The following is a 57,671-nucleotide window of genomic DNA, read 5'->3' as shown; positions in this document are numbered from 1 at the left end:
AGATTTCTTCTTCATTCATCTTCCCTCATCAATAAGGGGTGCAAAATAGCTGCCATAAAATCGGGCAGTTCCACATCCGGCAGTCGCGCAGCATCTTCTCACACGGGAGCAATAGCGAGTTCCGACTCAGCCGTTGAAGCCCTGTTCAGAAAAGCGGGAATTATACGCTGCTACTCACGCGAAGAACTTGCGAACGTTGCAGCAGTATTAACATTAAAGAAAATAAACGGACGGAACTTGGCTATAATTACCCAAGCAGGGGGTCCGGCCGTAATACTAACAGACGCTCTATCAAAAGGGAATATTGATGTTCCAGAACTGGATAAAGACTTGGCAGCCGAACTAAAGAAGCATCTCCTTCCGGGAGCTGCAGTATCTAATCCTATAGACATTATAGGAACAGGAACAGGCGAACACATGGCTACATGTATTGATTTTTGCGAAACATACTTTAAAGAAATAAATGGTATAGCCGTTATATACGGAAACCCCGGAGTGAGCAATGTAGCTGAAGCCTATAACATGCTGGATAAAAAAATAAAGACCAGCAAACTACCGATATACCCAATATTGCCTTCGGTGATAGCTGCGTCGGAAGAAATGGAAACCTTTGTAAAGAAAGGACATGTCAATTTTACAGATGAATATGCTTTGGCAAATGCTCTCTCTAAAGTTGTTTCCTGGACTCCTCCATCGGTAGGCAAAATAGAAGATATATCTGTTGATATACCCCGTATAAGAACTATTATCAGCAACTCTGCTGATGGATATATAGATAGTGAAACGGTTAGGCAATTGTTTGATGCCGCAGGTATTCCACAGGTGCAAGAATTGGTAACAGCCAATAGGGACGAAGCTATCGCTTTTGCCGACAAAATCGGATACCCAATTGTAGCAAAGTGTGTAGGCCCTATTCACAAATCAGATGTGGGAGGGGTTGTATTAAATATACATTCGGCAAACCATTTATCAATCGAATTTGACCGCTTGATGAAAATAGCCGATGCTACAGCCGTCATGGTACAGCCGATGCTATCGGGGCAAGAACTATTTATCGGTGCAAAATATGAACCTACATACGGTCACATTGTTTTATGCGGACTGGGTGGGATTTTTGTAGAAATACTGAAAGACGTAGCATCGGGACTTGCACCTTTGAGTTTTGACGAAGCTTCTTCGATGGTACAATCACTAAAAGCATATAAAATAATAAAGGGTACACGTGGACAAAAAGGCTTAAATGAAAAGTTGTTTGTAGAAATCATTGTACGCTTATCGGTTATGCTCAGGTTTGCTCCGGAAATAAAAGAGATGGATATTAATCCGCTTCTGGCTAACGAAGAAAGAGTTATAGCCGTGGATGCAAGAATCAGAATAGAAAAATAGCATTGATTATATATAGCGAAGAAGCAGTATCGGCAAAAGTATATCTTGGCTGGTATTGCTTTTTTTGAAAAATCTTTTTATGAAGTACTTTATTATATTTCAGAAATATACTACCTTTATTGCCGACAAAATCTATAGGTATGAAAACGAAGAATTTTGAATAAATAGTAAATATAAAATATAAAGCCGGACATTTCGTTCTCGGCTTTTTTTATGTGCAACAGACAAATATCAAACGCTCAAAAATGAAAGAAGAAAAGAAAATTGTTTTAGGTATTTCAGAAAAGCCTAAACCCGCCCAATGGCTATTATTGAGTATTCAACATCTATTTGCCATGTTCGGAGCAACCGTACTTGTTCCTGCACTCACCGGAATGAGCCCTGCTGTGGCTCTTATCTCGAGTGGTATCGGTACATTGGTATTTATAGCCATCACAAAAGGCAAAGTCCCTTCTTATCTGGGATCATCATTTGCTTTTATCAATCCCATCATAGCTGTAAAAGCTTTGGAACTCGATCCTTCGTCGGGTGTAGGTATGGGAAGTTTCCTTGTAGGTAGTTTCCTTGTGGGGGTTACTTATTCAGTAGTTGCACTTATTATAAACAGAGCCGGAACAAAGTGGTTGATGAAGTTGCTTCCTCCGGTAGTAGTAGGACCTGTGATTATGGTTATCGGACTGGGACTTGCAGCTACAGCCGTTAACATGGCTACTAACAATCCTGCAGGAGATTATGACCTTACGTATGTGCTCATCGGTTTAGTAACTCTTACCATAACAATTCTTACGGCCATTTTCACTCGCGGATTTCTTAGTGTTATTCCTGTATTGGTAGGTATAATTGGCGGGTATGTATTTTCTATTATCTTAGGAGTTGTAGATGTGCAACACGTAGTTGATGCAAACTGGATCGAAATGCCTTCTTTCTCCATCCCATTTGTTCATTATACACCTTCTTTCACATGGAGAGTATTCTTAATGATGGTTCCTGTTGCTATCGTTCCTATCGCTGAGCATATCGGACATCAGCTTGTTTTGAGTAAAGTAGTTAGCAAAGACCTGATCAAAGACCCGGGGCTAGATCGCTCTATGCTGGGCGACGGGGTAGCCACTATGATAGCTGCTACATTAGGAGGACCACCGAATACTACTTATGGTGAAAATATCGGTGTTTTAGCTATAACTCGCGCTTTCAGTATTTATCTGTTTGTAGGAGCTGCAATCTTTGCTATTATGTTTGGTTTTTGCGGTAAGATATCAGCTTTGTTATCTACTATCCCTACTCCGGTAATGGGTGGCGTTTCTATCCTCTTGTTTGGTATAATAGCCTCCAGCGGGCTACGCATGCTTGTGGAAAATAAAGTAGACTTTAGCCGTAAGCGCAATCTTATTATATCTTCTGTGATACTTGTTATTGGTATCGGAGGCGCAGCAATACATATCGGCAAAGTATTTTCTTTGGAAGGAATGGCACTGGCTTCTATAATCGGGGTTGTACTTAACCAAGTATTGCCAGGCAAACAGGTTGTAGATTTTGATGAGATGTTTAAAGAATAAACAGTTACATATTTTTTGAGGGGTAGTTGGATTTATTCAGCTACCCTTTTTTATTTAAATATTTTTGAGTTCATTCGTATGCTTTGATACTTTATGTGATTATTTTCACCTTATTGCGACTAATATATAACAAGAGTTTAAAATTTAATAGATTATGAAAAGGAAATCATTTATCTCAAACATCCTTATGTTGATGTTTTTATTTGCTTCGATGAGCGTTTTTAGTCAAGCTCCCAATATCCCATTAGAAGATTTTTTCAGAAACCCTGAAAAGTCATCTTATCAGATATCGCCGGATGGAAAATATTTTTCTTTTACAGCGCCTTATGAGGGACGTATGAATATTTTTGTACAAAAAGTAGGTGACAATACTCCTGTAAGATTAACTTCTGAAACAGAAAGAGATATTGCCGGTTACTTTTGGGGAAATAATAATCGCATCTTGTTCCTCAAAGATACAGGAGGCGATGAAAACTTTCAGCTATATGGGGTAAACGCTGATGGAAGTAACCTGCTTCCTCTTACCGCTTTTGAGAAGGTACGTACTACTATTATTGACGATCTGCCTGAGATAGAGAGCGAAGTTATTATTGGTCTCAATAAAAGAAATCCACAGGTGTTTGACCCATACAGGCTAAATATAGAGACCGGAGAGCTGACAATGTTAGCTGAGAATCCCGGAAATATTCAGGGCTGGATGACAGACCACGATGGGAAATTGCGTATTGCTATCGCACTTGATGGTGTAAATCAAAGTTTATTGTACCGCGATAAAGAAAGTGATCCATTCAGAACACTTATAACTACAAGTTTTAAAGAAAGCATAAGCCCTTATTACTTTACTCCAGATAATCAGAAGTTGTATGCTACTTCTAACATTGGCAGAGATAAAGAAGCTGTCGTAATATTTGATCCGCAAACGGCTAAAGAAGTCGAAGTTTTGTACGAAAATGATACTTATGATCTGTCAGGGATTTCATATTCTCGAAAATATAAGAAATTACAGGCTGCATCTTATCAGGCTCATGAAGGAGCAAAGCGTCATTTCTTCGATAATGATTTGAAAGCTATTTTCGATAAAGTAACAGCAAAAGTATCAGGAAAACCTATTAGCGTTAGCAGCCAAAATAAAGATGAAGATATGCTGATTGTTCGTACATATAACGATAAAACCCCCGGAGGATATTATCTCTATGATGTAAAGAAAGATGAACTGACTCATATAGCAGATATTTATCCTTGGATCGATGAAAACAATATGGCCGAAATGAATTGTGTGAAATATACTACACGAGATGGTTTAACGATAGAAGGTTACCTGACTCTACCGAAAGGATATACTTTGGAGACAGCAAAAAATCTGCCTGTAGTTGTTAATCCGCATGGTGGCCCGTGGGCACGTGATAGTTGGGGCTTTAATCCGGAAGTACAATTCTTAGCCAATAAAGGATATGCTGTATTCCAAGTGAATTTCCGTGGATCTACCGGATTTGGTAAAAAGTTCTGGGAAATATCGTTCAAACAGTGGGGAAAAACAATGCAGGATGATATAACCGATGGTGTGGAATGGCTGAAAAAGAAAGGGATAGCAGATCCTGCTAAAATTGCCATCTACGGAGGTAGTTATGGTGGATATGCAACACTTGCCGGACTAACATTTACTCCTGATCTTTATGCTTGTGGAATTGACTATGTGGGTGTATCTAATCTATTTACTTTCCTGAAAACGATTCCTCCATACTGGAAACCAATGTTGGATATGATGCACGAAATGGTGGGAGATCCTATTGCCGATAAAGAATTATTGGAAAGTGCTTCACCTGTATTTCACGTAGATAAGATTAAAGCACCGTTGTTTGTAGCTCAAGGTGCAAATGACCCACGTGTAAATAAAGACGAATCGGATCAGATGGTTGAGGCATTGAAGAAAAGAGGTGTTGAAACCCAATATATGGTAAAAGACAATGAAGGTCACGGTTTCCATAATGAAGAGAATCGTTTCGATTTCTACCGTGCAATGGAAAGCTTCTTGTCAGCGCATATTGGTAAGTAATATTTAATTATATATAGAACTGTTTGGACAGTATAGCTATGTCATTCTGAGTGTAACGAAGAATCTCTTTTTATAATCGAGATGTTTCACTTCGTTCAACATGATAAAGAGACAAAGGTAATACACTCCAAACAGTTCTTTTTATATTTTCTCTATAAAACTCTTTTTGTGATTAATGAGGGTATTCTTATAAAAACTTAATAATAATGTAAAATGTAGATTGTTTTTGTTTAAGTAGGAAAGTCTTTTGTTCATAAAGGTTAGATTCTAAATAAATCCTTGAAAAAATATTTAAACTTCCACCACATTCCGTATAGTTTTCGCAATTGAAAACGGCGATTGTAATGACGCATACTTTTGTAGTAAACATTTCGGCGAGCTTGTATCGGATACTTATCTATGATAGACCAATCCATTACCCCTCCCAAAGGAATCAGTTCGTTTGTTGAGACTGCTTCTATTTTATATTTTTTTGCTAGCATTGAATATATGCTTTGGTCGTGACGGTTCTCTTGAAATCCTTTTAAGTTAGGACTTCTCGAAGGAGCATCTGTAATAAGACTGAAATCATCATCAATAACTTTCACCCATTCGTTGACAAAGGCAGTTGACTCAGGTCCCTTTTTAATAAATATGATCCCTGCCTCATATTGGGTTGTTTGCGTTACTTCTGTATTGTCCCTGACGCCAAAGTAATCAAAAATGTCCCCTTTAGTCCATTCATATTCAAATCGTAGGCCTTCCGGCATTCCATTATAGTTTTTCTCAAAACTTCTGAAGCCTAACATTCCTGAAGGGCTTTTTTCTACTATGTCATAATATTCCGTCAGGCGTTCTTTCCCATTCGGGTTTAGGTAGCATCCTACATCTGTATAGAGCAAAATGTCACCATCATTCATCATGTCGAGAGTCTTCTTTATCAAAGGTGGTTTCCAGCACCAATAGCCATATCCTTTTGAATAAGGATACATATATCGTCCCCATTTTTTACGAAACTCTTTACTTAGATCTTTTTCGGTATATGTATATATTTCGTCGAATACTCCCATCGCTTCGGCATTTTGTACAAACTGAGGAAATCCCGGAGCTAATAGTGTATTACCAAATGTGCATAATACTTTTTTCATGCAAGGATGTCTAATTATAGTCTATCTTTGAACCAATATTTTACTCTCCACCATCTGCGATAAAGCTTTCTTAACCTAAAGCGATGTTTGTAGTGATATCTGCTTGGGTAATATTTATCTCTGCGAGCTTGTATGGGATATTTTTCGAGAAGATTCCAGTCTCGTTGAAATATTTCGTTTGTGGAAATTTCTGCTATCCCATACTTTTTGGCAAGGATAGAATAAATACTTTGATCGTGCCTGTTTTCTTTAAATCCGGGTAAGTTAGGGATTCGTGACGGTGAATCTGTAGCAAGACTATAATCATCGAGATATGCCTGATACCAGTCTCTGACAAACTGCATCACAACAGGGCTTTTTTTGAAAAAAATAATAGTGGATTCGAATTGAGGTGTATGTGTATAAGTCTTATCATTATATACACCATAATATTCAAACACATCGCCCTTTGTCCATTCATATTCATAATAAAGAGTTTCGGACATACCGTTGTAGCTGACCTCTTGGCTCTTTACACCAAGTATTCCTGTTGGAGTTTTTTCTACAATATCATAATACTCTAAGAGTCGTTCTTTGCCTTTGGGATTAAAATAACAGCCAATGTCTGAATAGAGAAGTATATCCCCCTCCTCCATTTTGTCCAATATCTTGAGGATAAAATAGGGTTTCCAACACCAATATCCAAAACCTCTGGAGTATGGGATAAGGTATCGTCCCCATTTTTTGTAAAAGTTTGCATCTAAATCTTTTTCACAGACAGTATGTATATCATCAAAGATATCCATACTTTCAGCCATGCTTCTGAAGCGGGGAAAGCCTTCTGTTAAGTAATAGCTACCAAATGTACAGATTGCTTTTTTCATTAAGTTTTGCGTTAATAATTGATACAAAAATAGGGCATTTTTCGAATAAAACACCCTATCTTATTTTGATTGTTAGTTAATTACATTACTTTATTGCTTTACTTCTACCCATTGTCCGGTAGTACGTCCATTTATATCAGGGCTATACATAGCCGAACTGGCTACAGCCGGAAGATAGAATTTACCACAATACGCAGCCTGCAATCTGACCTTGAATGACATCGAATATCCCGTACCCAGATTGAAGTAAGTATATACTCTGTCATCTCTGATGTCTTGATAGTTATACGCACCGGCTGTTCTTGTATCGGCTTCGTTGAACAAGCGATTGTTGAATATCTCCCATCCTGAGGCAAATATCTGATCAAGTGTCATATCTGTAAGATATTGTCCTGAAATGTTTTGAACAATCACATTTGCATAGAATTCTGTTCCTTGTCGTAGAGAAGAAACATCCAGCTCTTTGCCGTTTTCGTCTATATATTTTACATATAGTTTTACTCCATTCGCTTCGGCAGGATTCTTGTCTGTCAGAGGTTGTGTTTTACCTAAAAGACGGACAAATATATCACCCTGTCCCTTATTCTTAATCGATATGTTTACCTTATCGTGAGGTTTTATATTTACTTCTTGGAATACATCGCCCGAGTTACTTACTTTTTGAGGAACTCCATTCAACGACCATTCGTAAGAGATAACACCTTTACCCATTTTTTCAGCCAGTCGAGACATAGCGATTAAACCATAAGCTGCAGTTTGGGTAGTTATATAACTTCCGCTCAGGTATTCAGATACTTTGAATGAGAGTTTTAGCGCTTTTTGTGTCTGTCCTAACAACAGGTATGTCTCCATTATCATAGCCATATCGCGCTGAGAACTACCAAATGTGTTGTTACTGAATGCATAATGTTCTACCTGATCGCTGGCATTGTTTGTCAGTTGCAGTGCCGCATCTTTCTTCCCTGCTAGGGCGTAGGCAGCAGCCAACCTCCAACGAGCCTGTACTGATAGGCCTTGCATTTCTTTCAATCGGTTCATCGCTCCCAACTCAGGATCTCCGGCAAGCGCCAAAGTATATAAGCGATATGCTTGCTGCAAGTCACTCATCGAGTAAGTATAATAAGAACTGTAAAGGTTACCCTTATTCCATGTTTGAGCAGCTTTTTTCTGGAACTGTTTCCACTTGTTGATTACTGATGTTGGAACTTCCCATCCTGCTTTCTGTGCTTCCAGCAAGAAGTGTCCGGCATAGCTGCTTACCCATTCATCCGGATAACGATTGCCCGGCCAGTAAACAATACCACCGTCGCCAAGTTGACGTGAAACGATTGTCTGAATAGCCCCTTTTACGTTGTCTGTTACTATAACTTCTTTTTCTTTTTCGGTAAGAGGTCTGAATTTCTCTAAGAATAGTAGCGGGAACCCTTTTGATGTTACTTGCTCGGTACATCCGTGAGGATAGTAGCGCAAATAGGTTAATGTGTTATTCAGGTTCACTCCCGGCATACGTGATACTTCGAGTTTTGCCCAGTCTTCAGCTTTGATGTCTTCGAATGATATGGCTAGATGTGCCGTATCATTTGGCGAAACAAGAGCGTGAGAACTTAACAGGACATTCGGATTCGGATTGCGAATCTCAATATCAATTGTTTCTGTTGCAGATTCTCCTCCTCCTGTCGCTCTAATCACAACTTTTTCATAGCCTGTTTTCTTGCCGACTTTCACTTTAAAGTAAACCATCTTATCGCCTACATTCGTAAATGATACAGATTTAGAAGTTCCTTCTGTAAACTGGAATATACCCTTCGATTCTACTGTCAGATTTACAGTTTTCACTTTCTTATCCATCGCAAATACATTTACAGGAAGCAAGAACTCTTCGTCAGGACCCGCCACACGTGGTAATGTCGATAATATCATCAGCGGATTTCTTACAGGAACAGTTTTCTCTCCACTTCCGTAAGCACCTTTTTTATTTCCGGCAACAACCATTACACGTACTGATCCGAAATAAGATGGAAGTTTGATTTTGTGCGTATCCGTTTTACCTCCGCTTATTGTAAATGGCCCCATATATTTTACTACAGGTTTAAATCGGCTCATAACATTGTTGGCTGGTTTCAAAGCTTCGTCACCACCGATGCTCAACAGAGGTCCAAGTTTACCCGTTTGTGCGCCTACTACCATGTCGAACATATCCCATGTGCGTACACCGAGAGCCTGACGTGCATAGAAATCAGCCCAGGCATTTGGTGTTTTGAACGATGTGAGGTCTAACAAGCCTTCATCTACAATAGCGAGGGTATAAGTCATATCCTTCTTGTTCTTTTCGGATACGGAAACACTGAATTCTTTTTCCGGACGGAGTTCATCCGGCATCGTGATGACAGGATTCAGCTCCGTTTCTTTATTTTCTACATTGATATTCAATATACCATACATGCGGATAGGCAGGTCATTGTCTGTTTGCGCATGCGGTTGTAACTGGCTGGCGGCAATGTAGAAGTTAGGTGTCATTTCTTCTGTCACCTTGAAGGTGTGTTTGGTATCTTCTGTCGCACTTGTTTTTACCCATTCGCGCGAAATGATACGTGAGCCATCCTCTATGGTAATCAAGGTGCGACCCTTTGAACTTTTTGGCAAAATTACGGTAACAGTTTCTCCAACTTTGTAAGACTGCTTATCTGTAGAGAACGAAAGCATTGTTAATCCGCTTGGGTCATCTTTCTCCGAGCGTCCTCTCCACGATGGCCAATCCACATAGAATACTCTCCCTGTGATGTGTCCGCTCTGTTCATCTTTTACCATGATGAGATAACGTCCCCAATCCGGATAGTTTACACGGAACTTGGCTTTCGCTTTTCCTGCCGAAGTTGAAATGTTTTCATTTAAGAGTACTTCGGTAGATGTATTATTCACATAAGAAGCCAAATTATCATTGGTATTCCACCACCAAGACCATTTTAACTTATAAATTTTCACATTTACATTCGAGCGGTTAATCGGTTTTCCTTCGGGGCTGAGAGTAACAATATCAAACATATTGTCCTTGTCTGTCTCCAACCAGCCGTAATCGCTACTTGTTGGGACTTTAACTCCTACATATGCCGAGTATGGAGAGTAAGCTGCAGTTTGAGTATATATACTGGCATCTCCCCCCGACTCAAATACTCGGGAAACGATATTCGCCCGCAACATTCCCGGTGCGCTAGATGCCTGAGGCAGGCTTGTTCTCACCGTTGCATTCCCTTGTGCATCTAGTTTCCCATCAAAAACTGTATAGGTATCGGACGCAAAGTTCGACGTTGGGTTGTTGAATGTATAAGTTTCATATCCTTTGAAAGGATTGGATGCTTTACTTAAAGTCATTTCTACTTTTGCTGCCAGATTTGCTGCCGGAGCACCATGTAGCCACTGCGAAGACAACGGGGCGGAAAATGTGCCGCTGCCTGCATTTATCATTTCACCTGCATCAAGCCGTACTTTTAAACGGTTCGGCTTAACGGTTTCTATTTTCAATGTCTTTGAGAATGTTACACCTCCCACCTTTACACGCGCCCTCCAGTTGCCTGTGATAGCATTCGGGTCGGTAGCCATACGGAAAGCATAGAATCCATCTTTACCGGTAGTGGATACATAACGTTGAGCCATTTGACCGCGTGGAGTATATAGTTCGAGCGAAACAGGATGGTCTTTTGGTAATGTCTGATGTCTATCTTCGAGAATAAAGGTGACAAATATGGAATCGCCCGGACGCCACACGCCTCGCTCTCCATAGATATACCCTTTCAATCCTTTTTGTATCTCTTGTCCGCTAACATCAAAGTTGCTAAGCGATAAAGAAAGGTTTGAAGTAACCTTCAGATATCCTTTTTCTTTACCATGCGATGCAATAACTGCAAACGGAACACCTCCCTTGTATTCTATTTCTGTAAATCCGTCTCCATCTGTTTTGCCTGTGCCAATGCGCTGCATCTGATAGTTGTAAATATCAACGGTTGCACCCGAAATAGGGTTTGTAGTTAATATATCTGTAAGGGCTACTGTCATTTTCTTTTCGGAGCCCATTTTAGCAGTGATACCAATGTTGGATGCTAATACAACGACCTCTGATGTTTTGTTCATGTAATATGTCGGGTCGCAAGGGTTATTTCTTTCTTGCCAGTTATATTCATCCCAATCCCATTCGTCGGAGTAGTAATAATATCCGGGATTATCCCATTGCTTTTCATCTTCTTCGTCCATTTCATTATCGAAACGTTGCAATGCAGCATCTTTCGGTATCTGAGGAATTATACCGTCGCAAGGATAAAGAGAGTATTCTTTTTTCATGGTGAATTCCACCTTGTATACTGCTCCCGGATCTTGCTTTATCAATTTTGCCATATCCAGAGAGAATGTATTCCATTCATCCAGTTTCATCGTAGGATCTTCATCCAGTCGGATACGTTTTTTTAGAATCAGACGACCGAAACGTTTTAGCTCGTTGCTTCCTCCAAAATCATTCGACTGTAGATAACCCAATATATTGTTTTCGTATATCTTAATAACTTTCACATCCACCGCCCAAAGATTGACAGCTTTGAATGGAATGATAAGATTGTCCGAATTGGGTAGTATATTACCCGCATTAGGTACTTCTATTTCGGGTTTATTCTTTTCAAAATTTACACTGAACGTATAATCTTTATCAAGAGTCTTGTTTTGTGAGTTTCTCAGCTCTTTGAATATTTTCAGATCGGTACTTGTCCCTCTTGTCGTTTTATCAAGATAGAGTTTCATTATATTTTTCTGAATATCGAAAGAGAAACTTTCTATAATACCCGGTTTTATCAGCCCTTGTATATTTTGATTGAGAGAAAGAGGATCACTGAATGTAATGCGGACGCATTCTTGCGGAGAATATTCCATTGATACGTCCAATACCTTAAAATCGGAGATTGCAGGGATAATGATTTTTTGCTCATCATCTCTTTTTGCATTTATGGCACTTCCCTTTATACTCAATGTATATTCTATTTCTTTTGTACCTCTGTAAAGGCTGTCTATCGTTAGATTGTATCTACCTTTTATTTCGCTTGGAGTAATCTTTATTTTAGCATCTTTAGATTTATCTCCGCCCGATAAAGAGAACATACTTTTTACATCGTCTGTGTTGGCCTCATCCGCTAAAAGAACTTCGCCTTGTACAGTATTCCACACAAGGTCATTATCTTTCATTTGAGTATAAGGGCGTAGGTTTACATTGAAGTTTTGTTCAGGCACACGGGAAAAAAAGTAGAACTCTTTGAAGTCACTATCTACTTTCAAAACCTTGTCGAGCTTGAACCAAGCATCATATTCTGTCCCTTGTTTCAACTCTCCGGGCTCAGGTACAAATTTGATAGTACGTGTGCTGGTCCAGTAGGCTTTACCTTTTATCGATGGAGAAAATTCAAATAGCTCCTGCTCGATTTCTTTATTGAGCTCGGCTGTCGGAATATCTTGTGTAAGTTCGATTTGGATCTCCGAAGAGGAAGATATTTTACCATAGGTAAAGGCGGCAATATATTTTGCAAACTCGGAGTTGATCTCTTTACTACCACTTTTTCTACATGAATTTAGACTAAAAAGACATGCTATGACGATCAGGCTAAGGGTGAATAGGTATTTTTTCATAAATTGTGCTATTGATGCAAGTTAGTATAAGTACAAATATATGAGAATATTTTCGATAAAGAGATTGATTGTATTTACTTTTTATAAAACATATATAAATTGTTTTCTCTGTAAAAATTCTGTTTTCTAGTGCTTTATGTATTTGTTTCAAAAAAACAGGAAAAAGTTGTAACTATATTCTCCGGATTATCGTCTTATGTATAGAAGCGCTTTTCAAATAATTTGTAAAAAGATTAAGAAATATTTAAAGTAAATACAGTCATGAGAACAACAATATTAACATCACTTTTAGTCGTATTATTATCTGTAGCAAATGCATATGCAGGGAGTCCTAAAACCAGAGTTTATAGCAATAATGACGACAAAACGAAAGAGTACGTAACGGTAGATAAAGAAACCTCGAAGGTGCTGGACAAAACAGTATACAAATATAGTACTGACGGTTCTTTACAAGAAAGGGTACTTTATAAATGGGTAGATAAAGAAGGTTGGGTAGGAGTTCAAAAGTACAGTTATGAATATAACAATAAAGGACAAGTCGTAGATATTGCTTACACAACATGGGATCAGAGTATATCTACATGGTCGTTACAGTCTCAGCACTTGCAACACATATATGATGCACAGGGTGAACTGTTGGCAGTAGTGCAGGTGAATGCAAAAGATAATCTGACAGCAATAAAATAGAACTTATATTTATCAACACGGTATTGTGATCCTGCTTCTCGAAAAGAGGCAGGATTTTTTATATAAACAGATATAAGCTGAATGCCATGACCAGCATTCCGGCTACGAGTCCCATGATGGAAATATGATGTTTTCCGTATTTTTCGGCACTAGGCAAAAGTTCGTCCAACGAGATGAACACCATAATGCCCGACACCGCAGCCAGTATAAGCCCATTTATAGCAGGAGTCCAAAACTGTAAAAGGAAAAAATAGGCAATCAGAGCACCGAACGGCTCAGCCAGACCCGATGCGAATGAGAGCCAGAAAGCCTTTTGTCGGCTGCCTGTTGCATGATATATGGGTACAGCTACGGCAATCCCTTCGGGGATATTGTGTATTGCTATCGCTATCGTAATCGGTATTGCAACGTCTAAAGACCCGAGAGCCGATGTAAACGTGGCTATCCCTTCGGGGAAATTATGAATTGCTATAGACATGGCCACTACGATACCGGTTCGTTTCAATGCACGTTTTTTTATACCCATATCTTCTACTCCTTGTATTTCATGAGGGTTTAGAGACTCGGGGATAAGAAAGTCTATGAGATTGATAAATGCAATTCCTATAAAAAATGCCAGAATAAGATATAGTGTACCCAGTTTTTCTCCATAAGCAGCAACAAGTTCTATTTTCCCTTCGGGTATCATTTCCATAAAAGAAACGTACAACATGATTCCTGCCGAAAATCCGAGAGAAGCACAAAGGAAATTCGTATTTGTATGTCTTGCCAATAACGCAATCAGGCTGCCTATTCCGGTAGATAGCCCGGCTATAGCAGTAAGTATAAAAGCTAGTAATATATTATAATCCGACATCCTTAGTAGCGTGTTATGAATGTAAAGGTATGATATAGTTTTTATTTTGAAAACTATATTTTTTATAGATTGTTTTTGATATGAACATTTTTGGTACATTTAAAGTTTAAATCACACAAAAATATAATTATGTCTACATATAGGGTTCATTACATTCAACATGTCCCATACGAAGGGTTAGGATATATCGGAAAATGGGTAGAGGATAACGGTTATAATCTAACCGTAACCAAAATTTATGAGGATTATAAGTTTCCTGATCAGGATGACTTTGATATGCTCGTAATTATGGGAGGTCCTATGGGGACTTATGAAGAAGACAGCTATCCTTGGTTGAAAGATGAAAAGCTCTTTGTCCGAAAAGCAATTGATTCACACAAAGCAGTGCTGGGTATCTGCTTGGGTTCGCAGATAATAGCCAATGCATTGGAAGCCGCAGTATATCCAAATAAGGAAAAGGAAATAGGCTGGTTGCCCATATCGTTTGTTGACAAAGAATCTCAGGACTTATTCGGAAGTGAAACCGTGTCTCCTATTGTTTTCCAATGGCATGGCGATACATTTGATTTGCCCGCAGGAACCAAACTGCTCGCTTCGAGTGAGGCATGTGTTAATCAGGCTTTTTCGTATAAAGAAAAGGTTATCGGCTTACAGTTCCATTTTGAAGCAACTGAAAAAAGCTGTGCCGATATACTCAATAATAGTGATGAAGAACTTGTTGGAGGAAAATATATTCAATCGGAAGATTATATAAGAAAAAACACTCAATATATTCCGTCATGCAATAAGATGATAGAAACAATCTTGAATAAACTGATCAGACTATGACGCATCCTGAGAAAAAAGCAAACACAGGAGCTTTGTTATTTATCCTGTGTCTGGCTTCTTCGCTTGTGCCTTTTATAAGCTCGGCTCTAAATCTTGCGCTGCCGTATATCAACAAAGACTTATCGCTCAACGCTGTTATGTCGGGATGGGTACCGACTTCTTACATGCTATCTACAGCCATTTTGCAAATACCCTGTGCCCGTATGGCAGACATGATAGGACGCAAAAAGGTGTTTATATGGGGGGTAGTTATACTGACTATATTTTCGGTATTGAGTGGATTGGCGACAACAGGAGTTATGCTTATCATTTATCGCTTCCTTGCGGGAATCGGTAGCGCCATGATGTTTGGTACCAGTACCGCTATTCTTACCTCTTCTGTCCCTGCCGAAAAACGGGGGAAAGCTATGGGGGTAGTTGCTGCAACTGTGTACTCTTCATTGGCTGCCGGACCTTTTGTGGGTGGTTTGCTTACTCAATATTTCAATTGGCATAGTATCTTTTTTGTTTCTGCGGCTATTTGCTTTATTGTCGCCGTTGGTGGATATTATATCATAAAAGAAGACTGGAAAGAAGAGGCTAAAAGTAAATTTGATACCATAGGCTCTATCTTGTTTGCTATTGGGTTGTTTGCTCTGATTTATGGCTTTGCGGAATTACCTCATATTCAGGGTTTCATTTTTATTTTAATAGGTGTAATCGTATTATTCCTATTTGCTTTATATGAAAAGAAACAAGAGTTTCCGGTGTTTAATATCCGTGTTTTTATCGGTAACAAAATGTTTCGGATGTCTTCGTTGTCTGCTCTGATAAATTATTCGGCGACATTTGCCATCTCCTTTATGTTGAGCTTGTATCTTCAGTATGTGCGGGGATTATCTCCTCGCGATGCGGGACTAATACTTATCATACAATCTGTTATACAGGCTATCGCCGCTTTGAGGTCAGGTAGTCTATCCGACAAAATGTCTCCTACATTTTTGGCAACCATAGGCATGTCTATTATTGCAGTCGGGTTGGGTGGATTGTGCTTTATCACCGATACTACAAGCTATTACTTTATTGGTATCATGATGGTTCTTTTGGGCTTAGGATTTGGTATATTCTCTTCTCCAAATACAAATATTATAATGAGTTCGGTAGAAAGAAAACATTATGGACTGGCATCTGCAACGATGGGTACGATGAGGCTTACAGGACAGTCTCTGAGTATGGGGATAGCTATAATGGCAATGTCGATAATGATAGGTAATATCGATTTGTCTTTAGCACCGCACCCTCAGTTTATAGGGAGCATGCGTATTACATTCATCACCTTCTTTGTGCTTTGTCTCTTTGGAGTATATGCTTCTTCGGTGAGGGAAAAGAAGAAACCGAAAGAATAAACTTCTATTTCACTTTTCTTCTTATTATTACAATATTCAGCGAGGATAAAAGTAAGAATATACATACTCCGGCAATCAGAGTGATCATAATATCCGAACCTTCGAACTCACTCCATACATTGCGTACAATATCGCTGTACTTGATGCGTATCACCAAGACCGAGGCAATTGCAAGTGTGAGTATCGCAAAATTCATCCCGATAGCCATTAATTCGTAAGGACGGACTACCACGCTTTTTGCATAACCTATCAGACGAAGATTCCGTAGTTTTTCCATATTCTTTTCCAATAGCAGATAGATGCTAAGTGTAAGAACAAAAAAGGCTAGTGCGCAGATTATTATTCCTATTGCAATAACAATGCCTACCATTATCTTGAGGAAATACGACATTTTACTCACTGCCGAGTTTTCGCCTTCTACTTCATAGTTGTTCTTTTTGAGGAAGCTCGCAATATTGGGGTCGGCAGGATTGTTTACTTCTACCATTAGTCGGCTGGGATTGGAGACGGCTTGTTCGCCGTAGTTTTCGTTTGCCCATTTCATAAAAGATTCGGGAACAAGGATTGTGTTTATCCGATTCGAAAAACCGGCTATTTGCCCTTTAAACTCTTTATGTTGCCATTTGCCTGATATCGTGATGTTGAAATTCACCATTCCTATTACACTCTGCGAAAGTTTCGGCATAGAGCGAGCTTCGGCAAAACCGAAATTGTAAAGGTCAAGGTAGTTTTTAGGAAGGATAATAGGAACGAATTCATCATCGGGACTAAACTTCCATCTGTCGGTCTTCACATCTATGAAATCATCAGGAACCGATTCGAAAAACATTTCGGTGTTGAAACCTCCCTGATTGGTATTTATTCCTCCAAAAACCTTATATCTCGAAGCGGTAAAAGCTCCTACCTGCGTTGCAAAACTGGTATTTTCTATATTCTTAATTTCTTCGGCTGAAAAACCCGATGCTTGAGGGTTCAGTGTATTGTAAATCCCTACTTGTTTTGTTAGTACCAGAAAATCCCTCTTCATGATAGTATCCTTTTCCGAAAACAAGGGATTGATATCCAGGTAAAACTGGAGGCCAAGCAGAACAATCGTTAATCCGATAAGGTTGGCTATGAAGAATCCGGCAAACTGTCCTTTGCTTATATTTTGTTTCAAGAGCTTCCAAACCAGATTCATAGCGATAATATTTGAGAGTAATCCATTGGTAAATCTTTGCCTATCGATGTGACTATCAACCCTGCATGCTGCGCTGTTACCTCTTTGAGGATAAGCTCAGTAATGATTTTGGCATTGTTGTCATCAAGATGGCTGATGGGTTCGTCGAGGATAAGAAAGTCGAAAGGCTGGCAAAGTGAGCGGATAATTGCGACACGTTGCTGCTGTCCCCAAGACATTTTTCCTATTGGTTGGTTTTTCTTGTCACTGATGCCCAACCTGTCGAACATCGAATTGATTTCCGATTCTGTTTTGTGGTGAGTGAGATTGTTTTTTAGTCGGATGTTTTCCAGAGCTGTCAATTCGGGAAAGAGACGCAGTTCTTGAAACAGGAGACTCAAATGTTTTGATCTGATGTTATCCCATTTTTTTCTCTTTATATTTTTGACTTCTGCTTCGTCAAAAAGGATATTTCCCGAAAAATCGGCTCTGTAGCCATAGATATAGCTACAGAGCGAACTTTTTCCTAGGCCTGATTCTGCTTTTATCAGGTATGTTTTTCCCTTCTCAAAAGTGACGTCTTTTCTCCAGATATCTGATTTTATATCTTTTATCTCCGAAAAGACATCAGGAAGGGCGTTTTTTAATTGTATCGTATTCATCCATGCTTAGCTGTTAGCTTCTAGCTATCAGCTTTTTATTTAATATTCCTGAGCGATATGTGTAACTACACTGTCTACAAATTTACAAATTACAGCAAGGCTATTGCCACTTGTATCTGTAATAACGATTTTACCATTACCACTCATGTCCTGAGTTGTTATATAATTATAATCACCAAGCAAGTCAAAGCCTTTTGTGGCAAGCTCCTTAGCTTTATCATTACCTCCTATTTCTGACAATAATAATGGTTTTAGAGGGCTGAAAGTTCCACATATAAATGTAGTCTTATCTTTAGCCTGATCCGACAGGTCACTCTTTAGTCCTGTTGCTGATATGTTTTTGAATACACTTTCGCTATTTGTAAAGAAGAACATATTGTTGTTGATTCCAAAGTAAGCATTCGTATTCTCATCCACTTTTAGCGAATATGTATTTGGATTCAGTTCAGTGAAAACGGCAGCTTCGCCATTAAGTTCTTTTATCTTCCCTTTTGCAATATTCCATATAGAGTTTGCGTCTTTGAGGTCTGCAAAAAATGAAAGCTCTGGAGATGAGTCTGTATATTCAAAATCGTAGTAATCAGATTTCTTTGTTACAATTTTTACATTATTTACGGCAAAAGTAATGTCTCCATTCATGTTGGAGATAAAAGATTTCAGGTCGATGCCTAACTCCGATAAGTTAGAACCTGCATTTTCTTCTATCAGAGAAATGAAGCCTAATTCGTTCAGATAATTATATATTCCTTCTCCTTTCATGTTAGCCGAGATGGAAAAGATCGGTTTATCTGTAAAGTATTTAAGCTGATCACCTTTTAGTTTACCTGTCATCTGCGATGCCAGTTCGTTAAATTTCTTCTCTGCTTCCGGGGTATCATAGTACATTTTATTGCTAAATGCTATTTCCCCTTTTTCGAACGAGATAAAAGCAGCTGTATTTATATCTTTTAATTGGTCATATAATCCTGTTAGCATTTTATTTACAGCATTCCCGTCATGTCCTTGCATTGCCAATGCCGGAGGTAACAAAGAAGACCACATTCCTTTTATATTACTGTATGAAGAGAAGATCGAAATATCCTTTTTGTTCGAAATAAATTCTGCGAATGATTTTTTAGAGTTGATGCTCTCTTTAGCTGTTTGCGTTAGTTGTTTTGTAACCAATGTTTTCAGATCAGGCAAGGCACTATGGTCGCGATAATATACAGTTCCCATATATGTAAGCAATAAAAGCTTGTCCTTAGTCCAGCCTATAACAAAGTTTTGTTGTACACTTACTGTAGACACCCCATCTTTTTCTTCCAACATTTGTTCCGGTAGTTCGAAGGTCTTGATAAGTAATTCCTTCAATTTCTTCTGATCGTCCATTTTCAGAACAATACCCATTGTCGTACTGTCCATATACATGTAACAATCGCTAAGAAAGTCGATGCCTGTCGAATTTGGGTTTTTAAGGAAACTCTCAAGCTGTTCAATAGCTTTTGTAGCATTGCCGCCGGATTTAGCCTTGTCAAGGGCTTCTTTTATAACTTTATTCTCCAGTGGCTTATAGTCGGCTTTTGTCAATAGAGATTTTGTATCGATATGTATAACAGTAGCGGCACTCGCCGGTATCGAGTTGGTCAAGTCTGCCGAATCTTTACATGAGTAAAAAAAAGCTACAAATAATGCAACTATGAGAGTAATACCCGTTTGTTTCATAATTTCGTGTTTAAAAATATTAATTCTGCGAATATAAGAAAAAGAAAGGTGTTGAGCTTTGGAATGATTAATTCTTTTCACATTTTATGAAGATTGTTTTGCGAAAAAGATAATTTTGTATCCAAATATACAACGGAATGAATCTTTTTGAAAATTTAAAGAAAGCATATACACGCATTCACCCCAAACCAAAGTATGGTGCTTTGGAGCTATTAAAATATATAGGTCCCGGACTGTTGGTAACTGTAGGCTTTATCGATCCTGGCAACTGGGCTTCGAATTTTGCAGCCGGATCGGAGTTTGGATATGCTCTGTTATGGGTGGTAACGCTGTCTACCGTTATGTTGATTATCCTTCAACACAATGTAGCTCACTTGGGTATTGTGACAGGGCTCTGTCTTTCCGAAGCCGCTAATAAATATTTACCACGAATGGGTTCGCGAACTATATTATGGTCGGCAATGGGAGCTTCTGTATCCACCTCTTTGGCCGAAATATTGGGAGGAGCTATTGCATTGAATATGCTTTTTGATATTCCTATCAAAGTGGGTGCCGTATTGGTTGCAGTCTTTGTTTTCGCGATGATGTTTTCCAATTCGTATAAAAAGATAGAGCGCTATATTATTGCCTTTGTCTCTCTTATAGGACTATCTTTTATCTACGAGCTTTTTCTTGTTGATATAGAGTGGGGAGAGGCTGCACAAGCATGGGTAGTACCTTCTATTCCTGAAGGGAGTATGCTGATTATAATGAGTGTGCTGGGTGCAGTGGTGATGCCGCACAATCTTTTTCTGCATTCGGAAGTGATACAAAGCCGTCAATGGAATTTGCAAGATGAGGCTGTGATTGAAAAGCAATTGAAATACGAGTTTTTCGATACATTTTTCTCTATGTTTATCGGGTGGGCAATAAATAGTGCGATGATCTTATTGGCTGCTTCAACTTTCTTTAAAGAAAATATCGTCGTAAATGATCTTCAACAAGCCCATTCCCTGCTCGAACCATTACTGGGGAGTAATGCGGTTGTGATATTTGCATTGGCGTTGCTGTTGGCGGGAGTTTCGTCTTCTATGACTTCGGGTATTGCGGCAGGCTCTATATTTGCGGGTATGTACGATGAGCCTTATAATATAAAAGACATACATTCGCGTACAGGTGTGATTATCTCACTCGGGATAGCATTGCTAATCATATTTATGATAGGCGACCCTTTTAAGGGGCTTATTATCTCTCAAGCTATTTTAAGTGTACAACTTCCAATAACTGTGTTTTTGCAGGTAAGGCTTACATCATCTAAAGAGGTAATGGGCAAGTATGCTAATACTCTTTTTACGAAAATACTTTTGTATGGCATAGCCATAGTTGTTACACTTCTTAATATATTGTTGTTGGTTAGTTTCTTTGTAGATGTTAAGATATAAACGATATTGCTCCAATAAAGAACCGTTTTTAGGTCTGTTTTTCTCTGTTATAAACACGTTGCGAGCTAAAATATAACATAAGAGAGATCAGATTCTTTTTTGAATACGTATCTTTATCACTTGATTATTAATAAAAACCGGATAGTTATGAAAAAGTATATTGTTTTTGCTCTTATCTGTTCGATTGCATTCGCTGCGTTTACTGGGTGTAACTCAAAATCAAAAACGGATAATACAACAGATGAAAAAACTGTAAAAACAGAAGTAAAAGGAGAAGCACCGAAGAAGAAATATATTAAGCTGGCCGAAAAAGCGAATGCTTCGATGCCAATGGTATTACCCGGCAATATACGCATGGATCGAGCCGAGGCCGTTTCTGCTACAGAATATAAGTATTACTACACTTTTACTCAAGAGCCTACCGTATCTGTTGACGAATTTGTTCGGAGTGCAAAGCCTGCTATCACTATGGGAATGCGTGAGAATAAAGGCGAAGATCTCGATATGTTTCGTAAAGATAAAATGACGGTAATATTCGCTTACTATAAATTGGATGGTACGCTTTTTGCAGAGATAAAAGTGTCACCAAATGAGTATGCAGAATAATTTCTATTTGTTTTTATCTATTAATAGAATGATTTAAAGGAAAAAGGTGACGATATAAATAAGAATAAAAAGTGTCACTTTTGTCACCTTTTAATAAACCCAAAATATAACTGAATATGATTAAACACATTGTAATGTGGAAGCTGAAGGATGAAGCTCACGGAAATGATAAAGCTACAAATGCAAAGCTGATAAAAGAAAAACTGGAAGCTTTGTCGGGCAAAATTGATGGATTACTTAAGATAGAAGTAGGGATCGACTTCTTGGGAGGTGGCAACTTTGATGTTGCTCTTTATTCAGAATTGAGTAAGAAAGAAGATTTAGAAATATATCAGAATCATCCTTTACATCAGGCTGTTCTTCCTTTTATCAGAGAGGCTGTAATAGATAGAAAAGCCGTAGACTTTGAGGTATAAATGCAAGAAGATATAATAAAAGACATTCGTAAGAGATGCCGTATGGCTATGAACGGCATCGTTTCAACAAACATGCGTCAGCGTGGTTTGGATTACAAGCTAAACTTTGGCTTGTCTGTTCAGCAGATAAAAGATTTAGCAAAGCGTTATCAACCTGATTCTGAGCTCGCGGAAACGCTTTGGGCAGACAATACCCGCGAGCTGAAAATATTGGCAACCCTACTTTACCCAACCGATTCTTTTACAAAAGAAAAGGTATACGAGTGGGGCGTATCTATCCCCAATCAGGAGATAAGAGAACAAGTTTGTGCAAACTTGCTTCAAAATGTGGCATTTGCCAGAGAGATAGCATTGGAATGGGCAAATTCAACTGTTACAGATATCAGAACTACAGGGTACTGGTTGTTGGCGCGTCTGTTCATTGCAAAGAAGACTGAATCGGTAGCTGTAGAATTAGTGTCAACTATTTGGGATGATGTGATATCCGAGAATATTTTTCTGCGAAATGCTGCATTGTTAACTCTAAAACATATTGGTCGCCAATCTAAAGATATTGCAGATCGCATTCTTCAAAAATTATCTGTATATAAGGAAGATAAAGATCTGATAAAGCAAGAGGCGTTTAATAGTATGGCTTTCGAGTTTGATTATTTCTTTGAGGGGTAAGAGTAATGTTTGGATTAGACTTCTCCCTCATATTATTCTTCGTTATTCTTGTACCGGCTTATGTATTGATAAAGCACTTTAAGGGTAGAAGAGAGCCTTTGGCATTATTGATAATGTCTGTCCTTTCTATTCTTTGTTGGCTGCTGATAGGAGTTGTACTTTACTTTCTGGATATAGATATGCAAGCAACTGCATTGTTAGTCAATGCCTTGATCTTTTTACCTATTTTCCTTTCCTCTCTCATCTTATTGATAAAGCTAATTCTTTTTGTAAGACATAAATATAAAAAGCGAGGTGAAATATCTCATTAATTAAGATACTTCACCCCGCTTAATATTTTAGATTATAAATGATTTAACTATTTTCCAATAGCATATCGTAATCCCACGTAGAATTTACGACCCTGAGTTGGTCCCCACACCATTGTGGCATCAAAGTCATCACCAAATGGATTTTCTGCCGAGACGATCGGATTCTTTTGTTTGAAATCCGTAATATTTTCTGCACCTACATAGATACTCCAATTACGGAAGTTCTTAGTGATCTGTGCATTCAGTATTGTAAACGAATCGAATGTAGTTTTCCACAAAGGATTCACCACATCAGGGGTTGGCATACGTCCGCCTCCGTTAAATTGGGCGGTAAGGTCGAATACCCATTTCTTTAGGCGGGTTTCGTAAGAGCCTGTTAGAAGTGCTTTGTAATCACTTATCAGAGGTTTCTTCATTAGTTTATCTCCGTAAGTTGTTTTTGCATTTGTCCAACGATATGCTCCCAATATATTAAACCCTTTGAATAAGGGGTATGACGCTTCTATCTGATAACTATCGGCATACGATTTGCCCGACAGGTTATAGAACTTTACAGCATGAGGGTCGCTATCTACATCGGTTACCACCTGATTGTCAAAGTCGGTTCTGTACCACTCTCCCGATATGGTAAGTTCTTCACCTCTGATTGGTATATGAAAAGAGATGCTTGTGCCATAGTTCCATGCTGATTCTTGTTGCAGATTGTCTGCTATCTCTATCTTTCGGCTACTTGCCAAGAAGTAACTGTATTCAGGCATAACAAATACTGTACGATAGCCTTTCCCTGCAGATGCTCTAAGGTTTAGCCATTCTACAGGCATATACTTTAAGTGCAGGCGTGGCGTAACGAATGCTTTTTTGTGAAGGGTGCTGTAGTCTGTCCGTAATCCGGCTAGGGCAATGAACTTGTCATCCTTGTTAAAGGTATATTGCAGATATCCTCCTGTTACAGTTTCTTCATCGGGCTGATTTGTGATTGGCTGAGTCAGATAAATGGATTGATTGTATTTGTCCCAGTTCATGCTTAAACCTGCACTTAGTTGATGCATCTTGCCAAACCCTGTTTCATACATCAGCGATGCATACAGGTTGTTTTCATATACATTGTATTTATCTGCTGCATACTTTGATTTCTGATCGTGATATGAGCCTGTGAATATCAGAGCAATATTTCCATTACGTTCTTCGTCTACAATGTATGAGTTCTTTGTATAAAATTCTCCTCTGTTTGTCTTTACGGATATTTCGTACGGATCAGTATTGATCGAGGCAGAATTTAAGGTATGCATTGTTTGCCCACTGGTACGGTAATCCTGTAAGAAACGAACGCCGAATTGTGAAGCATATCTGCCCGACATATAATTCCACCTGTTCATCATATTAAACTGATGTTTCTTCGGCATGTCTAAGAAACTGTCATCGTTGTCGTCATGTGATGCAGATTCATTCGAATAGTGTAAGAATACTCCCGTACTTAATTTATCATTCAAGATAAATGCTGCATCGGCATTGCCTTCGTATCTTCCGGCATCGCTCGAAAATAAATTCAAGCTGAGAGGATCTGCGCTATTTGGCTTTTTGTATTCCACATTCATTTGTCCGGTAATCGACTCATAGCCGTTCTTTACAGAAGCTGCGCCTTTAGATATCTGTATGCTTTCCATCCATGGGCCGGGTATGTAATCCAGTCCGTATACTGAGGCTGCCCCTCTAAAGTTAGGATAGTTTTCTGTTAATGTTTGCACATAAGTTCCGGCTAGCCCGAGCAGTTGTATTTGTTTAGCTCCTGTTACCGCATCGCTAAATGATACATCTACCGAAGGATTTGTTTCGAAGCTTTCGGAAAGATTGCAACATGCCGCACGGTGCAATTCTTTGGTTGTTATTTTTTCGGTATTCAAAAGGCTTGTCCGAGATTTGATTGTTCCCGGTACTGTTCTTTCTACAACGACTTCGCCTAATTCGGCATTTTCTTCCAATACAACGTTTTGTGTGTCTGCAAAATCATGTATGTGGATAACTTTATCTTCAAATCCGACATACGATATGGCGAGCATGTGATCTTTGTGTGGCGTACCCGATATTTCAAAGTAACCGCGTTCGTCAGTCATTACTCCTGCCTTTGCATTCTCCCATCGTACAGATGCACCTATTAAGGGCTGTTTCTGGTTGTCGAATACATACCCTTTCAAGATGTCTTTGCTAAAGGCGAAAATAGGGATGAGGAGAAGTAGAATAAATATTTTAAATGTTTTCATTTGAATTCTTATTATTTGATTTTTGTAAAATACAATAGAAACTTTGTTGCATACCAGATCGGTACACAATAAGCTGATGTGTATTACAAAAATCAAATAATAAGTACGCGAATGAGTGACAGGTATTCACGAGGTGGAATATCCGGTGGAGATTCGAATATAGAATTATCCTGAGTATATAAAGAATTATCTGTAAGGATACTCAAAGGAATAGTTGGTGAAGCATCCGATATCCAAACGAATGGCACAGATACTATCGGCCTGAATGAAGAGGCATCAATATCTATAGATAAACGAGAGGTGGTGCAAGATATATCTTGAGTGAAAGAAGTGTCTCCGCACGATTCATCGTGTGATACATCTTTGTGCATCGAACAGCAATCACCTTTTTGCTCTGCTTTCTGATGTTCTAGAGAACAACATGTATGTTGCTCGGTCATGAAAAGAGTTTGCTCGCTACATGAATTGCAGCAGTAGTTTATAATTGTAACCCCCGCACCGGTAAGAAACACCGTTGCGGCAGCAATTATAAGAATGAAATTTTGTGCAAATCTTTTCATATCAAATGCAAAGATATGAGAAAATTATAGACACATATAGGTTTTAAGTTTTTTTTAATTTAGAGTGATTCTATTTAGTCTTTTCTCTATTCTCTCTATTTGGTTACTTCATCAATCAGATAAAATATAGACTTGAAGTTTATATCGCTGTATTCGCTCATCCCGATTTCGCAAGTACGGCTCGTAGAGTAGCCGTCTTTACATCCGGCAGGAATCTGTTCGTTGAGGTGTCTTTGCCCGTGAGCATTCAACTCTGGATATGTGAATCCTCTGTCGCCGGCAAAACCGCAACAATTCGTATCCACAAAGGCAACCTCTTTGGAGCATAACTTGGCCAATTGCAATAGCTTTTGTTCCATGCCAATCTTTTTCACTGAGCATACAGGAAAAACAGTCACTATATTACGAGGGTGTTTGATTTCGAGCTTAGGCATCACAAAGTCGAGCATAAACTCTATTGGGTCATATATCTTTAAATTTTTATTCTCGTATGCCTCATGGAAAGTATAGAAGCATGGGCTCATATCAAATAGAATAGGATACTTCCCATTTTCAGAAGCTTTCAATAATGCATTTTCCAGCTCTTTTGATTTGCGGGCACCTTCTTCTTTCAGACCTTTACTGCTAAACGCCATTCCACAACAAAGGCTATTGATACCCTCGGGGTAAATAATGGTAAATCCTGCACGTTGTAGAAGTTCCTGTGTCTTTTTTGTCAATTCTACGTCACCCTTTTCATAGCCGTTTGATTTGCCCATCGAACGGTTTATACACGAAGGAAAATAAACAACTTTATCCACCTGTCCTTCATTTATTACCATATCCTTTATCTTGCTCGCTCCCTTAGGCATATCCTTATTCCATTTTGGAATCGTTTTTAGAGATAGGGTTCGCATTGTAGAAGCAATTCCACCCATCAGTGTATCGCCTAATATAGAATGGACGAAGTGAACAAAATTAAGTCCCCCTCTTGCTGCCGAGGTAGTCCCGGCCATACGGTTGCCAATATAAGACGCTACTTTTTTTGCTGTGTCCGATGCTTCTTCGTGTCGGACATGCTTGATAAATTTTCCTGTATCTATTTTTACAGGACAAACCAAGCCACACAGTCCATCTGTAGCACACGTCTCGTCTGAATAATACTTCGCGTCATTCAGCATTTGTTTCAACCGTGAAGGATCTTCACCTAATGCTTTTAGTCTTGATATCTCTCGAGCAATCACGATCCGTTGGCGTGGCGATAAGGTTAGCCCCTCTGCAACACAGTTTGGTTCGCAAAAGCCACATTCCATACATTTATCTATTATCTCATTTGCTGCAGGAAGAGGTTTCAAATTCTCAAGATGTATCTTGGGATTCTCGTTGATGATTACACCCGGATTTATAAGTTTATGAGGATCAAAAATATCTTTAATCTTGAGCATGATTTTATAAGCCGCTTCTCCCCATTCTTTTTCTACAAAAGGAGCCATGTTGCGCCCTGTTCCATGCTCAGCTTTTAACGAACCATCAAACTTATTGACAACAATGTCGGCCAGTTCGTCCATCATATCAGCATACTTCTGTACCTCGCTTGTACTGTTGAAGTCCTGAGAGAATACAATATGGAAGTTTCCGTCGAGGGCATGTCCGTATAGCACGGCATCAGCATATCCTAAACGCTTGAATAAATCTTTTAAAGCCACACATGCATCTCCCAGTCTATCTATTGGAAACGCAACGTCTTCTATAAGACATGTTGTTCCTGTTTTTCGCAGGCCTCCAATGGAGGACAGAAGTCCTTTACGAGCTTTCCAGTTAAAATTATACTCTTTAGGATCGGAAGTAAATTTATATGGTTGAATTGTGGGATATGTTTCAATTGCCTTGCGGATGATAGCCTCTTTTTCATTCATTTCGAGTTGTTCGTTGGCTTGTATTTCTACCAGCAGCAAACAGGCTGTTTCGGGTAATGCCCGAAAATATGAAGGAGCTTCCGGATCGTCTTCGATAGATCGTATAGAATCTCTATCGAGTAATTCTACTGCAGACACAGGTGTCTTTTTGAGCATAGGAACTACTTCACAGGCTTTCTCTATGGTTTCGAAGATCATTAGAGTACAAGCTTTATATTTCTCGTCCACAACCGTATGGTAGGTTATGTCGGAGGTGAAAGCCAGTGTCCCCTCCGAACCAATCATCAGGTGCTTAATGATATCGAAAGGGTCTTCATAATCTACTAATGCATTTATGCTATATCCTGTCGTGTTCTTTATTTTATACTTTTGTTTAATACGCTCTGTAAGCGTATTGTCTGCTTTTATTTTATCTCTAAGTTTTTCTATTTCACGAATAATCTCAGGATGTTTTTCTGTGAAATCCAATTTACTTTTTTCATCCGAAGTGTCAAGAATAGTACCGTCATAGAGGACGATGCGGATATCTGCAATTGTTTTATATGAGTTCTGATCTGTACCACAGCACATTCCGCTCGCATTGTTCGCGGCTATCCCCCCGATCATTGCGGCATTGATAGATGCCGGATCGGGACCTATCTTACGCCCAAAAGGTTGTAGGTGAATATTTGCTCTGGCTCCTGTTATTCCGGGCTGTAGTTTTATCTTTAAAGCCTCATCATCAAGAATCGTATATTTCCGCCATTCGTGTGTTGCTACCATCAGCACCGAGTCGGTTATCGCTTGCCCCGAAAGGCTTGTGCCTGCTGCCCGATATGTAACCGGAATATTGAGTTTTCCTGTCTGACGTATTACTTCTACAGCCTCTTCTTCTGTATGTACCTGTACTACTATTTTAGGAATCAGACGATAAAAACTTGCATCAGTACCGTATGCTAATAGTTGTAGAGGATTGGTAATAATTCGTTTCGACGGAATTGTTTTAGATAATTCTTTTTTCAGTTGCTGATAATTATCAGGTAACATAGTATTTAGCTTTTTAGTGATCAGTATAGGTAAACGGTTTCGGAAAACCAATGCAATTTATAAAACATATTTGAAATAGGAGTACGTTTTAGACTTATTTCAATGGTGAGTAGATGTGATAAAAACCTAAAAGGTCAACGAATTATTTAGAGGTCTGAGGTTTATTTTGTATATTTATTATTCTTTTTAGTTTTGGAGATATGAGTTGCTAAAAAGCATAAATTGATGTATTTTTCCTCTGCTATAATTTATTAAATACAAGAAAAAAGACTAATTTTGCTACTCAAATTTTAACAAACAAAAAACGAAATACATTATTCATTTTTAAACAAATAAAAACAATGAGAATCGAGAAAATTTTCGCACGTGAAATCTTGGATTCAAGAGGTAATCCTACAATTGAAGTTGATGTAACTTTGGAATGTGGCGTGGTTGGTCGTGCTGCAGTACCATCTGGTGCTTCAACTGGTGAAAACGAAGCTTTGGAACTTCGCGACGGTGACAAAAAACGCTACCTTGGTAAAGGAGTGGTTAAAGCTGTTGACAACGTAAACAAAGTTATCGCTCCGGCTCTTTTAGGTGAATCTGCTCTTGATCAAAGAGGTATCGATTTGAAAATGATTGCCCTTGACGGAACAAAGACTAAGTCTAATTTAGGAGCTAATGCTATTCTTGGTGTTTCGCTTGCTGTAGCTAAAGCTGCTGCTAACTACCTTGAACTTCCATTGTATCGCTATATTGGTGGTACTAACACTTATACTCTTCCTGTACCGATGATGAATATCATCAACGGTGGATCTCACTCTGATGCTCCTATCGCATTCCAAGAGTTTATGATCCGTCCGGTAGGTGCTCCTTCTTTCAAAGAAGGTTTGCGCTGTGGTGCTGAAGTATTCCACGCTTTGAAGAAAGAATTCCACGACAGAGGTCTTAGTACAGCTGTAGGTGACGAAGGTGGTTTTGCTCCAACATTGAATGGTACAGAAGATGCTCTTGAATCAATCCTTAAAGCTATTAAAGCTGCAGGATATGAGCCGGGAAAAGATGTTACAATCGCTTTAGACTGTGCTGCTTCTGAATTCTTCAAAGGTGGTGTTTATGACTATTCTAAATTTGAAGGTCCTAACGGAGCTAAACGTACATCAGCAGAACAAGTTGAATTCCTTGCAAGCCTAGTAGCTAAATACCCTATCGATTCTATCGAAGATGGTATGGGCGAAAATGACTGGGACGGATGGAAATTGCTTACAGACAAACTTGGAGATAAAGTTCAGTTGGTAGGTGATGACTTGTTTGTAACTAACGTTGAGTTCTTGAAAAAAGGTATAGAAACAGGTTGTGCTAACTCAATCCTTATCAAAGTAAACCAAATTGGTTCACTTACTGAAACTTTGGATGCTATCGAAATGGCTCACCGTGCAGGTTACACTAGCGTAACTTCTCACCGTTCGGGAGAAACTGAAGATGCTACAATTGCTGATATCGCAGTTGCAACTAACTCAGGACAAATCAAAACAGGTTCATTGAGCCGTTCAGACCGTATGGCTAAATACAACCAATTACTTCGTATCGAAGAAGAACTTGGAGACAAAGCTGTTTACGGATGGCAACGTGTACAACGTAAAAAATAAGAAGAAAACTTCTTGATATTATAAAGGCTGTTCCAATAGGGACAGCCTTTGTTTCTTTTGGATCAATATATTTTAGTTTTCTCTTCTTGATAGAGACTATCGTCTACAACAAAATCCTCATTCGACCCAATCTTTGGCGAAATCTTAGTATCTTTACCAACTCCAAAATTTCTTACTGCCGTTCCGGCTAAGTTTAGTGACATATGAAATATATTCGACTTATAATCTTTTCAATACTTATAATATCAAGTGTCTCCGTTTATTCTCAAAGTGAAAAAGATACACCTCGTAATGGTGAAGGCATACACGCTTTTCTGAGAAGAAACAAACGCACAGGGACAGATAATCTTAATAAGTTTCTGGAGTTGAATAAAGGAAAGTTCGGTAAAGAAAATTCTCTATTGAAGGATGTTTCGTATCTATTACCTGACACGGATAAGGATAATACGAAAAAAACAGAGAACGAAGTTTTGGATTCTGGTCAAACGGGTAAAAAAACGGAGAATAAGCTTTTTGGAGAAAAATATGCGGAATATACGATTAAATCAGATAAGCTAAAAGGTGCTTGTTTCTTCTTATCCAGTGGGCACGGAGGACCCGACCCCGGAGCAATGGCAGAGGTAGACGGTTATGAGCTTTGCGAAGATGAGTACGCTTATGATATAACGCTTAGACTTGCACGCAACTTGATGGAAGAAGGAGCTACAGTATATATGATTATTCAAGATGCAGAGGATGGTATAAGGGATGACCGTTATTTGTTGAATAGTAAGCGTGAAACATGTATGGGGGCTACTATCCCTTTGAACCAGATTGCCCGGTTGAAACAGCGGACAGATAAAATAAACAGCTTGAGTAAGCGTTCGAAAGCAAAATATAAAAGATCTGTTTTTATTCATTTGGATAGCAGAAGTCAGAAGCAACAACTAGATGTATTTTTCTATTACTCAAAGAATAGTACTGCGGGTAAAAAACTAGCGAATACAATGCGTGAGACTTTCAGTGATCATTATGACAAACATCAGCCGGATAGAGGCTTTACCGGAACAGTAAGTACACGAACCTTATACGTTCTTGATAAAACTCAGCCTGTGGGTATTTATGCAGAGCTTGGCAATATTCAGAATAGTTTCGACCAGCGTCGCTTTTTACAATCAGATAACAGGCAGGCTTTGGCTAATTGGATGTGTAGGGGTTTCATCAAAGACTATGAAAACTGGAAGAAGGGAAAGTAAAGAATAGATATTCTAATATTTTTTAGCTCTTATCCTTTTGAATATTGATAGCTCTACGATACAACAGATGAAGAAAATCTCCATTGTCAGTTATCATAAAAACTAATATATTTGTATAAATACAAAAAAGTGCATTATGAGATTATTACTTATCAGCAATTCAACAAATCCGGGAGAGGCGTATTTAGACTATCCGAAGTATAACATTAAAGAGTTTTTAGGAGAAAAACCTGTAAAAGCATTATTTATTCCTTATGCTGCGGTTACTTTTTCCTACGATGAATATGAGAAGAAAGTTAACGATCGTTTCAAAGAAATAGGGCATAGTGTTGTTAGCATTCATCACTACGACGATCCTGTAAAGGCAGTTGAAGAAGCAGAGGCTATTGTAGTAGGAGGTGGTAATACATGGAAGCTTGTTCGCATGCTGCGTGATAATAAGATTATAGAGCTTATTCGTAAAAGAGTAAAACAAGGAGTTTTATATATAGGATGGAGTGCGGGTTCAAATGTGGCTTGTCCTACATTGCGAACAACAAACGATATGCCAATTATCGATCCTAAAGGGTTTGATGTGGCGAACCTTGTTCCTTTTCAAATAAACCCACATTATCTGGATACACATCCCGAAAATCATGGGGGTGAAACTCGTGAAGATCGTATCAGGGAATTTATTACAGAAAACCAGGACATATATGTTGTCGGACTGCGAGAAGGCTCTATGCTGAACCTTGAAGGCGATGACTTGAAACTTATCGGAAAAAAGACAGCACGTATATTCAAATATGGCGAAGAACCAAGAGAATTGAAAACAGGTGATGATTTCAGTTTTCTACTAAAGAAGTGATTAAAGGTTCATCTTCTCAATAGACATACCACACTCATAGCCCTCTTGGTAGAGTGCTGTGAGTTTGTTTATATCTTTTTCTATACGATCTACAATGATCGGTTTTTGGGGTCTGATAACAAATACAGATCCTTCCTCCTCAAGCTTTTCTATCAAATCCAATTGAGAATTATAAAGACTATTTCTGTTACTTAAAGCCTCACGCATAGCCGGATATTTCCGGTAAATGAAAGATGGTATTTTTATATCCTTGCTTTCTTTTCTGTATCGCTTGTTGCGTGTAAGGATGACTATGTTTTTTTTATAACCCTGATCTATTGCCCTGTTTACAGGTATTGAGTCACAGATGCCTCCGTCAAGCATCGGGATATCATCTACATACGCTATAGGGCACATAATAGGTAAACTGCTGGATGCTTTTACAATATCTATAACCCTTTCCTTATTCGATTTCTCTTCTAAGTACTCTGCTTGCCCTGTAAGGCAATTGGACGTTACCATTTCGAACCGTGATGGGGAGGAAAAGTAAGTCTGATAATCGTAGGGTATAATATTTTCAGGAAATTCATGGAACAGTAAATCGAAGTCCATGATATTTCGTTTTTTTATATAATGTTTAAGCCCTATATATTTATACTTAGCCAGAAGGTCTATATTGCTATATTTAGCTCTTCCTTGTTGCTTAGAGATAAAAGAAAGTCCATTACACGCTCCGGCAGATACACCAATTGCATAAGGGAATTCTATATTTCGACTCATGAAATAATCCAAAACTCCACAGGTGAAAACTCCACGCATGCCTCCTCCTTCAAGTACCAATCCTATCTCTGATGTATTAATCATCTCCGTTTTTTATACTTATTGGGGGCTAAAGATAGCAATTTTTGCAATAAAAAAAGTTCTGCTCTTTATCGCAAGGAACAGAACTCGAAAAGTAGTAATTCTAAGTATGTGGCTTATTTATTAGCAATAAGACCACTGGAATTATTGTTTACTTGAACTTGCTTAACTGTTAATAGTTTTCCGCTCGCATCATCATATACATGTATTAGATGCTGCGATTTAGTAGACCATGTTGCCATATTTTTATCCCACTTGGTGAAGATAAGATTGGCCACTTTGCCTCCATCCGAATTGTATTCATATACATATTTATAAGTTCCAACCCATCCTTGAGAACTCCATTTGTAATATGTTTTTTCCTTCAGATTGTTTTTTGTATCGTAGACAAACACAGCTTTTTTCAAAGCTTCTAATGAAGTTCCGTCTACTGTTGTATATTCTTTTGTGCAACCGTATTTAGTGGTTTCAATATTGCTATATACTTTGTCTTTTGAATTTCCTGCATATATATTAGAGAATGAAAATAGTGTTGCCAAAACTGTTGTTAAAAATATTGCTTTCATGTCGGTATCTTTTAAATTGTTACCTTGTTAATAGATCGAAATTTTGTTTTTAAAAGCGCTTTCTATATATATGACGTTGTCAACTATCGAATAGTTACAAAAAAGTTAGTCTATTTTTAGTACTATGTTATGCATAGAAGTATGTTTTGTGTATATATATTTGTAAATAAGTCGTTTATTACTGGTGTTAATTAAGGTTAATGATTGAAAGACTGTTCTTTTTTAGCCATATTTTTTATGATATAATTAATAAAATACTTTTTAGTAAGGTGAAAGAACTTATCTTTATATCGTTTTCTGCTTACAGATAATATAGAATATTATTTATTATCCTTAATGAATTAAAGAAATGGAAAAAAATGATTTTTATCAGGTTATAGATGGTGTTAAGCAGGTCATTAATACCGAAGAGCAATTTCTACTATCATTGTCAGAAGAACTGATAGCCACGAAAGGAAATAAGCAGAACAGAAATATAAAACAGATACTTGGACACTTAGTAGATTCAGCATCTAATAATATACATCGTATTATTCATTTGCAAAACCAGCCTAGTCCATTGATTTTCCCTGATTATGCTAACTTGGGAAATAATGACAGATGGATCGCTATTCAGGATTATCAGACAGAGAATTGGGAGGACTTGGTTCAATTGTGGAAATATTCAAACCTCCACATAATGCATGTTATCAAACATGTGGACACTGATAAGCTCGGTAATGAATGGATTACAGCGCTAGGTGATAGAGTCTCTCTAAAAGAGATGATTATAAATTATCTCCCTCATTTGCACTTGCATATAAATGAGATTCATGAGCTGCATGCCAGTAATGCTTAAGACATACTCTTCAAAATAAAGAGAGGATTTGGAAACCCCAAATCCTCTTCTATTATAAGTTATTATTTCCCTCAATTAATAAGCTCTGGCGAATATTACTCGTTGAGCAGATGGCTTTCCTGTAACCATACATTTGCCGGGAGTTTTATCTCCTTCAAGAGGGATACAACGTATTGTTGCTTTGGTTTCAGCTTTCACTTTTTCTTCAGTTTCGGCCGTGCCATCCCAGTGAGCAAGAATAAATACACCTTCCTCTATCTTCTCTTTAAACTCTTCGTATGTCTCTACAGTGATTGTTTGCTTAGCTCTGAAATCGAACGCCTTCTTGTAGATGTTGGCCTGAATATCATCCAATAGATTCTTGATATACATATGCAGCCCGTCACATGATACAGTCTCTTTAGTCAGCGTGTCGCGGCGAGCAACTTCTACTGTGTTATTTTCCATATCGCGAGCACCCATAGCCAAACGTACAGGAACTCCTTTCAATTCATATTCCGAGAATTTCCATCCCGGTTTTTTGTTGTCTGCATTGTCATATTTAACACTGATGCCAAGAGCTTTCAATGATTTTACAATGCCATCCACCTTTTGGTTGATTAAGGCTAATTGTTCTTCACCTTTATATATAGGAACAATAACAACTTGGAATGGAGCTAGTTTTGGAGGAAGCACAAGTCCGTTATCATCCGAGTGTGCCATTATCAGAGCTCCGATAAGGCGGGTAGATACTCCCCATGAAGTAGCCCATACGTAATCCATCTTGCCTTCTTTATCCGCAAATTTCACATCGAATGCTTTTGCAAAATTCTGTCCAAGGAAGTGAGATGTTCCCGATTGAAGGGCTTTTCCATCCTGCATCATGGCTTCGATTGTATATGTATCTACAGCACCGGCAAATCGTTCAGATGCTGATTTCACACCTTTAATTACAGGCACAGCCATATACTCCTCGGCAAACTGAGCATACACGTTCAACATTTTTTCCGCTTCCTCTACCGCTTCTTCTTTTGTGGCATGAGCTGTATGCCCTTCTTGCCACAAGAATTCTGCGGTACGCAGGAATAAACGGGTACGCATCTCCCAACGTACGACATTTGCCCATTGATTTACCAAGATAGGTAGATCTCTATATGATTGTATCCAATTACGGTACGTGTTCCAGATAATCGTTTCGGAAGTTGGGCGAACAATAAGTTCTTCTTCCAATTTTGCATCAGGGTCAACTATTACTCCTTTTCCGTCGGGATCATTTTTTAGACGGTAGTGAGTTACAACAGCACATTCTTTAGCAAAACCTTCAACATGGTCAGCCTCTTTACTCAAAAATGACTTGGGGATGAAAAGCGGGAAATAAGCATTCATGTGTCCTGTTTCTTTGAACATATCGTCTAATTGACGTTGCATTTTTTCCCAAATCGCATAGCCGTATGGCTTTATCACCATACATCCGCGTACAGCAGAATTTTCTGCTAAATCTGCTTTTAATACCAAATCGAGATACCACTGACTGTAATCTTGACTTCGAGGTGTCAGTTCTTTAAGTTCTTTTGCCATATTATTGAATTCTGTTTTTCCAAAATTGCTACAAAGTTAGTAAAAGCCCTTAATTAAATGATATTTGATTTGTATTTCTTACAGGGTTTGTTTTATAGAAGTCACTGTAACTTCCAATACCCTGCTCAGAAATGAGTATTTTGCTTTCATATAGTCATATTCCTCTCCCGAAGTAATATATTTCGCTGTTCCTTCTATATAAAAGCCTGTTCCCTGATAATCTTTATAGCCTAAAACATTTCTACTGCCCAATGTAAGTTTTACTTTGTTGTTTACTTCTACATTTTTTTGTGTTTTACGCAAGCCATAGGCAGGGATGAGAATGCGTTCATCTTCTGTAACTTCCAAATATGAGTTCCATGTGTTAGCTATATGAGGTTCTTCCTTTCCCCACGATACGATTGATACTACGCCTTCATTTTCTATTACTTTATGAAATTTCTCTGTAAGTTTCTTTGATTCATTCATTGTTTTCTGTTTTTTATTCAGGCATAAAATTACAATTCATCGGATGGGTAAATCTTAAGCTGGTTTAAGAAATATCTTAAGGGTTCTTTTTTCTAATCTCGCTCAGGTATTCCGGCGTAAGTCCTAGGAACGAAGCAAGCATATATTGAGGAACACGTTGAACAAACTCGGGAAAAGATGTCTTAAAGTGTTTATATATTTCTTCTTTCGAAAGTTCATAGAGCAGCTTCATTCTAAACTGCGAAGCAGCAAGTGCTCTTTCGGTGACTAACCTGAAATATCGTTCTAAAGAGGGCAACTCTAAAATCATTTTTTGAAAATCGTGAAAACCAATAGCCAGCACACTCGAATTTTCTATCGCTTGTATATAATAGTCGGACGCTTTTTGGTTAGAAAGGCTCATAAAATCCGTCATCCACCAACCCTCCAACGCAAATTGAATTGTTTGCTCCGTACCCTTGTCGTTGTGGAAGAACATGCGCATACAGCCAGTTTCAATGAAGTAGTAGGCTTTGCAGACTTGTCCTTCTTCCAATACAAATTGTTTGCTTTTTAGATCAAGGAGGGTTATATATTGAGATAATATTTCAATATCTGATTCCTCGAAATGAATATAATTGCGAATATGGCTGATCAGTTTACTATACATCGGTTGTTATTTAATAAAGGCTCTAAAGTAATATAAAAAAGACAGAGTTTGTCCTTATTGATATTTTGTATCTTTGCCATCTACTAATATAAGATAATTATGAAATCAAAATATACAGATATTCTTCTCGACTTGGATGATACGCTTATAGATACTATAGAGAATACCCAGCAGACTTTAGTAGAGCTATATGATGATTATAACTTTGGAAACTACTTTCCATCTTTTGATGATTTTTATACAATATATTATGCCAATGTCAGTCAGCTCTGGGAGATGTATGGGCAAGGTAAAATATCGAAAGCCACTTTGCAAAGAGAACGTTTTATTGCCCCTCTTTCTTTGGTAGAAGATATATCGGAAGAAAAGGCTCTTGCTATTAATGATGATTATATAGAAAGGATCATGCAAAAAAAGATCCTTATCGATGGTGCTGTCGATTTACTCGAGTATCTGAAATCGAAATACAAGATACATATCCTATCCAATGGCTTTACCGAGATGCAATATATCAAAATGGATAATGCCGGACTAACAGGCTATTTCGACAAGGTGATACTTTCCGATGCTGTAGGGGTGAATAAGCCTCATCCGCATTTGTTCGATTATGCTCTGAAAGAAGCTGGTGCGGAGAGAGACACTACAATCATGATAGGGGATAATCTATTCACAGATATAGGCGGCGCATACAATAGTGGTATCGATCAGATTTGGTATAACCCAGGAGGTAAGCCTGTCGGAGATTTTCAGCCCACTTATATTGTCAATAAGTTATCAGCAATAAAGAATATACTTTAGGAAAAGTAAAGAGCCGGTTGGGGATACTTACCGGCTCTTTATATACATCACTAAATAAAGATATATTTATTAAAAATACTTTTTTAAATCTTCTAGCCAGTCTGCTACACGCTTCTCTGTCTCATTGTATTCATTATCTTCATCCAAAGCCAGACCAACGAATTGCCCGTTTACAACAGCATCAGACTCGTCGAATGTATATCCGTCTGTTGGAACGAAGCCTACGATTTCTACTTTACCTTTCAGAGCCTTGTACATCGTATACATACCTCCGGCAAAGCTGGTAGAGAAAGATGCGCTGTCGCCTAATCCAAAGATGGCTACTTTCTTATTTGTAAAGTCCATTTTCTCAAATTTCGGCAAAAAAGCTTCCCAGTCATCCTGTAAGTCACCAATACCTGTTGTAGATGCACCTAAAATAAAAAAATCATATGATTGCAAGTCGTCGACACTAACACCATCGGCGTTAAAAAGTGTAGCATCGCCGAGTGCTGCCTGTATTTTTTCCGCTACCGCTTCTGTGGCTCCGGTAGACGAGCCATAAACTATTGCAATTTTACTCATAACTAGTTAAGATATTTATTAATTGATTATCAATTATCTGGAATCATTCAAAATAGAGGGTGCCATAAAGCTTTGGATGATACCCCTAAGTCCCAGATACACTATAAACGCCAGCCATAGGATATTGTTCGCAGAAGCGTCGGAAAACATAAAATATATAAGGAAAAAAGCACCTACCGCTATCAGCATAGAATTCCTCATTTGGTGTGATGCTGTAGCCCCAACAAAGACCCCATCCCACAGAAAAGCAGAGAATCCTGCAATAGGGATCAGCAAAACCCAAGACTGATAGCTTTTACTTAACTCTAATATATTTTTTTTATCAGTGATCAATGCCAGTATATAATCCATGCCCGTGGCATAAATGAGCGTAAACAGTAAAGCTATAATAGTACCCCATACGAAGAGACGCTTCACCAACCGTTTTAGTAAAAACCGATTGTTTTCTCCGATATACTTTCCCGTTAAGGCCTCGGCTGCATAGGCAAAACCATCCATCATATACGAAAAGAGGATAAACATTTGCATCAACAAGGCATTAACCGCAAGGATGTCTTTTCCCGATTTGGAAGAAGCAGACATAAAGAATGTTGTTACTGCAATCAGTGCCATTGTGCGAATGAAGATATCACTGTTCACTCTGAAGAAGGGAATGTATGCGTGTAAGTTTTTGAGAACAGAAAAGTCGATGTGTTTTTTCAACCAACCGTATTTCATATTCCAGACGAGTATAAATGATAAGAATCCTGTATACTGTGCACATGCGGAGGCTAGGGCTACGCCTTCTATCTTCATTCCCAATCCGTATACAAAGGCAAAGCTTAAAACTATATTTACAATGTTTACGGTGATGGCTATAAACATCGGTGTTTTGGCATCCTGCATACCTATAAACCAACCGTTGAATGTGTACATACCCAATACAGCCGGTGCGGCCCAGATGTATATATAGAAATATTGGTGAGCAAAAACCTTAACGGTAGGGTCAGCATTGAGTAGAAAGAATCCGGCAAGAGCAATAAAGTATTGCAGCAGAACGATTACAATACCTGCACTCATCGCAACCGATAGAGACCTCAGCAGAGTATTGGCTTGTTCTCTATAATCTTTTGCGCCATAGGCCTGTGCTGTGAAGCCGCTTGTCCCCATGCGAAGAAATGAAAAGCTCCAATAAATAAAATTGAATAGCATTGTACCCAAAGCAATGGCTCCGATATAATCTTCCGAGTCGAGATGTCCCACAATATACATATCTACCAATCCGAGCAAGGGAACGGTGATGTTGGAAATAATGTTGGGTATCGCTAATTGTAATATGCTTCTATTCATTGTCACTTTCCTGATATATTTGTCACTTTTTTTTATTTAATTATTTTCTATGTATATGCCTGTAGTACAGTGTTGTGTATCCTTTTTTAGAATGCAAAAGGTGACAAAAGTGACACTTTTTTTATCTGTTTTTATCATGTCACTTTTTCTAGCTTTTGAGCATTCAATGGTGTTCTCGTAATCCTGCTAAACCATCTATAATAAGATAAATCTGCGAGCAAAACATATTGAACTTTAAAGGTGTACAAAGGTAGTGCTCTTATAAAGAACGTACAAATGTTAAATAAATACATCTCGTATCTTCAAAATGTTGTATCTTTATGCATCTCCAATCTTGAATATTTATAATTATAAAGACCGTTTTAAGTAGCTATGGATGTAAAAATAGAACAAAGTTGGAAAGACCAGTTGAAAGATGAGTTTGAAAAAGATTATTTCGTAAAGCTTACCGACTTTGTAAGAGTAGAATATAAAACCAAACAGATTTTTCCTCCGGCGAGGCTTATCTTTAATGCTTTTGAGCATACTCCGTTTGATAAAGTAAAAGTTGTTATTTTGGGACAAGATCCATACCATAACGATGGTCAGGCTCATGGGTTGTCTTTTTCCGTACCCGATGGAATACCTGCTCCGCCTTCGCTTGTGAATATATTTAAGGAGATAAACCGAGACTTGGGTATTCCTGTACCCCGATCGGGAAATTTGACCCGTTGGGCAAATCAGGGTGTATTGCTGCTCAACGCTACACTGACTGTTCAGGCGCATATGGCAGGCTCGCATCAGAAAAAAGGATGGGAAGCATTTACCGATGCAGCCATACATCACTTAGCCGAAAAAAGAGAGAATCTGGTCTTTATCCTTTGGGGAGCATATGCTCAAAAGAAGGCTTCATTTATAGATCCTAACAAGCACTTGGTGCTAAGGTCTGTACATCCTTCACCTCTTTCGGCTTATAATGGATTTTTTGGTAATAGTCATTTCAGTACGGCTAATAAATATTTGCAGTCGAAAGGTATTGCGCCAATCGAATGGTAGAGTATAACAGATATTGATATAAAAAGATCAAATAAAAATGGCGACAATAATTACATTGCCGCCATTTTTTATATATGTTTGATTTATTTGCTTATGAAACTCTTAATGATTTTCCGGCTCTAAGTGTAGCCCTTGATGTGATATTGTTCAACTTACAAAGTTTACTGATTGTTGTACCATGCATCCTTGCAATTTTGCCGAGTGTGTCACCTTTTGATATTCGGTGATATTTCACAGAACCCGTCGAATATTTATTTTTTACATCGTTGCTTGATCTTGTAGTAGATGATGAGGCAAGGTTTCTTATATCTACACCTCTGCTGCTTTTTCTATAGCTGTTTGGTGTTACTGTATAAGTGTCTTTGTGACAAACCTTGTTATCAAAATCAACAATGTATATAGGATTTATCGGATTGCCTAAAAAGCGGATTTCGAAATGCAAGTGAGAACCTGTCGAACGTCCTGTGTTTCCTCCTAAAGCGATCGGGTCTCCCGATTTTACAACTTGGTCTTCTTCTACTAAGAATCTGGACAAGTGTCCGTAAACTGTTTCCAATCCATTCGGATGGCGCAAGGCTAAGTAGTAACCATATCCACGTCTTTCGTATTGTTTTACACGTACTTTTCCGTCGAAAGCTGCGTAAATCGTATCACCCACCTGTACTTTAAGGTCTATTCCGTAATGCATACGGCGACGGCGAGGTCCGAAATTAGAGGTAACATATCCCATGGTCGGCATTGTGAAATTGGCCAGGCTCACTTTGAATGTATCTGGAATATTCTCTATAGAACGGTATGCGTTCACATAACGATTATTCCATATACCTCCGTAAAGATCTTCTGCTGGGATTTCATTCTCTCCAAGGATGCGTTCTTCTTGAATTTCTTTAAGTATAGAAAGGTCTCTTTTTATTTTAATTCCATCTGCATATAGATTGGAACTTGGGGTCTGTCTGCTGTGTCGTTGCTTGTACTTTAGCTCTACTCTGTCGGGCGAGGCTTCTTCTGTTATTTTCTTCTGGGCGAAACCGGTCATTGGGATGAAAAATACTGCCACTAGAGGCAATAATCTTATTCGCTTGAAGCCTTTTGTTAAAATGTTACTGCTTATTCCTGTCATAAATATAAATTAAATCTCGTCACCCGCATATAAATTAGCTAGCGTGGATTGTTTATAATCAAAAATCTCGTTGTCGTTAAAAAAGCGTTTTAGTTCAATCTTTGCAGATTCGGACGAATCTGATGCATGCACAATATTCTCCTGAGAACTAACCGAAAAATCTCCTCTAATAGTTCCTGGAGTAGCTTCCCTGCCATTGGTTACTCCAATCAGGGAGCGTACAACTTTAGTTGCATTCTTCCCTTCCCAACATTGAAGTATAACCGGACATACCTGCATGGAATCTTTTACACGTTGGAAAAATGGTCTGTCTTTCAAGTGTGAATAATGCTCACTGAGGATAGCATCAGTCAGCTGTACCATTTTCATTCCTGCTAAACGTAAACCCTTCTTTTCGAAACGAGAGATAACCTCTCCTATCAGTGCTCTTTGAACACAAGAAGGCTTTAGAATAACGAGGGTTTTTTCCATGTGTGTACTTAAAAATAAATAGAATTTATAAGATATAGAGGCCAAATATAAAACATATTTCAATTTGTAACAACCCCGTAACCTGCGAAAAGGTAGATTTTAACAGTATTTACGCTATGTTTAAGAACATATTTTGTTTGGAATCTCTCTAAACAAAAGCGGTGTTACGCCCTATGGGAGGTGTAGTGCGTTTAACTAAATATAACTAATTTGTAAAGTGTTCCTCAAATGAGGTGTATTGTCTCTATTTCTTAAATATCAGATATACAGCAGCAATAAGAAAGACAAAAGCCAATAAATGGTTCCATTTGAAAGTTTCGGTCTTGAATGCTAGTGTGCTGAACAATACAAAGACAGTGAGGGTGATAACCTCTTGGATGATTTTTAGCTGCATCAGAGTAAAAGGTCCTCCATTACCCTGAAATCCGATTCTGTTTGCAGGTACTTGAAAACAATATTCAAAAAAGGCAATACCCCAGCTGAAAAGTATAACACCAAATAATGGAAGTGATTCGAACCACGAATATTCTTTCATTTTTAGATGCCCATACCAAGCAAAAGTCATGAATATATTAGAAAAGACCAATAATATTATTGTATATACACCAGATAAGTTCATTCTCTGTAGATTAAAAATTTCGCAGCAAAAGTAATTATTTTTTGGAACTTTTGTTTTGATTTAATTCTTACCTTTGAAATATCCATAAAAAACAACACAATAATAATTAGCACTATGAAAAATATTGCAAGAAAAACACTTGATGAATTCATCATCGAGAGACAAGAAGATTTCAAATATTCGAGAGGAGAGCTTTCCCGCCTCTTAAACTCAATCCTTCTCGCCGCCAGGGTCGTTAGTTACAAAGTAAACAAAGCCGGTCTGGTAGATATCTTGGGAGCAGTAGGCACTACGAATGTACAAGGCGAGGATCAGAAAAAATTAGATGTGTATGCCAATGATGTCTTTATACAAACACTTATCAACAGGGAAATTGTATGTGGTATTGCTTCGGAAGAAAATGATAACTTTATTACAATTGAAGGGCTTGACGAGGGGCATAACAATAAATATGTAGTGTTGATGGATCCGCTTGACGGATCGTCCAATATTGAAGTAAATGTATCGGTAGGAACTATTTTCTCTATATACCGTCGCATTTCTCCGATAGGTTCACCCGTTACGATGGAGGATTTCTTACAACCGGGAGTTAATCAGGTGGCAGCAGGATATATTATATATGGTACATCGACTATGATCGTTTATACGACAGGTAGAGGAGTGAATGGTTTTACGCTGAATCCTGCAATCGGAAGTTTTTATCTGTCGCATCCGAATATGAGATGTCCTAAAAACGCGAATATATATTCTGTCAACGAAGGTAACTACGTCCATTTTCCGCAAGGCGTGAAAGATTATATAAAATACTGTCAGGAAGAAAAAGAAGACCGTCCTTATACTGCCCGATATATAGGGAGCTTGGTTTCGGATTGCCATCGCAACCTGATTACAGGCGGTATCTATTTCTATCCGTCTACACACAAAGCGCCTAAGGGCAAGCTACGGTTGTTGTACGAATGTAATCCAATGGCATTTATTACAGAACAAGCCGGCGGAGCTGCTATAGATGGGCATAATCGGATATTGGAGATTCAGCCGCAGGAGTTACACCAGCGAGTGCCGTTTTATTGTGGAAGCTTGAATATGGTGAAAAAACTAAAAGACTTTATAGAAAGAGCTGAAGAAAAAGAAAAAAAAGATAAATAAAATAAAAGCTCTCATGGTTAACGCTATGAGAGCCTTTGTTTTTAACTAACTTTGTCTCTCGAATATGGAGCTTAGTTATACATTGTCTACAAATGACTATTTAGAGTTGCAACTTTATAATTTGTCTCACAACAGCGGTTATAAAAAGCAGCGGAAATGGGATCGTTATCGATTGCCGGGGTTATCTCTTTTGTTTGGTGCTATCCTGTTGTTTGACGGGATGAACGATATTTTGGCTTATGTCTTTATCGCATCATCACTTTTGTTTTTTATCTTTTATCAACGCTGGTCGGCGTGGATGTATAAGCGTATGAGTAAGCGAAAGGTAATAGACAGTATGAAAGGAGAATCTCTCTACGAAATAAAACTTTTGCTGGGGAATGATGTTATAGAAGTCGACAGTAAGCGAGGTCATAATTTTTTTAATGTGCATGATATAAAATCCATCATCGAAATAGAGCGATATTTTTTTCTGATGATGAATCAATATGTTTATATCATTATTCCCAAAGATCAAATTGTTAACAAGGAACAACTGGCAGAAGTTTTCGAAGGATATAGGAATACTAAAGGTATTCCACTTATAGCCGAATTGGAGTGGGAATGGAAGTAAATATTTTTTAGCTTATTTCACATTAGACGAGATGTTTCTTGCTTGAAATGTAAAGTAGAGATTGCAAATTTTATTATATTTGCTCGATTTTATAAAAAGGGTTCGTCCTGACTTCGTATTGGATAAAAACAATCATTATATATTATGGATTTAATTAAAGAGATAGTAGAAAGAGCAAAAGCGAACAAACAGCGTATCGTATTGCCGGAAGGAACTGAAGAAAGGACTATAAAAGCAGCAGATCAGTTGCTTGGTGATGGTGTTGCCGACATTATCCTTATAGGGAATGTAAAAGAAGTAAAAGAACTGGCAGCCGGTCTTAATCTGAAAAATATAGATAAAGCAACCATTCTTGATCCGAAGGATTATGAAAAGAAAGAGGTTTATACGAATCTTCTTTTTGAGTTGAGAAAATCGAAAGGCTTGACTATCGAACAGGCAGCAAAACTAGCTGAAAATCCGCTATATATTGGTTGCCTTATGATCAAAAACGGAGATGCCGACGGCGAAATTGCCGGAGCCGAGAATACAACAGGAGATGTGCTTCGCCCTGCATTGCAAATTATAAAAACAGCACCCGGAATCAGTGTGGTATCAGGTGCTTTTTTAATGTTTACTACTCAGAAACAATATGGTAAAGACGGACTGTTGCTTTTTGCAGATTGCGCCGTTACTCCCGATCCTACAGCGTCTCAGTTGGCCGAAATAGCTGTTGCTACAGGTCAAACTGCACGTGCTTTGGTTGGAGAAGAACCACAGGTGGCAATTCTAAGTTTTTCGACAAAAGGAAGTGCTAAAAGCCCGTTAGTAGATAAGGTGATTGAAGCTACTCAATTGGCACAGAAGATTGATCCTACAATGAAGATCGATGGCGAATTACAAGCCGATGCGGCTCTTGTGTCTGCAGTAGGTAAGCAAAAAGCTCCCGAAAGTGCAGTTGCAGGACAAGCAAATGTGTTAGTGTTCCCTTCATTAGAAGTTGGAAATATTGCTTACAAACTTGTGCAACGTTTGGGGAATGCCGAGGCTGTAGGTCCTATCCTGCAAGGAATGGCTGCACCGGTAAATGATTTGTCGCGAGGTTGCTCGGTAAGTGATATATATAATATGGTGGCTATTGCCGCTAATCAGGCTATTGCCGCAAAGAAAAATTAAAATAGTTATAGATAGCTTTGAGAAATAGACGGTTGGGACGAACAATCATTCGATTCGCTTTTCCGACCTACTCATAGTTTATAACTCTAAATTTATAATTAAAATATTTATGGCAGAAATCATAGAACCTATTGAGGAGTATGGGTTAAGCTCAAAAAATAAGAAGAGGTCTCTTTTCTCTAAGATCGGGGTTGTTGGCTGCGGTCGTGATGGACGACATATTGTAAGCCTTACAGCGCTATCTGGTATCGAGGTTACTTTTGTTGAAGTGTCGGAAGATAGGATACAATTGGCCTTGAAAGATATAGAGCACGGATTGGATACAAAGATAGAAAACTGGGGGTTGACTCAGGGCGAAAAGCGTTCTACCATGGGACGTATCAAAGGAACCCTTGATTATCAGGATCTGCAAGATTGCGATTTTGTGATCGAATGTATCCGTTACGATGTGGATGGAGGACGTAGCACTGATCTGAGGAAAGAAGTTTTCCGCAATCTGGAACAAGTCTTGTCGCCGGATGCTATTATCGCTACAAATGCAACTACAGTTATCATCAGTGAACTGGCTGCTGATCTGAAATACAAAGCTCGTTGTATCAGCCTGCATTTTCCTGTCTCACATACAGACGCTCGTTTGTTAGAGATCGTAAGAGGAACATTTACATCCGAAGAAGCAGTGCACAAGGTGTATCACTTTGCTCACATGATCAAGCATACGGCTATACAGGTGCACGAAAGTAGCGGGCTTGTAAGTTTTCGTATGATGATAACAATGCTGAATGAAGCATGTCAGATATGGATGGAGAATGTAGCTTCTATAGAAGATATAGATAAAGAGTTTACAATCATATTTGGACAACGGTTTGGTATTTTCCAACTGGCAGACATACTAGGTATCGAAAAGCTGGTAATGCTTATGGAGGATATGTTCGATGAGTATGGCGATAAGAAATATAAGGCTAGTCCGGTATTGTGGAAGTTGTTCAGATCAAAACAACTTGGGGTATCTACCAAACGCGGTTTTTATATTTACGACGATGCAGGGAAAATAATAGGACCAAACGATTTAATTTAAAGACATGAAGATATTAGTATTGAACTGTGGAAGTTCTTCTATAAAATATAAGCTTTTCGATATGGAAAGCAAGGCTGTGATTGCACAGGGAGGAGTCGAAAAAATCGGTTTGAAAGGTTCTTTCCTTAAGTTTCCGCTACCTAATGGAGATAAAGTCGTTCTTGAAGGTGAAATTCTAGAGCATCAGGCCGGAATAGAATATATATTGGGTGTTTTAACAAGCTCTAAGTATGGCGTGTTAGGCTCTTTGGATGAAATAGATGCTGTTGGTCATCGTGTGGTTCACGGTGGAGAGGAGTTTAATAGTAGTGTATTTATTACCGATGAGGTGATAAAGAAAATGGAAGAATGCATAGAGCTTGCTCCATTGCACAATCCACCTAATCTTGCAGGTATTTATGCCGTGAAAGAATTGATGGGAAATATCCCGCAGGTGGGAGTTTTCGATACTGCTTACCATCAGACAATGCCGGCAAAATCATATATGTATGGACTCCCATATTCATTATACGAAAAATATGGTATCAGACGTTACGGTTTTCACGGAACAAGTCACAGATATGTTTCGCGCAAAGGGTGTGATTTATTAGGTGTTCCGTACGAAAAACAACGCATTATCACAGCTCATATAGGTAATGGCGGCTCTTTGGCTGCTATCTATGGCGGAAAGTCGGTAGATACATCAATGGGTATGACTCCTGTTGAAGGTCTGTTGATGGGTACTCGTTCGGGCGATGTGGATGCCGGTATTATATCTTTCATTATGGAGAAAGAGAACATCGGTACACAAGCTATTTCTACTCTCGTAAATAAGCACAGTGGACTGTTAGGTGTATCGGGTGTATCGTCTGACATGCGTGAGTTGCGTGCCGCAATGGATGAGGGTAACGAAAGAGCTATATTGGCTTTCGATATGTTTGTACACCGTATAAAGAAATATGTGGGTGCTTATGCAGCCGTTCTGGGAGGTGTAGATATTCTTATGTTTACGGGTGGTATAGGCGAGAATGCTATTGCTGTTCGTGAGCAGGTATGTAAGGATATGGAATATATGGGAATAAAACTTGACGTAGAGAAGAATGCCAAGATACAAGGAGAAGAGTCTGTTGTTAGTGCTCCCGACTCTAAAGTAATCGTTATGGTTGTTCCTACCGATGAAGAATATATGATCGCCTCCGATACAATGGAGATCGTTAATAAATAAGCTTCTATAGTATATTTAGATATGTGAAAAACGGCACAATATTGTGCCGTTTTTCGTTTCTTTATAATACACAAGATTCTTTAACAAATTCATTAACAATTTGTAGTTCACAGTTAAACAAAATTAAACACGGGAAAAATCATAGTCTATTATTTGGAAGATTCCTCAGGGGGATTTACCTTTGTAATGTGTTTTTCATAGTATTAGATTTAAGGTTAACAATGAAGATTGGTTGTCGGGACGACAACCTTTTCTTTTTTATATAGGTTTGAAAACTAATAGCTTGAAACATCCTAAAGAAAAACACTCCACAGAATCTATTTTATACATCTTTTCGTATGCATCTTACATTATTTACTTTACAGACTCATCCCCTCAGTCCATATTTTTCTTAATGGCATAAAGAACCTTTCCAATAGTGAAATATCATCAGTTACGATATCGGCTTGAGCCTGCATTTCGGGAAGGTAAGGTAATACTCTTTTATAAGTGGTGGTCATTCCTTCCGGAAATTCAATTTCTACTGTATAGAAATCGAGCCCTTGTGCGTCTTTTACCGGAACCATAGATATATTTTTTACCTTACCCCTGATGATTCCATATTCATTATCGGGAAAGTTAGAAAAACGTATATTTACTTTTTGTCCTATTTTTACTTTACCCGAGCGAGTTAATGGCATCTGAGCTTTACCGATGATTTCCATATTATCTTTTGGTATAATTGTAAATACAGTTTCTCCTGTTGTTACGTTTTGGTTTTTTACCCAATAGTTGGTAAATGTAACATGCCCATCAATTGGAGCAATCAGAGCATAGCTTAATTCCCATGACTGTATCTCTGCAAGTAATTGTGATATATATGTTTTTAATTGCGTTTCAAGTTGATTCTTTTTCTCCAGATATTGATACTCTGTATCTAATAAGCTCTCTTGCATCTCTGTGATTTGTATTTCGGTATTTTGTATCGTAGAATGTATATTTTCCAGTGAAAGATGACCTTGTAGATACTTATTTTTGGTTGATTCCAATTCTTCAGAAGAAATAACCCCACGTTTATTTAATACTGAATCTCTTCGATATTGATTCTGATTGAGTCGAAATTGTTCTTTGATTATCGCTTTTTGCCCTTCTACATTCCTGTAATAATTTCGATATTGATTGATTTTATCTTTCATAAAATCAATCTTTTGTGTGTAATACTGCAAGCGTTTGAATTCATAATAGTTGAAAAGAGTTATGTAAAAGTCAGAATACAGCGACTGCAATGGCCCTAATTTCAACTCTTTAGATGGTAAAGTTATAATAGTATCTATCTTTTGGTTTAGTTGATCGATATATTGTTTTAATATCTGTATATCACTTGTATTAGCGGAATTTTCGATAACAGCCAGATAACTCCCTGCTTTCACTTCTTGTTTATCCTGTACGTCTAACTCCTGTATTTTACCAGAGGTTCTGGCAACTAATCCAGTTGCCGGAGTACTTCCCGTAAGTGTCATTGTAGTAGTTATTATATCCGGATATTTAAAAAAGGCGCTTCCTATTAAAATTATTAGTACAATAATAGAAATAAGGGTGATGCCTCTTCTAAGTATCCATGAAGGGGTACTACCCAATACCTCTTGAAACTCTTCGCTTTTCAATTCAATGTCAGTATTATCTATTGAGTTTTGAATCGATATGAAATTGAGATTCCTGTCAGGAAGGTCAGATTTTAATATTTTTGCCCCTTTTATGTCCATATTCTTTTACATGCCTAGTTCTAATTGATTTTTAACAAGAGTATAATAGGCTCCTTTCTTATTCGTTAACTCTTTGTGTGTACCCTCTTCTATAACTCTGCCTTTATCCATAACCACTATATTATCTGCATTCTGAACTGTGCTTAAGCGATGGGCCACAATAACGACTGTTTTTCCTTTGTAAAAATTATTCAAATTATCTAATATCGTTCTTTCATTATTAGCATCTAATGCATTCGTCGCCTCATCAAAGAATAGAAATTCAGGATTCTTATAAACAGCTCTTGCTATCAATAACCGTTGACGCTGTCCTTGGCTAATACCATTCCCTTCCATGCCTATTTTTGTATTATACTTTAGAGGAAGTGATTCTATAAACTCTTTGATGTTGGCTACTTCTATAGCTTGCTGCAGCTTTTTTTTATCCACAATATCTTCTCCTATAGCTATGTTATTAGCTATAGTTTCGGAGAAAATAAACCCATCTTGCATCACAGCACCAGATCTCTGACGCCATAGGTGAGGATTAATATCATTGATAGATAGATCTTTAATTTTAATCTTACCTTTATTCGGTTTATAAAAAGCCAAAAGTAGTTTTATCAGGGTTGTTTTACCACTTCCACTGGCACCAACTATCGCCGTTACCTTGTTCTCTGGTATAGACAGATTTATTCCGTTCAACACATAATCACGGTCTGCACCATCATAACTAAAATATAAATCTTCGATACAGAGAGATTTGTCTGTTGGTAATTCATTTATTTTAGATTCTATAGTTTGCTCTTCATCTTCTTTGTTATGTATCTCATTTAACCGTTCGAGACTGATTTTAGCATCTTGAGCTGTTTGTACAAAGCTGATGAGTTGCCCGATTGGACTTGATAGTTGTCCGATGATATAACTCACAGCCATCATCATACCCAATGTCATGTCTCCTTCAATCACTGAGCGAGCGGCAATAAATGAAATAAAAAGAGATGTCGTCTGACTGAAAAATACCGATCCCATCTGTTGGTATTGTCCCAAGGCAAGCCCTTTTATACTTATCTTAAAAAGTTTTACCTGTATGCGTTCCCATTTCCATCGTTGCTGTTTTTCACAGTTGTTGAGTTTTATTTCCTGCATTCCTGTTACTATTTGTACTAGGTTGCTTTGCTCTGCTGAAGCTTGGGTGAAGCGTGCCATATCCAGTTTACGGCGGTATTTAAGAAATACCAATATCCACAAAATGTATAAAAAATTACCTAAAATAAAAACGCCTAATATTGTAAAACTGTAATATGCAAGAATGAAGGCAAATATGATGAAGTTTACGAATGAAAATAGAGTAGTAAGAGTAGAACCTGTAAGAAATGATTTGATACGGTCATTATCTCCTATACGTTGCATGATATCTCCTACATTCTTTGTGTCAAAGAAGCGTAAAGGTAGTTTCATCAATTTGGAAAGAAAGTCAGAGATAAGAGATATACTTATACGACTGTTCACATGAAGTGTAATCCAATTACGGATAAATTCTACAGCCAGTTGAGTAATAAATAGTATGAGTTGGGCTATCAATACTAATGTAACGAAACTCAGATTGTTATTGCCAATTCCCTGATCAACTACAGCCTGAGTAAGGAATGGTAAAATAAGAGATAAGGCACTCCCTGCCAGTAGTCCAATTATGAGTTGTATGATCTGAGATTTATATGGACGAAGATAGCCCAGAAAATAATAGATACTCTTATTTGATTTTTCTAACCCGTCATCCTGATTGTAGAAATCGGGAGTAGGGTCTAATAATAAGATAGTGCCAGTGTCCTCTCCTTGGGATAGAGAACTAGCCCAGCATTTAAGAAATTCAGCTTTGTTCATTGTATATTTTTCACCTACAGGATCCGAGATTTTTATTTCATAATCTAAGTCTCTTTTCTTTTTAATGGAATAGCATACAACAAAGTGGTTTTGATTCCAATGTAGGATACATGGTAAAGGCTTTTCTTTAACTAATTGCTCAAAAGTAATTTTGATACCGTTGGTTCGAATACCAATGGTTTCAGCTGCATCGCTGATACCAAGCATGGAAACACCCTCTCGGGTGATGAAACTCTTTTCCCTAAGATACTGTACAGAGAAGTTGCGTCCATAGTATTTGGCTATCATGCGCAAACAGGTAGGACCACAATCCATGACATCGAGTTGTTTATAGTTAGGGAATGGCTTCATTTTATTTAAATTTCTTGATTATTCTTATTTTATAAGCTGAGACAACTTAGCTTATAACTCTTCTCTTCTAAAGTTTTTTTACTATAATACGCTTGTTTTTATCAAGTAGGAAATTTGCAGGAATAAAACTATTTGTGATAATTCGAACATCATTATTTGCCCAAGTTCCAACATATACATGCGTAAATTGTCGACATTTAGACTTTCTATACCTTCCAACTATTCCTGACGGGTATTATCTAATGATATGGCATATACTGAAAACTTGTCTTTGTATTTATTATACACCTTTAGTATATTAGGAATTTCTGTAACACAAGGAGCGCACCATATAGCCCAAAAGTCAATTAATATATAATCGGTTTTGAGACTTGATATAGGGATATATTTATCCTTCGGATCTTTTAACCTTAGGATGCTAAACTGCTTATAATAGTAAAGGCTCTTGCATTGTCTACTTTGTGCAATTAAAACCTATAAACTTTTGTAATCATTGTAGAAATAGCTTCTTTTAATTGATCCAAGTTTTCTTCATTTGGAGCTGGAGTTTTATTGTTCTTTATCTGATGGCTAGAGTCTAATAAGATATACCTGGGAATATAGATTATATTGAAATATTTCGCTAAAGGAGAGCTTGTATTATTATCAATTAAATATTGATTGTCTGTCGTTTTATCTTTTTCAGATGCTTTTAGCCAAGCCTTTTCATTTTCATCTATTGATAAATATAAGTAAACAATATTCTTTTCTTCTAAATATTTCCGAGCAGACAGCGAGTTGTTTATATGGAGACGACATGGAGTGCACCAACTTGCCCAAAAATCTATATATATAGCCTTTCCATTATACTTTTCTAGAACTTTTGTTAAATTTACTTTCTTTTCATCCTGAAATGATCTGACATATGTGGTAGATAATATATCTTTTGGAATAGGTTGATTTATAATCATTGTATAATTGAGGGCATTTTGTATATATTCAGCAAACTCACCTCTCTTAATATGAGACGTGTTTTCATGTATTATTTTTAATAGGGATTCCCGTTCAGATTGTTTTTGCCTTATAGCATATGTGCCTATTAATGCTGATATTAAATAGTCCTGAATTTCTCCTTCTGTGTATGTTAATATATTCTGATATATTAGATTTATATCTTTATTTGATTCATAACGATTTATATATTTATAGCGGATTGCGGCACCATATGTCACGGGGAGACTATTTGTTTCAATAGGGGTATTTTCGAATATGTCATTTGCTTCATCTGCGGATATGATATTTGGATTTGACACAATGGTCTGAAATAAATTGAATGCATAATCATTGACTATGCAACTCCTTGCGTAATTAGTGAAATCGTTACTTACCTCATGAGTCTTAATATACTTATCTAAGAATATTTGCTTCCTCTTATAAAAAGATGCTAGACTATCTTTGTAAATCTCGAATGATGTATCTTTCTTATATTTAGGAATTTCTTTATAAGGAAATATTTTGTTTATCAGACCATCATAATTGTAATGAGATGCATTTTTCCCTTCGAAATGGTAATAGAAATTATTATCACCATTTGATTTGACCGAAAATGTAACAGAGTCTCCTCTGGTAATAAAGATAGTCTGAGCAAATGAATATCCAGGAGGCATAATTTGCTTTACAGTAATATGATCAATTTGTAATGGCAGACTAAAAGTATCTCCTCTCTTATCAAAAAGAATCTTAAAGTCGCCGTTTATATCGCTCCATCTAAAAGGTAGATTATTTATTAATTCAACTTTGTTGATATTATTTATGTTTTCTCCAGATATTAACACATTTTGGGAATATAATATATTAAGTTTACATAATAATAGACAGAAAAAAGTTATTTTTATTTTCATTGTATTGTGATTTGTAATTACAAGAAGATTAGCATAATGCCAATCCTCTTGTAGTCAATTGTTTGTTATGATCCTACACAATAGCATACAGTATTACTGCCTGCGCTGCCACTGCCTCCACAAGCTTCGTCTGCAGAACTTCTTTCACAATCCGGAACAGATTTAGGGGTGCTGTTATCCTGATCACATCTTACCCAACAATTTCCAGAGCCAGATCCGCCAATTATAAGCTTCATTTCTTCATCAGTCATCTCTGAAACGCTTTTCAATGATAATTTACTTAATTTTTTCATAATAAATGTGTTTATCAATTTCTGTTGATTATGCCTACAATAAATGATCAGATTATTGCCTATTGTCCAACAGTTTAACAATAAATATAATATATTACTTCAAGCTTCATCAATTGCCCAATTGCTACAAAAATAGTGTACAGCATAAGCTTCCTCTAAACAATCTTCCAGCTTTTGACTTACAGTTCCTGTCCTAACTAATTTAGCCTCATGGCCTGTAAATGGAGAAACATATTTTGCAGGAATCAGATATATTTCTTTTTTATCTTGTTCTGTCAGATTATTATAAGTTTTAACTAATTTGTGAGGGCCTGTTGTGTTGAATACACAACTAACCTTCCATGTAGTATCAAAAGCTAATGTTTCTTCGGTGAAAACCTGTTCGATGATTCTTCTCATGAAAGAATGTTCTGGTATGTTCAGCATGAGGGCATTGTTAAAATATAGATTATTTAGATAGGGTGATGATGGCAACTCCTTTTCCAATGCAAAACAGCATTTCTTTCCTTTAATCAATTGATCCATTGGTTGGATTGATTCATAATCAAAATCAACATACATTCCCCCTACCTTGTCTAAAATAAGATAGCGGATAGCATCCCATTTTTGTATATTGAAGGGAAATCTACAATATATATCCCAATATTGAGGGTAATATTCTTGAATAAAGTTATTTATGCGTTCATTGTCCCAAAACTCATACTTCCAATCAGGATAATCACGCTTCCATGTATCACCTAGTACTTTGAATGGTCGGGGTAAAGGTTCATTAATTCCAGACCATATCTGATGAATAATCTTAGGTATTTCATTCATTTGATTTAAGATTTTATTGTTGTAATATATTTAAGGTCTTCGATTTTATAGTTATCCGGTAATTTATATCCATTTACAAGGATAGTCGGAGTTGCAACGATCCCTGTCTTACTCTTCCATTCTTTATGCCTTTCAAATTCAAGTGTCACCTGTTTATTATAATTATCACAGTGATATATTTTAAAGAAATTTTCTTTATCATGCTTTCCTTGATCAAACCACAAATGAAATATTTTATCTCTTTCAGTTTTCTCAAAATAGACAGATGTTAAAAATTTGTTACTAGAGTCTAATTCTGGCCTAAATGAAGAGAATACGTACTGTATGCATAAGTTGTTTGTTTGTTTTAATAGATTCACTACACGAACATGCATCTTTGCACAAGGGTTGCAATGCGGATTAGTAAGAATAGTAACTAGTATTTCACTCTTTGGGTTTCCAAATAATATATTAGAAGTGTTTAGGTCTACATCATAATGAGGTTGCTGCTTGAGTAGGGTAGAGAAAACTGTTTCTGAAGTTTTAATACTGTTCAGTTCTTGAGTCGTTTGTTCCTGTTTATTTGATTTAATTAGCTTAGGTATAATAATATTCGTTGTCAATACCGGAATTATATATAAAGAAGCGATTAATAGCGTATCTGTAATCGTAAATTGTGGAATTTCAATAAATTCAAAGATTAGGTTTACAATAAATATAGACCATAAAATAGCTTGAATGATAAGACATAGAGGGCACCATTGTCCAGCTTTGTATTTTTGATACCACACACTCCATAAAGTATATGGTAATGCTGCAATGTTGATAAGAGCAAGATATGTGATATAATTTGGCAAAAAGAGTAAAATAATAATGTTAGCTGTGAAATATCCAAAACCTATCTCACTCCATCCTATAAATCCTCCTATTTTTGCGGCATTTGATTCAAGAACATTATTACAATCTTTTTGACTAAAAAGGGAGCAGATTTTATCAGCATAATTACTCTGAATATTCATTTGTTTAAGAACAAGTAAATAACCTATATATAGTCCCGTTAAATTTAAAACTGTCAGTAAGATTGAACCAATATTATTGTATGTTAGATTAGATATAAAGGTTAATATCATTAATATAGAAATAGCTCCAGTCAATAATATATTTTGAACTAAAGATAATCGCTCCTGTTTACGATGCTCCAAATAGTTGGGCTCTGCCGATTTTTCATTTATTTCTACCAACAGGGTAACTCCATTCCATAATTTGCAGAAGTTATCAACAGAGAGCTCCATCTTCTTTTCCTTCCATATATAATGAACTTTCACAGATGTTATCTTATATACGATTGCAAAATCAGTTCCCAAATAGACTATAAAAGGAGCTTCTAGATTAAAGATTTCATCTTCCTTATTATTGATTTTTACTCCAACATTTTCTATGTTGTAATCAGAAAGTATTTTCGATAATCCATATAAATTGTATTTATGAGGATGTTCGTTATAAAAACGTGATGAATAGGAATGAGTGTGTTTTACATTCAGTAATCCTAATAATGTCGTAAATATATTTCTCATATCAAAACTAAGAGCGTATTAGGTATTAAGTGTTAACTATGCTGGGGCATTTTAATTTGTCTTTCGATAATACAAAGCTATATAAAACATGTGGGTTACGATTCATTATACTTTGATAATATGATTTTTTTTATGTGTGTATTGTTCTTAAAATACTGTTTGTTTGTTTGTTATTCTTTTTATATGTTCGGTTTAATATGACTTTTTTTATCAGTATACAATCTTTATGTGTTAAATAGGATACCTTTTGGGTAAAATGAGATACATTCTTTATATTCTCTCTCTTTTCGTATACATCTTATATTATTTATATTACCTTTATTTCATAACATG

Annotated in this window: 49 protein-coding genes (1 of these 49 running past the window's edge); 21 read left to right on the top strand and 28 right to left on the bottom strand. The window is 37.5% G+C overall.

All coding sequences use genetic code 11. The features are described 5' to 3' along the window. From PKC55_RS15735 to PKC55_RS15725, 3 genes are all read left to right on the top strand, one after another. A protein-coding gene (locus PKC55_RS15735; RefSeq protein WP_135106915.1) for an acetate--CoA ligase family protein crosses the window boundary here: on the top strand, positions 1 to 1,386 show its 3' portion. 672 nt of this gene lie to the left of the window's left edge; 1,386 of the gene's 2,058 nt are visible here — the last part of the coding sequence; the start codon falls outside the window, past its left edge; it ends in the stop codon at positions 1,384 to 1,386. 245 nt (positions 1,387 to 1,631) lie between these two features. After that, positions 1,632 to 2,942 (top strand): solute carrier family 23 protein, encoded by a 1,311-nt coding sequence (locus PKC55_RS15730; RefSeq protein WP_291126392.1) that lies wholly within the window; start codon positions 1,632 to 1,634, stop codon positions 2,940 to 2,942. A 193-nt stretch (positions 2,943 to 3,135) separates the two neighbouring features. After that, on the top strand, positions 3,136 to 4,995 hold the full coding sequence (locus tag PKC55_RS15725; protein ID WP_291126418.1) for a S9 family peptidase: 1,860 nt from the start codon (positions 3,136 to 3,138) through the stop codon (positions 4,993 to 4,995). Between the two features lie 260 nt (positions 4,996 to 5,255). Here PKC55_RS15725 and PKC55_RS15720 read toward each other — a convergent pair whose 3' ends face one another. The 3 genes from PKC55_RS15720 to PKC55_RS15710 all read right to left on the bottom strand — a co-directional run bounded on the left by PKC55_RS15720 (position 5,256) and on the right by PKC55_RS15710 (position 12,643). Next, the gene (locus PKC55_RS15720) at positions 5,256 to 6,122 is read right to left on the bottom strand and encodes a hypothetical protein (protein WP_291126394.1); all 867 of its coding nucleotides are present in this window, start codon (positions 6,120 to 6,122) and stop codon (positions 5,256 to 5,258) included. Positions 6,123 to 6,136: 14 nt separating this feature from the next. Further along, positions 6,137 to 6,985 carry a hypothetical protein gene (locus PKC55_RS15715; protein ID WP_324373567.1) on the bottom strand — a complete coding sequence of 283 codons (849 nt, stop codon included), beginning with the start codon at positions 6,983 to 6,985 and terminating at the stop codon, positions 6,137 to 6,139. Between the two features lie 90 nt (positions 6,986 to 7,075). Beyond that, a complete protein-coding gene (locus PKC55_RS15710) occupies positions 7,076 to 12,643 on the bottom strand; it encodes an alpha-2-macroglobulin family protein (protein ID WP_291126398.1) in 5,568 nt (1,855 codons plus the stop codon). A gap of 240 nt (positions 12,644 to 12,883) precedes the next feature. Here PKC55_RS15710 and PKC55_RS15705 point away from each other — a divergent pair, with 240 nt between their 5' ends. Beyond that, the gene (locus PKC55_RS15705) at positions 12,884 to 13,330 is read left to right on the top strand and encodes a DUF3836 domain-containing protein (RefSeq protein WP_324373568.1); all 447 of its coding nucleotides are present in this window, start codon (positions 12,884 to 12,886) and stop codon (positions 13,328 to 13,330) included. Positions 13,331 to 13,388: 58 nt separating this feature from the next. Here PKC55_RS15705 and zupT read toward each other — a convergent pair whose 3' ends face one another. After that, positions 13,389 to 14,186: a zinc transporter ZupT gene (gene zupT / locus PKC55_RS15700; RefSeq protein ID WP_291126400.1), complete on the bottom strand. Its 798-nt coding sequence runs from the start codon at positions 14,184 to 14,186 to the stop codon at positions 13,389 to 13,391. Between the two features lie 129 nt (positions 14,187 to 14,315). Here zupT and PKC55_RS15695 point away from each other — a divergent pair, with 129 nt between their 5' ends. Further along, on the top strand, positions 14,316 to 15,014 hold the full coding sequence (locus PKC55_RS15695; protein WP_291126402.1) for a type 1 glutamine amidotransferase: 699 nt from the start codon (positions 14,316 to 14,318) through the stop codon (positions 15,012 to 15,014). Beyond that, positions 15,011 to 16,399 (top strand): MFS transporter, encoded by a 1,389-nt coding sequence (locus PKC55_RS15690; RefSeq protein ID WP_291126404.1) that lies wholly within the window; start codon positions 15,011 to 15,013, stop codon positions 16,397 to 16,399. The genes PKC55_RS15695 and PKC55_RS15690 overlap by 4 nt, the downstream gene beginning before the upstream one ends. Before the next feature lie 4 nt (positions 16,400 to 16,403). Here the strand turns inward: PKC55_RS15690 and PKC55_RS15685 are convergent, their stop codons facing one another. From PKC55_RS15685 to PKC55_RS15675, 3 genes are read right to left on the bottom strand one after another with little or no spacing between them, the layout of a single operon-like run. Then, positions 16,404 to 17,579, bottom strand: a complete 1,176-nt coding sequence (locus PKC55_RS15685) for a transporter (protein ID WP_291126406.1) — start codon at positions 17,577 to 17,579, stop codon at positions 16,404 to 16,406. Beyond that, positions 17,576 to 18,220: an ATP-binding cassette domain-containing protein gene (locus PKC55_RS15680; RefSeq protein WP_291126408.1), complete on the bottom strand. Its 645-nt coding sequence runs from the start codon at positions 18,218 to 18,220 to the stop codon at positions 17,576 to 17,578. Before PKC55_RS15680 ends, PKC55_RS15685 begins: the two co-directional genes overlap by 4 nt. 39 nt (positions 18,221 to 18,259) lie before the next feature. Beyond that, on the bottom strand, positions 18,260 to 19,921 hold the full coding sequence (locus PKC55_RS15675) for a DUF4836 family protein (RefSeq protein ID WP_291126411.1): 1,662 nt from the start codon (positions 19,919 to 19,921) through the stop codon (positions 18,260 to 18,262). 137 nt (positions 19,922 to 20,058) lie between these two features. On the opposite strand from PKC55_RS15675, the gene PKC55_RS15670 reads away from it, so the two are divergent. The 4 genes from PKC55_RS15670 to PKC55_RS15655 all read left to right on the top strand — a co-directional run bounded on the left by PKC55_RS15670 (position 20,059) and on the right by PKC55_RS15655 (position 23,030). After that, the gene (locus PKC55_RS15670) at positions 20,059 to 21,342 is read left to right on the top strand and encodes an Nramp family divalent metal transporter (protein ID WP_291126413.1); all 1,284 of its coding nucleotides are present in this window, start codon (positions 20,059 to 20,061) and stop codon (positions 21,340 to 21,342) included. 147 nt (positions 21,343 to 21,489) lie between these two features. Then, a complete protein-coding gene (locus PKC55_RS15665) occupies positions 21,490 to 21,948 on the top strand; it encodes a hypothetical protein (RefSeq protein ID WP_135106978.1) in 459 nt (152 codons plus the stop codon). A 116-nt stretch (positions 21,949 to 22,064) separates the two neighbouring features. Continuing rightward, positions 22,065 to 22,364 (top strand): Dabb family protein, encoded by a 300-nt coding sequence (locus tag PKC55_RS15660; protein ID WP_006842049.1) that lies wholly within the window; start codon positions 22,065 to 22,067, stop codon positions 22,362 to 22,364. Further along, a complete protein-coding gene (locus PKC55_RS15655; protein ID WP_291028402.1) occupies positions 22,365 to 23,030 on the top strand; it encodes a DNA alkylation repair protein in 666 nt (221 codons plus the stop codon). A 358-nt stretch (positions 23,031 to 23,388) separates the two neighbouring features. Here the strand turns inward: PKC55_RS15655 and PKC55_RS15650 are convergent, their stop codons facing one another. The 3 genes from PKC55_RS15650 to PKC55_RS15640 form a co-directional block, all read right to left on the bottom strand. Beyond that, the gene (locus PKC55_RS15650) at positions 23,389 to 25,599 is read right to left on the bottom strand and encodes a TonB-dependent receptor (RefSeq protein ID WP_324373566.1); all 2,211 of its coding nucleotides are present in this window, start codon (positions 25,597 to 25,599) and stop codon (positions 23,389 to 23,391) included. Between the two features lie 92 nt (positions 25,600 to 25,691). After that, positions 25,692 to 26,159, bottom strand: coding sequence for a hypothetical protein (locus PKC55_RS15645; RefSeq protein ID WP_291128198.1), 468 nt, complete (start codon positions 26,157 to 26,159; stop codon positions 25,692 to 25,694). A 95-nt stretch (positions 26,160 to 26,254) separates the two neighbouring features. Beyond that, entirely contained in the window at positions 26,255 to 29,080 is a 2,826-nt protein-coding gene (locus PKC55_RS15640) for an FAD-binding and (Fe-S)-binding domain-containing protein (protein WP_324373565.1), read from the bottom strand. A gap of 341 nt (positions 29,081 to 29,421) precedes the next feature. Here PKC55_RS15640 and eno point away from each other — a divergent pair, with 341 nt between their 5' ends. Further along, positions 29,422 to 30,711 (top strand): phosphopyruvate hydratase, encoded by a 1,290-nt coding sequence (gene eno, locus PKC55_RS15635; protein WP_006842055.1) that lies wholly within the window; start codon positions 29,422 to 29,424, stop codon positions 30,709 to 30,711. Between the two features lie 62 nt (positions 30,712 to 30,773). Here eno and PKC55_RS15630 read toward each other — a convergent pair whose 3' ends face one another. After that, positions 30,774 to 30,914, bottom strand: coding sequence for a hypothetical protein (locus PKC55_RS15630; protein WP_324373564.1), 141 nt, complete (start codon positions 30,912 to 30,914; stop codon positions 30,774 to 30,776). Here PKC55_RS15630 and PKC55_RS15625 point away from each other — a divergent pair, their 5' ends adjacent. Next, a complete protein-coding gene (locus PKC55_RS15625; protein WP_291124373.1) occupies positions 30,915 to 31,946 on the top strand; it encodes an N-acetylmuramoyl-L-alanine amidase family protein in 1,032 nt (343 codons plus the stop codon). Between the two features lie 136 nt (positions 31,947 to 32,082). Next, positions 32,083 to 32,793, top strand: a complete 711-nt coding sequence (pepE, locus tag PKC55_RS15620; protein ID WP_291124371.1) for a dipeptidase PepE — start codon at positions 32,083 to 32,085, stop codon at positions 32,791 to 32,793. Here the strand turns inward: pepE and PKC55_RS15615 are convergent, their stop codons facing one another. Then, on the bottom strand, positions 32,794 to 33,636 hold the full coding sequence (locus tag PKC55_RS15615; RefSeq protein WP_291124369.1) for a patatin-like phospholipase family protein: 843 nt from the start codon (positions 33,634 to 33,636) through the stop codon (positions 32,794 to 32,796). It lies immediately after the preceding gene. Positions 33,637 to 33,749: 113 nt separating this feature from the next. Then, entirely contained in the window at positions 33,750 to 34,199 is a 450-nt protein-coding gene (locus PKC55_RS15610; RefSeq protein WP_291124367.1) for a DUF3836 domain-containing protein, read from the bottom strand. A 349-nt stretch (positions 34,200 to 34,548) separates the two neighbouring features. On the opposite strand from PKC55_RS15610, the gene PKC55_RS15605 reads away from it, so the two are divergent. Further along, positions 34,549 to 35,037: a DinB family protein gene (locus PKC55_RS15605; protein WP_291124365.1), complete on the top strand. Its 489-nt coding sequence runs from the start codon at positions 34,549 to 34,551 to the stop codon at positions 35,035 to 35,037. 75 nt (positions 35,038 to 35,112) lie between these two features. Here the strand turns inward: PKC55_RS15605 and proS are convergent, their stop codons facing one another. From proS to PKC55_RS15590, 3 genes are all read right to left on the bottom strand, one after another. Then, complete coding sequence (gene proS / locus PKC55_RS15600; protein WP_291124363.1) at positions 35,113 to 36,594, bottom strand: proline--tRNA ligase; 1,482 nt, start codon at positions 36,592 to 36,594, stop codon at positions 35,113 to 35,115. Positions 36,595 to 36,672: 78 nt separating this feature from the next. Further along, the gene (locus PKC55_RS15595) at positions 36,673 to 37,062 is read right to left on the bottom strand and encodes a pyridoxamine 5'-phosphate oxidase family protein (protein WP_291028380.1); all 390 of its coding nucleotides are present in this window, start codon (positions 37,060 to 37,062) and stop codon (positions 36,673 to 36,675) included. Between the two features lie 76 nt (positions 37,063 to 37,138). Continuing rightward, entirely contained in the window at positions 37,139 to 37,711 is a 573-nt protein-coding gene (locus tag PKC55_RS15590) for a Crp/Fnr family transcriptional regulator (RefSeq protein ID WP_291124361.1), read from the bottom strand. Between the two features lie 99 nt (positions 37,712 to 37,810). Between PKC55_RS15590 and PKC55_RS15585 the strand changes: the two genes are divergently transcribed. Next, positions 37,811 to 38,509 (top strand): YjjG family noncanonical pyrimidine nucleotidase, encoded by a 699-nt coding sequence (locus PKC55_RS15585; RefSeq protein WP_291124359.1) that lies wholly within the window; start codon positions 37,811 to 37,813, stop codon positions 38,507 to 38,509. 69 nt (positions 38,510 to 38,578) lie between these two features. Here the strand turns inward: PKC55_RS15585 and PKC55_RS15580 are convergent, their stop codons facing one another. Then, complete coding sequence (locus tag PKC55_RS15580) at positions 38,579 to 39,073, bottom strand: flavodoxin (protein ID WP_006842069.1); 495 nt, start codon at positions 39,071 to 39,073, stop codon at positions 38,579 to 38,581. Positions 39,074 to 39,106: 33 nt separating this feature from the next. Continuing rightward, the gene (locus tag PKC55_RS15575) at positions 39,107 to 40,402 is read right to left on the bottom strand and encodes an MATE family efflux transporter (RefSeq protein WP_324373563.1); all 1,296 of its coding nucleotides are present in this window, start codon (positions 40,400 to 40,402) and stop codon (positions 39,107 to 39,109) included. Positions 40,403 to 40,774: 372 nt separating this feature from the next. Here PKC55_RS15575 and ung point away from each other — a divergent pair, with 372 nt between their 5' ends. Continuing rightward, complete coding sequence (ung, locus tag PKC55_RS15570; protein ID WP_283687373.1) at positions 40,775 to 41,437, top strand: uracil-DNA glycosylase; 663 nt, start codon at positions 40,775 to 40,777, stop codon at positions 41,435 to 41,437. A 91-nt stretch (positions 41,438 to 41,528) separates the two neighbouring features. On the opposite strand, the gene PKC55_RS15565 is transcribed toward ung, so the two are convergent. The 3 genes from PKC55_RS15565 to PKC55_RS15555 all read right to left on the bottom strand — a co-directional run bounded on the left by PKC55_RS15565 (position 41,529) and on the right by PKC55_RS15555 (position 43,647). Then, on the bottom strand, positions 41,529 to 42,557 hold the full coding sequence (locus PKC55_RS15565; RefSeq protein WP_291127070.1) for a LysM peptidoglycan-binding domain-containing M23 family metallopeptidase: 1,029 nt from the start codon (positions 42,555 to 42,557) through the stop codon (positions 41,529 to 41,531). Between the two features lie 9 nt (positions 42,558 to 42,566). After that, positions 42,567 to 43,028 (bottom strand): nucleoside-diphosphate kinase, encoded by a 462-nt coding sequence (gene ndk, locus PKC55_RS15560; protein ID WP_135106940.1) that lies wholly within the window; start codon positions 43,026 to 43,028, stop codon positions 42,567 to 42,569. Positions 43,029 to 43,272: 244 nt separating this feature from the next. Then, positions 43,273 to 43,647 carry a DMT family protein gene (locus PKC55_RS15555; protein ID WP_135106938.1) on the bottom strand — a complete coding sequence of 125 codons (375 nt, stop codon included), beginning with the start codon at positions 43,645 to 43,647 and terminating at the stop codon, positions 43,273 to 43,275. A gap of 114 nt (positions 43,648 to 43,761) precedes the next feature. On the opposite strand from PKC55_RS15555, the gene fbp reads away from it, so the two are divergent. The 5 genes from fbp to PKC55_RS15530 all read left to right on the top strand — a co-directional run bounded on the left by fbp (position 43,762) and on the right by PKC55_RS15530 (position 48,840). Continuing rightward, positions 43,762 to 44,793, top strand: coding sequence for a class 1 fructose-bisphosphatase (gene fbp / locus PKC55_RS15550; protein ID WP_135106936.1), 1,032 nt, complete (start codon positions 43,762 to 43,764; stop codon positions 44,791 to 44,793). Between the two features lie 64 nt (positions 44,794 to 44,857). Then, positions 44,858 to 45,406: a YcxB family protein gene (locus PKC55_RS15545; protein ID WP_291127068.1), complete on the top strand. Its 549-nt coding sequence runs from the start codon at positions 44,858 to 44,860 to the stop codon at positions 45,404 to 45,406. Positions 45,407 to 45,550: 144 nt separating this feature from the next. Further along, on the top strand, positions 45,551 to 46,561 hold the full coding sequence (gene pta, locus PKC55_RS15540; protein WP_303895483.1) for a phosphate acetyltransferase: 1,011 nt from the start codon (positions 45,551 to 45,553) through the stop codon (positions 46,559 to 46,561). 109 nt (positions 46,562 to 46,670) lie between these two features. Then, positions 46,671 to 47,636, top strand: coding sequence for a 3-hydroxyacyl-CoA dehydrogenase family protein (locus tag PKC55_RS15535; protein WP_135106931.1), 966 nt, complete (start codon positions 46,671 to 46,673; stop codon positions 47,634 to 47,636). Between the two features lie 4 nt (positions 47,637 to 47,640). Then, the gene (locus PKC55_RS15530) at positions 47,641 to 48,840 is read left to right on the top strand and encodes an acetate kinase (protein WP_291127062.1); all 1,200 of its coding nucleotides are present in this window, start codon (positions 47,641 to 47,643) and stop codon (positions 48,838 to 48,840) included. Between the two features lie 359 nt (positions 48,841 to 49,199). On the opposite strand, the gene PKC55_RS15525 is transcribed toward PKC55_RS15530, so the two are convergent. The 7 genes from PKC55_RS15525 to PKC55_RS15495 form a co-directional block, all read right to left on the bottom strand. Continuing rightward, positions 49,200 to 50,582, bottom strand: coding sequence for an HlyD family secretion protein (locus PKC55_RS15525; RefSeq protein ID WP_291127060.1), 1,383 nt, complete (start codon positions 50,580 to 50,582; stop codon positions 49,200 to 49,202). A gap of 6 nt (positions 50,583 to 50,588) precedes the next feature. Next, positions 50,589 to 52,796, bottom strand: coding sequence for a peptidase domain-containing ABC transporter (locus tag PKC55_RS15520; RefSeq protein ID WP_291127058.1), 2,208 nt, complete (start codon positions 52,794 to 52,796; stop codon positions 50,589 to 50,591). Positions 52,797 to 53,015: 219 nt separating this feature from the next. Beyond that, positions 53,016 to 53,213 carry a TlpA disulfide reductase family protein gene (locus PKC55_RS15515; protein WP_291127078.1) on the bottom strand — a complete coding sequence of 66 codons (198 nt, stop codon included), beginning with the start codon at positions 53,211 to 53,213 and terminating at the stop codon, positions 53,016 to 53,018. A 50-nt stretch (positions 53,214 to 53,263) separates the two neighbouring features. Next, the gene (locus PKC55_RS15510) at positions 53,264 to 54,676 is read right to left on the bottom strand and encodes a TlpA family protein disulfide reductase (RefSeq protein WP_291127056.1); all 1,413 of its coding nucleotides are present in this window, start codon (positions 54,674 to 54,676) and stop codon (positions 53,264 to 53,266) included. A gap of 65 nt (positions 54,677 to 54,741) precedes the next feature. Then, a complete protein-coding gene (locus tag PKC55_RS15505) occupies positions 54,742 to 54,969 on the bottom strand; it encodes a TIGR04149 family rSAM-modified RiPP (protein ID WP_291127054.1) in 228 nt (75 codons plus the stop codon). Positions 54,970 to 55,068: 99 nt separating this feature from the next. Next, entirely contained in the window at positions 55,069 to 55,785 is a 717-nt protein-coding gene (locus tag PKC55_RS15500) for a glycosyltransferase family 32 protein (protein ID WP_291127052.1), read from the bottom strand. A 5-nt stretch (positions 55,786 to 55,790) separates the two neighbouring features. After that, a complete protein-coding gene (locus PKC55_RS15495) occupies positions 55,791 to 57,338 on the bottom strand; it encodes a vitamin K epoxide reductase family protein (RefSeq protein ID WP_291127050.1) in 1,548 nt (515 codons plus the stop codon). Between the last annotated feature and the right edge of the window lie 333 nt (positions 57,339 to 57,671).

Origin of the sequence: Dysgonomonas sp., assembly GCF_035323175.1 — a bacterium.
GTDB lineage: Bacteria > Bacteroidota > Bacteroidia > Bacteroidales > Dysgonomonadaceae > Dysgonomonas.
The sequence above is the reverse complement of the archived record's forward strand: the minus strand, read 5'-3'. Positions and strand labels throughout refer to the sequence as shown.

Bases quoted from the DNA above. Each gene is read 5' to 3' on its own strand.
- PKC55_RS15615 (WP_291124369.1), bottom strand. From the start codon at position 33,636: ATGATTAATACATCAGAGATAGGATTGGTACTTGAAGGAGGAGGCATG.
- PKC55_RS15605 (WP_291124365.1), top strand. From the start codon at position 34,549: ATGGAAAAAAATGATTTTTATCAGGTTATAGATGGTGTTAAGCAGGTC.
- eno (WP_006842055.1), top strand. From the start codon at position 29,422: ATGAGAATCGAGAAAATTTTCGCACGTGAAATCTTGGATTCAAGAGGT.
- PKC55_RS15690 (WP_291126404.1), top strand. From the start codon at position 15,011: ATGACGCATCCTGAGAAAAAAGCAAACACAGGAGCTTTGTTATTTATC.
- PKC55_RS15675 (WP_291126411.1), bottom strand. From the start codon at position 19,921: ATGAAACAAACGGGTATTACTCTCATAGTTGCATTATTTGTAGCTTTT.
- PKC55_RS15730 (WP_291126392.1), top strand. From the start codon at position 1,632: ATGAAAGAAGAAAAGAAAATTGTTTTAGGTATTTCAGAAAAGCCTAAA.
- PKC55_RS15645 (WP_291128198.1), bottom strand. From the start codon at position 26,159: ATGAAAAGATTTGCACAAAATTTCATTCTTATAATTGCTGCCGCAACG.
- pta (WP_303895483.1), top strand. From the start codon at position 45,551: ATGGATTTAATTAAAGAGATAGTAGAAAGAGCAAAAGCGAACAAACAG.
- PKC55_RS15530 (WP_291127062.1), top strand. From the start codon at position 47,641: ATGAAGATATTAGTATTGAACTGTGGAAGTTCTTCTATAAAATATAAG.
- PKC55_RS15625 (WP_291124373.1), top strand. From the start codon at position 30,915: ATGAAATATATTCGACTTATAATCTTTTCAATACTTATAATATCAAGT.
- PKC55_RS15725 (WP_291126418.1), top strand. From the start codon at position 3,136: ATGTTTTTATTTGCTTCGATGAGCGTTTTTAGTCAAGCTCCCAATATC.
- PKC55_RS15695 (WP_291126402.1), top strand. From the start codon at position 14,316: ATGTCTACATATAGGGTTCATTACATTCAACATGTCCCATACGAAGGG.
- PKC55_RS15685 (WP_291126406.1), bottom strand. From the start codon at position 17,579: ATGAATCTGGTTTGGAAGCTCTTGAAACAAAATATAAGCAAAGGACAG.
- PKC55_RS15545 (WP_291127068.1), top strand. From the start codon at position 44,858: ATGGAGCTTAGTTATACATTGTCTACAAATGACTATTTAGAGTTGCAA.
- PKC55_RS15580 (WP_006842069.1), bottom strand. From the start codon at position 39,073: ATGAGTAAAATTGCAATAGTTTATGGCTCGTCTACCGGAGCCACAGAA.
- pepE (WP_291124371.1), top strand. From the start codon at position 32,083: ATGAGATTATTACTTATCAGCAATTCAACAAATCCGGGAGAGGCGTAT.
- PKC55_RS15640 (WP_324373565.1), bottom strand. From the start codon at position 29,080: ATGTTACCTGATAATTATCAGCAACTGAAAAAAGAATTATCTAAAACA.
- PKC55_RS15505 (WP_291127054.1), bottom strand. From the start codon at position 54,969: ATGAAAAAATTAAGTAAATTATCATTGAAAAGCGTTTCAGAGATGACT.
- PKC55_RS15680 (WP_291126408.1), bottom strand. From the start codon at position 18,220: ATGAATACGATACAATTAAAAAACGCCCTTCCTGATGTCTTTTCGGAG.
- PKC55_RS15585 (WP_291124359.1), top strand. From the start codon at position 37,811: ATGAAATCAAAATATACAGATATTCTTCTCGACTTGGATGATACGCTT.
- PKC55_RS15520 (WP_291127058.1), bottom strand. From the start codon at position 52,796: ATGAAGCCATTCCCTAACTATAAACAACTCGATGTCATGGATTGTGGT.
- PKC55_RS15500 (WP_291127052.1), bottom strand. From the start codon at position 55,785: ATGAATGAAATACCTAAGATTATTCATCAGATATGGTCTGGAATTAAT.
- PKC55_RS15535 (WP_135106931.1), top strand. From the start codon at position 46,671: ATGGCAGAAATCATAGAACCTATTGAGGAGTATGGGTTAAGCTCAAAA.
- PKC55_RS15575 (WP_324373563.1), bottom strand. From the start codon at position 40,402: ATGAATAGAAGCATATTACAATTAGCGATACCCAACATTATTTCCAAC.
- PKC55_RS15525 (WP_291127060.1), bottom strand. From the start codon at position 50,582: ATGGACATAAAAGGGGCAAAAATATTAAAATCTGACCTTCCTGACAGG.
- ndk (WP_135106940.1), bottom strand. From the start codon at position 43,028: ATGGAAAAAACCCTCGTTATTCTAAAGCCTTCTTGTGTTCAAAGAGCA.
- PKC55_RS15710 (WP_291126398.1), bottom strand. From the start codon at position 12,643: ATGAAAAAATACCTATTCACCCTTAGCCTGATCGTCATAGCATGTCTT.
- PKC55_RS15655 (WP_291028402.1), top strand. From the start codon at position 22,365: ATGCAAGAAGATATAATAAAAGACATTCGTAAGAGATGCCGTATGGCT.
- proS (WP_291124363.1), bottom strand. From the start codon at position 36,594: ATGGCAAAAGAACTTAAAGAACTGACACCTCGAAGTCAAGATTACAGT.
- PKC55_RS15650 (WP_324373566.1), bottom strand. From the start codon at position 25,599: ATGAAAACATTTAAAATATTTATTCTACTTCTCCTCATCCCTATTTTC.
- PKC55_RS15630 (WP_324373564.1), bottom strand. From the start codon at position 30,914: ATGTCACTAAACTTAGCCGGAACGGCAGTAAGAAATTTTGGAGTTGGT.
- PKC55_RS15670 (WP_291126413.1), top strand. From the start codon at position 20,059: ATGAATCTTTTTGAAAATTTAAAGAAAGCATATACACGCATTCACCCC.
- PKC55_RS15595 (WP_291028380.1), bottom strand. From the start codon at position 37,062: ATGAATGAATCAAAGAAACTTACAGAGAAATTTCATAAAGTAATAGAA.
- PKC55_RS15715 (WP_324373567.1), bottom strand. From the start codon at position 6,985: ATGAAAAAAGCAATCTGTACATTTGGTAGCTATTACTTAACAGAAGGC.
- PKC55_RS15565 (WP_291127070.1), bottom strand. From the start codon at position 42,557: ATGACAGGAATAAGCAGTAACATTTTAACAAAAGGCTTCAAGCGAATA.
- PKC55_RS15610 (WP_291124367.1), bottom strand. From the start codon at position 34,199: ATGAAAGCAATATTTTTAACAACAGTTTTGGCAACACTATTTTCATTC.
- PKC55_RS15510 (WP_291127056.1), bottom strand. From the start codon at position 54,676: ATGAAAATAAAAATAACTTTTTTCTGTCTATTATTATGTAAACTTAAT.
- zupT (WP_291126400.1), bottom strand. From the start codon at position 14,186: ATGTCGGATTATAATATATTACTAGCTTTTATACTTACTGCTATAGCC.
- PKC55_RS15590 (WP_291124361.1), bottom strand. From the start codon at position 37,711: ATGTATAGTAAACTGATCAGCCATATTCGCAATTATATTCATTTCGAG.
- fbp (WP_135106936.1), top strand. From the start codon at position 43,762: ATGAAAAATATTGCAAGAAAAACACTTGATGAATTCATCATCGAGAGA.
- PKC55_RS15660 (WP_006842049.1), top strand. From the start codon at position 22,065: ATGATTAAACACATTGTAATGTGGAAGCTGAAGGATGAAGCTCACGGA.
- PKC55_RS15555 (WP_135106938.1), bottom strand. From the start codon at position 43,647: ATGAACTTATCTGGTGTATATACAATAATATTATTGGTCTTTTCTAAT.
- PKC55_RS15720 (WP_291126394.1), bottom strand. From the start codon at position 6,122: ATGAAAAAAGTATTATGCACATTTGGTAATACACTATTAGCTCCGGGA.
- PKC55_RS15665 (WP_135106978.1), top strand. From the start codon at position 21,490: ATGAAAAAGTATATTGTTTTTGCTCTTATCTGTTCGATTGCATTCGCT.
- ung (WP_283687373.1), top strand. From the start codon at position 40,775: ATGGATGTAAAAATAGAACAAAGTTGGAAAGACCAGTTGAAAGATGAG.
- PKC55_RS15495 (WP_291127050.1), bottom strand. From the start codon at position 57,338: ATGAGAAATATATTTACGACATTATTAGGATTACTGAATGTAAAACAC.